Source organism: Flammeovirga agarivorans (genome assembly GCF_012641475.1).
Taxonomy (GTDB): Bacteria; Bacteroidota; Bacteroidia; order Cytophagales; family Flammeovirgaceae; genus Flammeovirga; species Flammeovirga agarivorans.
The window spans coordinates 1-57,671 of sequence record NZ_JABAIL010000015.1; the positions used below are offsets into that span (position 1 = coordinate 1).

At 34.6% G+C, this 57,671-nt stretch carries 47 protein-coding genes and 1 rRNA gene (1 of these 48 running past the window's edge); 19 read left to right on the forward strand and 29 right to left on the reverse strand.

Annotated elements, in window-relative coordinates; translation table 11 throughout:
- Positions 1–104: 104 nt before the first annotated feature.
- A 5S ribosomal RNA gene (rrf, locus tag HGP29_RS26320) occupies positions 105–216 on the forward strand.
- Positions 217–419: 203 nt separating this feature from the next.
- Complete coding sequence (locus HGP29_RS26325; protein WP_168885460.1) at positions 420–1,256, forward strand: DUF4476 domain-containing protein; 837 nt, start codon at positions 420–422, stop codon at positions 1,254–1,256.
- On the opposite strand, the gene HGP29_RS26330 is transcribed toward HGP29_RS26325, so the two are convergent.
- From HGP29_RS26330 to trmB, 10 genes are all read right to left on the reverse strand, one after another.
- Positions 1,257–1,586 (reverse strand): DMT family transporter, encoded by a 330-nt coding sequence (locus tag HGP29_RS26330; RefSeq protein WP_394354074.1) that lies wholly within the window; start codon positions 1,584–1,586, stop codon positions 1,257–1,259.
- Positions 1,587–1,636: 50 nt separating this feature from the next.
- Positions 1,637–2,695 (reverse strand): 23S rRNA (adenine(2503)-C(2))-methyltransferase RlmN, encoded by a 1,059-nt coding sequence (gene rlmN, locus HGP29_RS26335; protein WP_168885462.1) that lies wholly within the window; start codon positions 2,693–2,695, stop codon positions 1,637–1,639.
- A 135-nt stretch (positions 2,696–2,830) separates the two neighbouring features.
- On the reverse strand, positions 2,831–4,408 hold the full coding sequence (locus HGP29_RS26340) for a tetratricopeptide repeat protein (RefSeq protein WP_168885463.1): 1,578 nt from the start codon (positions 4,406–4,408) through the stop codon (positions 2,831–2,833).
- Positions 4,409–4,518: 110 nt separating this feature from the next.
- Positions 4,519–5,709 carry a tetratricopeptide repeat protein gene (locus HGP29_RS26345; protein WP_168885464.1) on the reverse strand — a complete coding sequence of 397 codons (1,191 nt, stop codon included), beginning with the start codon at positions 5,707–5,709 and terminating at the stop codon, positions 4,519–4,521.
- A gap of 94 nt (positions 5,710–5,803) precedes the next feature.
- Positions 5,804–8,374, reverse strand: coding sequence for a DNA gyrase subunit A (gyrA, locus tag HGP29_RS26350; protein ID WP_168885465.1), 2,571 nt, complete (start codon positions 8,372–8,374; stop codon positions 5,804–5,806).
- 115 nt (positions 8,375–8,489) lie between these two features.
- Positions 8,490–9,659 carry a carbohydrate binding domain-containing protein gene (locus HGP29_RS26355; RefSeq protein WP_168885466.1) on the reverse strand — a complete coding sequence of 390 codons (1,170 nt, stop codon included), beginning with the start codon at positions 9,657–9,659 and terminating at the stop codon, positions 8,490–8,492.
- Positions 9,660–9,705: 46 nt separating this feature from the next.
- The gene (locus HGP29_RS26360) at positions 9,706–10,050 is read right to left on the reverse strand and encodes a hypothetical protein (RefSeq protein WP_168885467.1); all 345 of its coding nucleotides are present in this window, start codon (positions 10,048–10,050) and stop codon (positions 9,706–9,708) included.
- A 226-nt stretch (positions 10,051–10,276) separates the two neighbouring features.
- Positions 10,277–12,814: an ATP-dependent Clp protease ATP-binding subunit gene (locus HGP29_RS26365; RefSeq protein ID WP_168885468.1), complete on the reverse strand. Its 2,538-nt coding sequence runs from the start codon at positions 12,812–12,814 to the stop codon at positions 10,277–10,279.
- 171 nt (positions 12,815–12,985) lie between these two features.
- On the reverse strand, positions 12,986–13,612 hold the full coding sequence (locus HGP29_RS26370) for a WbqC family protein (RefSeq protein ID WP_168885469.1): 627 nt from the start codon (positions 13,610–13,612) through the stop codon (positions 12,986–12,988).
- A gap of 56 nt (positions 13,613–13,668) precedes the next feature.
- Positions 13,669–14,325, reverse strand: a complete 657-nt coding sequence (gene trmB, locus HGP29_RS26375; protein WP_168885470.1) for a tRNA (guanosine(46)-N7)-methyltransferase TrmB — start codon at positions 14,323–14,325, stop codon at positions 13,669–13,671.
- Between the two features lie 212 nt (positions 14,326–14,537).
- Between trmB and HGP29_RS26380 the strand changes: the two genes are divergently transcribed.
- Positions 14,538–15,206, forward strand: coding sequence for a ParA family protein (locus HGP29_RS26380; protein ID WP_168885471.1), 669 nt, complete (start codon positions 14,538–14,540; stop codon positions 15,204–15,206).
- A 37-nt stretch (positions 15,207–15,243) separates the two neighbouring features.
- On the opposite strand, the gene HGP29_RS26385 is transcribed toward HGP29_RS26380, so the two are convergent.
- Entirely contained in the window at positions 15,244–15,711 is a 468-nt protein-coding gene (locus tag HGP29_RS26385; RefSeq protein WP_168885472.1) for a CYTH domain-containing protein, read from the reverse strand.
- Positions 15,712–15,718: 7 nt separating this feature from the next.
- Positions 15,719–16,894 (reverse strand): trans-sulfuration enzyme family protein, encoded by a 1,176-nt coding sequence (locus HGP29_RS26390; protein WP_168885473.1) that lies wholly within the window; start codon positions 16,892–16,894, stop codon positions 15,719–15,721.
- Positions 16,895–17,024: 130 nt separating this feature from the next.
- On the opposite strand from HGP29_RS26390, the gene HGP29_RS26395 reads away from it, so the two are divergent.
- The 9 genes from HGP29_RS26395 to HGP29_RS26435 all read left to right on the forward strand — a co-directional run bounded on the left by HGP29_RS26395 (position 17,025) and on the right by HGP29_RS26435 (position 25,802).
- Positions 17,025–17,825 carry an alpha/beta fold hydrolase gene (locus tag HGP29_RS26395; RefSeq protein WP_168885474.1) on the forward strand — a complete coding sequence of 267 codons (801 nt, stop codon included), beginning with the start codon at positions 17,025–17,027 and terminating at the stop codon, positions 17,823–17,825.
- A gap of 34 nt (positions 17,826–17,859) precedes the next feature.
- Positions 17,860–19,668, forward strand: coding sequence for a DUF3352 domain-containing protein (locus tag HGP29_RS26400; RefSeq protein WP_168885475.1), 1,809 nt, complete (start codon positions 17,860–17,862; stop codon positions 19,666–19,668).
- Between the two features lie 18 nt (positions 19,669–19,686).
- Complete coding sequence (locus tag HGP29_RS26405) at positions 19,687–20,421, forward strand: LOG family protein (RefSeq protein WP_168885476.1); 735 nt, start codon at positions 19,687–19,689, stop codon at positions 20,419–20,421.
- Between the two features lie 189 nt (positions 20,422–20,610).
- A complete protein-coding gene (locus tag HGP29_RS26410) occupies positions 20,611–21,531 on the forward strand; it encodes a lytic transglycosylase domain-containing protein (RefSeq protein ID WP_168885477.1) in 921 nt (306 codons plus the stop codon).
- A 20-nt stretch (positions 21,532–21,551) separates the two neighbouring features.
- Positions 21,552–22,865, forward strand: coding sequence for a ribosome biogenesis GTPase Der (der, locus tag HGP29_RS26415; protein ID WP_168885478.1), 1,314 nt, complete (start codon positions 21,552–21,554; stop codon positions 22,863–22,865).
- 149 nt (positions 22,866–23,014) lie between these two features.
- Positions 23,015–23,476, forward strand: coding sequence for a hypothetical protein (locus tag HGP29_RS26420; RefSeq protein ID WP_168885479.1), 462 nt, complete (start codon positions 23,015–23,017; stop codon positions 23,474–23,476).
- Between the two features lie 46 nt (positions 23,477–23,522).
- Positions 23,523–24,518 (forward strand): M28 family peptidase, encoded by a 996-nt coding sequence (locus HGP29_RS26425; RefSeq protein WP_168885480.1) that lies wholly within the window; start codon positions 23,523–23,525, stop codon positions 24,516–24,518.
- 316 nt (positions 24,519–24,834) lie between these two features.
- Positions 24,835–24,978, forward strand: coding sequence for a hypothetical protein (locus HGP29_RS26430; RefSeq protein WP_168885481.1), 144 nt, complete (start codon positions 24,835–24,837; stop codon positions 24,976–24,978).
- Positions 24,979–25,121: 143 nt separating this feature from the next.
- Positions 25,122–25,802 (forward strand): DUF2490 domain-containing protein, encoded by a 681-nt coding sequence (locus tag HGP29_RS26435; protein ID WP_168885482.1) that lies wholly within the window; start codon positions 25,122–25,124, stop codon positions 25,800–25,802.
- A 60-nt stretch (positions 25,803–25,862) separates the two neighbouring features.
- Here HGP29_RS26435 and aspS read toward each other — a convergent pair whose 3' ends face one another.
- The 5 genes from aspS to HGP29_RS26460 form a co-directional block, all read right to left on the reverse strand.
- On the reverse strand, positions 25,863–27,620 hold the full coding sequence (gene aspS / locus HGP29_RS26440; protein WP_168885483.1) for an aspartate--tRNA ligase: 1,758 nt from the start codon (positions 27,618–27,620) through the stop codon (positions 25,863–25,865).
- Positions 27,621–27,785: 165 nt separating this feature from the next.
- Positions 27,786–28,316: a Clp protease/crotonase-like domain-containing protein gene (locus tag HGP29_RS26445; protein WP_168885484.1), complete on the reverse strand. Its 531-nt coding sequence runs from the start codon at positions 28,314–28,316 to the stop codon at positions 27,786–27,788.
- A 270-nt stretch (positions 28,317–28,586) separates the two neighbouring features.
- Positions 28,587–29,486, reverse strand: coding sequence for a glutamate--tRNA ligase family protein (locus HGP29_RS26450; RefSeq protein WP_168885485.1), 900 nt, complete (start codon positions 29,484–29,486; stop codon positions 28,587–28,589).
- A 418-nt stretch (positions 29,487–29,904) separates the two neighbouring features.
- On the reverse strand, positions 29,905–30,996 hold the full coding sequence (locus HGP29_RS26455) for an ROK family protein (RefSeq protein WP_168885486.1): 1,092 nt from the start codon (positions 30,994–30,996) through the stop codon (positions 29,905–29,907).
- A gap of 18 nt (positions 30,997–31,014) precedes the next feature.
- Entirely contained in the window at positions 31,015–32,517 is a 1,503-nt protein-coding gene (locus tag HGP29_RS26460) for a hypothetical protein (protein WP_168885487.1), read from the reverse strand.
- A gap of 219 nt (positions 32,518–32,736) precedes the next feature.
- Between HGP29_RS26460 and HGP29_RS26465 the strand changes: the two genes are divergently transcribed.
- Positions 32,737–33,705 carry an ROK family protein gene (locus HGP29_RS26465; protein ID WP_168885488.1) on the forward strand — a complete coding sequence of 323 codons (969 nt, stop codon included), beginning with the start codon at positions 32,737–32,739 and terminating at the stop codon, positions 33,703–33,705.
- 174 nt (positions 33,706–33,879) lie between these two features.
- Here the strand turns inward: HGP29_RS26465 and HGP29_RS26470 are convergent, their stop codons facing one another.
- The 4 genes from HGP29_RS26470 to HGP29_RS26485 all read right to left on the reverse strand — a co-directional run bounded on the left by HGP29_RS26470 (position 33,880) and on the right by HGP29_RS26485 (position 42,965).
- A complete protein-coding gene (locus HGP29_RS26470; RefSeq protein ID WP_168885489.1) occupies positions 33,880–35,097 on the reverse strand; it encodes a hypothetical protein in 1,218 nt (405 codons plus the stop codon).
- A gap of 39 nt (positions 35,098–35,136) precedes the next feature.
- Positions 35,137–37,887, reverse strand: a complete 2,751-nt coding sequence (locus HGP29_RS26475; protein WP_168885490.1) for a TonB-dependent receptor — start codon at positions 37,885–37,887, stop codon at positions 35,137–35,139.
- Between the two features lie 228 nt (positions 37,888–38,115).
- Positions 38,116–41,265 carry a hypothetical protein gene (locus tag HGP29_RS26480; protein ID WP_168885491.1) on the reverse strand — a complete coding sequence of 1,050 codons (3,150 nt, stop codon included), beginning with the start codon at positions 41,263–41,265 and terminating at the stop codon, positions 38,116–38,118.
- Between the two features lie 137 nt (positions 41,266–41,402).
- Positions 41,403–42,965: a DUF5723 family protein gene (locus HGP29_RS26485; protein ID WP_168885492.1), complete on the reverse strand. Its 1,563-nt coding sequence runs from the start codon at positions 42,963–42,965 to the stop codon at positions 41,403–41,405.
- 299 nt (positions 42,966–43,264) lie between these two features.
- On the opposite strand from HGP29_RS26485, the gene HGP29_RS26490 reads away from it, so the two are divergent.
- Positions 43,265–44,926 carry a S41 family peptidase gene (locus HGP29_RS26490; protein WP_168885493.1) on the forward strand — a complete coding sequence of 554 codons (1,662 nt, stop codon included), beginning with the start codon at positions 43,265–43,267 and terminating at the stop codon, positions 44,924–44,926.
- Between the two features lie 91 nt (positions 44,927–45,017).
- Positions 45,018–45,923 (forward strand): mechanosensitive ion channel family protein, encoded by a 906-nt coding sequence (locus HGP29_RS26495; protein ID WP_168885494.1) that lies wholly within the window; start codon positions 45,018–45,020, stop codon positions 45,921–45,923.
- An 18-nt stretch (positions 45,924–45,941) separates the two neighbouring features.
- Here the strand turns inward: HGP29_RS26495 and HGP29_RS26500 are convergent, their stop codons facing one another.
- From HGP29_RS26500 to uvrA, 5 genes are read right to left on the reverse strand one after another with little or no spacing between them, the layout of a single operon-like run.
- Positions 45,942–46,625, reverse strand: a complete 684-nt coding sequence (locus HGP29_RS26500) for a spondin domain-containing protein (protein WP_168885495.1) — start codon at positions 46,623–46,625, stop codon at positions 45,942–45,944.
- A 42-nt stretch (positions 46,626–46,667) separates the two neighbouring features.
- Positions 46,668–47,819, reverse strand: a complete 1,152-nt coding sequence (locus tag HGP29_RS26505) for a hypothetical protein (RefSeq protein WP_168885496.1) — start codon at positions 47,817–47,819, stop codon at positions 46,668–46,670.
- On the reverse strand, positions 47,806–48,549 hold the full coding sequence (locus tag HGP29_RS26510) for a segregation and condensation protein A (protein WP_211093430.1): 744 nt from the start codon (positions 48,547–48,549) through the stop codon (positions 47,806–47,808). The genes HGP29_RS26505 and HGP29_RS26510 overlap by 14 nt, the downstream gene beginning before the upstream one ends.
- An 8-nt stretch (positions 48,550–48,557) precedes the next feature.
- A complete protein-coding gene (gene cobC / locus HGP29_RS26515) occupies positions 48,558–49,118 on the reverse strand; it encodes an alpha-ribazole phosphatase family protein (protein ID WP_168885497.1) in 561 nt (186 codons plus the stop codon).
- Between the two features lie 16 nt (positions 49,119–49,134).
- Positions 49,135–51,954 (reverse strand): excinuclease ABC subunit UvrA, encoded by a 2,820-nt coding sequence (gene uvrA, locus HGP29_RS26520; RefSeq protein WP_168885498.1) that lies wholly within the window; start codon positions 51,952–51,954, stop codon positions 49,135–49,137.
- Between the two features lie 297 nt (positions 51,955–52,251).
- Here uvrA and HGP29_RS26525 point away from each other — a divergent pair, with 297 nt between their 5' ends.
- Together HGP29_RS26525 and gatC are read left to right on the forward strand one after the other, a co-directional pair.
- Positions 52,252–52,989, forward strand: coding sequence for a lysophospholipid acyltransferase family protein (locus tag HGP29_RS26525; protein ID WP_168885499.1), 738 nt, complete (start codon positions 52,252–52,254; stop codon positions 52,987–52,989).
- A gap of 83 nt (positions 52,990–53,072) precedes the next feature.
- A complete protein-coding gene (gene gatC, locus HGP29_RS26530; RefSeq protein ID WP_168885500.1) occupies positions 53,073–53,360 on the forward strand; it encodes an Asp-tRNA(Asn)/Glu-tRNA(Gln) amidotransferase subunit GatC in 288 nt (95 codons plus the stop codon).
- A gap of 67 nt (positions 53,361–53,427) precedes the next feature.
- Here gatC and HGP29_RS26535 read toward each other — a convergent pair whose 3' ends face one another.
- Both HGP29_RS26535 and HGP29_RS26540 read right to left on the reverse strand, forming a co-directional pair.
- Complete coding sequence (locus HGP29_RS26535; RefSeq protein WP_168885501.1) at positions 53,428–53,919, reverse strand: hypothetical protein; 492 nt, start codon at positions 53,917–53,919, stop codon at positions 53,428–53,430.
- Between the two features lie 175 nt (positions 53,920–54,094).
- On the reverse strand, positions 54,095–55,258 hold the full coding sequence (locus HGP29_RS26540; RefSeq protein WP_168885502.1) for a murein hydrolase activator EnvC family protein: 1,164 nt from the start codon (positions 55,256–55,258) through the stop codon (positions 54,095–54,097).
- A gap of 205 nt (positions 55,259–55,463) precedes the next feature.
- On the opposite strand from HGP29_RS26540, the gene HGP29_RS26545 reads away from it, so the two are divergent.
- Positions 55,464–56,327 (forward strand): hypothetical protein, encoded by an 864-nt coding sequence (locus HGP29_RS26545; RefSeq protein ID WP_168885503.1) that lies wholly within the window; start codon positions 55,464–55,466, stop codon positions 56,325–56,327.
- 65 nt (positions 56,328–56,392) lie between these two features.
- The gene (locus HGP29_RS26550; protein WP_168885504.1) at positions 56,393–56,917 is read left to right on the forward strand and encodes a DUF2480 family protein; all 525 of its coding nucleotides are present in this window, start codon (positions 56,393–56,395) and stop codon (positions 56,915–56,917) included.
- Between the two features lie 73 nt (positions 56,918–56,990).
- Here the strand turns inward: HGP29_RS26550 and HGP29_RS26555 are convergent, their stop codons facing one another.
- A protein-coding gene (locus tag HGP29_RS26555; protein WP_168885505.1) for a hypothetical protein crosses the window boundary here: on the reverse strand, positions 56,991–57,671 show its 3' end. Its footprint extends 795 nt past the window's final position; only the last 681 of its 1,476 coding nucleotides appear in the window; its start codon lies off the right edge, out of view; its stop codon occupies positions 56,991–56,993.

Below are 57,671 nucleotides of genomic sequence, written 5' to 3' on the forward strand. Positions count from 1 at the left end.
ATGAGAGGTAGCGACAGAGTTTTTCCTTTTCGCTGTCAATGAAGTTATAGTACAACTTTATGATAGTGATTAGATTCAAAAAATCATTAGATCATTAAGAAATTGATGGTGCCAATGACGTAGGTGTTCACCTCTTCCCATTCCGAACAGAGCAGTTAAGCCCTACAGTGCTGATGGTACTGGGTTAACCCCCGGGAGAGTAAGTCGGCGCCACATTCATTAGATATAGAAGGTTAGTTAACACAAGATGTTGGCTAACCTTTTTTTGTATATCATAAAATGTGCAAATTGTACTATTTTATGTATAGATTATAATTTAAGTGTACTCATCAACTATTTTTTGTACTTATTGGTTCTTTGGATATCCAGCTTAACAGATCTATATACTTTAAAATGCTATACGGCTATTACTGCTAACTATGAAATTTTATTATTTACTCACTCAATTATTTCTTCCATTTTCACTATTCGCAATTCAGGAAGACTGTAAAGAAATCTCCAAAAAAGAGTATACAAAGGTAATATCTACTTTTCATGAATTACCTGAAGATATCTACAGTGTAAAAGCTAAAGAATTTACAGAGGTATACTGTATGAACAGTAAATCTGTACATGAGTTAGCTGCCATATTTAAATCAGATCATGAGCGTATAGAGTATTTATACCACGCATATGCTTATGTAGAGGATTGGTCAGATTTACATACAATGCATTTTCATTTCGAAGATAGCTTATACTTAGAACGATTTGTCTCTTTTGTACAAAGCTTTGAAAGTGACATGTCAAATATTTCAGAAGATTTAGCAAGAATAGAATCCGAAATGATCACCGATTATGTTTTGGAAGAAATACCAGAAGAACAGAGAGTAGTTTATGTGGATGGGTATAGAGGTAAAATTGGAGCAGATAAACCCATGAGTAATGATGTGTTTCAAAAGTTATTTAGAGACCTTCAAGTTCATGATATCCCTAAGGATAAAATAAACTTATTTGATAATAGAATTCAAAATCATGGTATTTCTGTGACACAGCTTCAAATCGTATTAAATTTATTCAGTTTTGAAACCGATAAAATGAAAGTTTTTAATACTTCATTAAGCTCAATATATGATTTAGATAATCTATATAAAGTTAAAGGTCAGTTTATCAATTTCTTTTATAAAAAAGAGATAGATGATATAACTAGTACTCAATTAGAGAGTTTGGCAACCGATGAAATCACAAAAGATGATCATGTAATTTATCAGAAGAACTAACTAATGGGAAGTGTGATTTGAAAGGTTTACGATAACAACACCTATAAGTATAAAAGCTATACCAATAATTGTTGGCCAATTCAGTGGTTCTTTATAGAAAAAATATCCGATAGTAGTAATGCAAATAATGCCAATACCAGACCACAAAGCATACGTGATTCCGATAGGAATACTTTTTACAGCTAACGATAAGAAATAAAAAGAAATACCATATCCAATCACTGTAATGACTGAGGGTATTAGTTTAGTAAATCCTTCTGATGCTTTTAGTGTTGATGTAGCGATAATTTCAGAGATAATCGCAATAAAAAGAAATAACCAATGCATAATGCTAAAAGTAAAAAAGACTAGAACCTTCTCCAGTTCTAGCCTTTATAAATTTATTTTTTCTTGTTCTTATCTTTGTTGGCTAATTGGCCGCAGGCAGCATCAATATCTTTACCACGGCTTCTTCTAATATGAACGTTAACACCTTTTTTAGAAAGGTAGTCAGCGAATTTCTGAATTTTATCAACTTTAGCATTTAAGAAATCTGCTTCAGAAATAGGGTTGTATTCTATTATATTGACCTTAGATGGTAAGTGTTTTGTGAATTGATACAACTCTTCAGCATCTTGAATTGAATCATTGAAATTATTAAAAACAATGTATTCGTAAGTAACTGGACTTTTAGTTTTACTAAAGAAATACTTTAATGCATCACGCAGAACGTTAAGATTATTTTGCTCATTGATAGGCATAATCTTGTTTCTCTTCTCATCATTTGCTGCGTGTAGAGACAAGGCTAGGTTGAATTTTACATTGTCATCACCAAGCTTTTTAATCATTTTAGCAACACCTGCAGTAGAAACTGTGATACGTTTAGCAGACATACCTAATCCATTAGGAGAAGTAATTTTCTCTACTGATTCTAGAACATTTTTGTAGTTTAATAGAGGTTCTCCCATACCCATGTATACAATGTTGGATAACCCAGTATTAAAGTTCTCCATTGCTTGTTCATTGATAGCAACTACTTGATCATAGATTTCAGCGGCATCTAAGTTTCTCTTACGATCCATGTATCCTGTAGCACAGAAAGAGCATGTTAAAGAACAGCCAACTTGTGATGAAATACAAGCTGTCATTCTTGGTTCAGCAGGGATAAGTACACCTTCTACTAAATGCTTATCATGTAATTGAAAAGCAGATTTAATCGTACCATCACTACTTTTTTGTGCTTTGAAGGTTGAAATTGGCAGGATCTCAAAGTTCTCACTTAGAAGTTCTCTAGTTTTCTTTGAGAGGTTGGTCATTTCATCAAAAGATTTTACAGAGCTTTTCCATAGCCAATCCTGGATTTGCTTTGCTCTAAAACCCTTTTCACCATTTTCAGTAAGGAAATCCTTTATTTGATCAGGAGTCATTTTACGGATATCCTTTTTCTTCGTTTTAATCATGGATGTATATATATACTAATTGTTTTCTTAATGCAAATATAACTTTTTGATTTAGAGAGTAAAAAGCCCGAACCTCAATGCGAAGTTCGGGCTTTTCAATGAAAATTAGAAAAACTGTTAAGTTTTAGAAAGGAATTACTCCATTGCTTCTAACTTTTTGTTTACAGCTTCTAATTTGTCATTTTCTTTTGTCATATAGTAGATTCTAGAAAGAAGTACTAAGTATTTGCTTTCGTCTGGAGCAAGTTCAGAAACTTTCTCAGCGTATGGAGCAGCTAACTTAGAGTATTCTAACATTTTAGCATCTAATTCTTTTGCTTTTGCAGGATCAGCATAGTTCATACCTTTCATTGGTAAGTCTTGCTTCTCTTTGTTATAAGCAGCAGCTCTGTTGTAATATAAAGCACCTAAGTTGAATAAACCATTCTTGCTCTCAGGATTGATATCAATTACTTTTTTGTATTGAGCAACAGCCATTTCGAAGTATTCTTCAGCTTTTGCAGACTCTTCAGACTCACGAGCTTTTTCAGCAGCTTGATCATAAAGAACTGCTAAGTTGAAGTTCATACCTTCGTCGTTTGGAGTTTCCGCTAAAGCAGATTTAACAGAAGCGATTGCATCATCTAATTTGTTAAGCTTCACATAGTAAGCAACCATTTGTGAAGTTAAAGTAGGGTTACCAGGGTTGTTTTTAGCACCCTCGATAGCGATTTCTAAACATTTCTCGTAAGCAACGTTTGCTTGAGCTGTTAATTCTTCAACTTCTTTGTTTGCTGCGTCTAAAGTAGTTTGAGCTTTTGTGATCTCAGCAGTAGCTTCTTCTACTTCTTTTTGAGCAGTTGCTGCTTTTTGACGAGCAGAACCATATTTACGTCCACCACCTTTAGTGTAGTACTCATAACGTTCTTGAGATTGCTCTTTTTGTTTAGTAGCTTTCTCAATAGTACCTTCAGCATCTCTGATTTCATACTTTAACTCGTCGATACGCTCTTCAGCAGGACCAGCTGTTTCAGAAGCATAACGAAGTAATGAATAGTACTGTTGTGGATCGTGGTAGTTCATTGCGAACAACTTCTCGATAAACATCATAGTAGTTTCACGGATAGCAGCAGCCTCTTCGTCAGCAGCTTCCTCTTCAGCCATAGCAGCAGCATAGAAACCATATTTACCTGTAGTTGTATCCGCCTTTACTCTAAGAGCAAGTTCGAAGTTCTCCATTGCCTTAGGATAATCATTTTCATTGAATGCTTCAGCTCCAATGTTAAAGAAGTGACCCCAAAGATCATCAACTTTTGAAGGTTTGATTTGACCAGTTGCCAAGTCAGCACCTTGATTTTCCCAAATTGCTTTATAAGAAGCAGATGCTTTACCTGATTCTTCTTGTCTTGTTTTGATTTCGTTGTAAGCTTCCATTGCCTTGTCGATATCGGCTGGAATCTCGTCTACACTTGTTTCAGGATTGATTGCGATTGCAGAGTAAATATCACCTTGAACTTCAAGAGTTTTTTCTTTTACTACAACTGGCTTACCTTTCGACTCCAGTTTGTATTTCTCATAGCCAACGGCATTTTCAATTTCAGTTTTTGCTTGCTCAATCTCACCTTTAGTTAAATAAGCTGCAGCTTTAGTAGCAGAACCTTTTTCTTGCGCCAGAGCACCCGATGATAGAGCTGCTGATACAGCAAGAACTGTAATGACCTTTGTGAATTTCATAGAAATATTATATGTTATATAGCTTAGAATACAATAATTTATTCCTCAACACGCAAACATACTATATTCAGTTTATATTTTTGATGATGTGGAGCATAAATTTTGCATCTCTACATCTTGTCTAACGTTTCTTCTACGTCCTTTAGTTCTTTAGTTCTATTTAATAAAAGCAAAGCATTGTATTTAGTTGTTAATGACTCCTTGTCTTCTTTGTTTAATCGCGATGCTTCAGAGGCGTTTTTGACAGTTAATTCCAGGTAAAACTTTGATTCTTTTCTTAAATCAGATTTGTGTACATTTTTATATTCTGGCTTCTTTTTATTGTTGTTCCAGTTCATTAAAATTTTTTGAAGTTTTATTGCTTCATTAAACTGTACTTGGCTGAGACTCATATAGGCATCAAATCGAGTGGGGCTGATATTGGCTGCTCTAACATAGTAAAATATTGCTTTTTTATGATCTTGAACAGCTTCACTGAGCATACCTGCAGTCATTAATGTGCGTTCATCAAAAGGATATTTTTTTAGAATCGGATCAATTAAGTCGATGGCTTTATTGAACCACTTATTTCTAACACAAATACCAATTCCTCTATAAGTCAATTTATAGTTTACAGGATGTTTTGCTAATCCATTTTCGACTTCTTCAATAGCTTTCTGAGGAGCTTTTAGTTGTTCATAGTATAAAGACCTACTTTCATAAACATTGATACTGTCATAATTCAAATCAAGTAACATATTAGAATATTCTAGTGCTTTATCATAGTTGTTACATAACTCATTGGCAATCATGCCATATCTACAATTGATTGGGTCATCACTGTTTACTAATAAAGCTTGATCAAAATAGAATGCAGCCCCTTGAAAGTTCTGGGTGATAAATTGATTGGCACCTGCAGTAATAAGGTTATCATAAAAGCGATCAAGCTCTGCTTTCGTGAATTGATTAAATATCTCTCCAATATCCGTTTTCTGAAGAATTAGATTATAATTGTTGATCGTTTCAGTGACATATTCAGAGCATACACCAAAATTATCAGTTTCACTACAAGTGGGTTCCAAAGCTAAAATACCATACGATTTGGCCACTAAAGTAATCGCTTCTAATTCTCCTTCTCTAGTGAGTGTAGCTTGTTGTAGGGAGTCAAGATAGCGTAATGCATCATGGCATCGATTCTCATTTATAGAAATACGAGCTAATTTAAGATACTTCTCCTGCCATGTAATCGATTGGGCTTGAGTATACGAATTGTAGACACAAAGGATAAGTACTGAATATATAAATAGACTTCGAATGCTCATATATAAGATGTTTACCTAACGAATATACAGTAATCAAGAAATAAAAAAAAGGCAACTGAATTTCAGTTGCCTTCAATATATCATTCAATGAAAATTATTCTTCAGAAGTGTTATCCTCTGTTGAATCAGTATTTTCAGTGTTTTGATCGTTACTGTCTTCTGGAGTCGATCCTTCAGCAGAGTTTTCAGTAGCTTCAATATCTACTTCATCATCTTCTAAAATAGGAACAATCTCAACTGATGAAATTTCATCACCATCATTTAAGCGGATAGCTTTTACACCTTGAGTGGCTCTACCCATAATTCTGAAGTTAGAAACAGCGGTTCTAATTGTAATACCATCTTTAGTGATTACAATTAAGTCGTCAGTTTCTTCTACAGAGAATAGTGATGTTAACTTACCAGTTTTATCTGTTACCTGCATAGCTTTCAGACCTTTACCACCACGGTTCGTTCTTCTTGGATATTCTTCCAATTCAGTACGTTTACCATAGCCGTTTTCAGAAATTACCATTAGAGATTTAGTCTCCAACTCTTCCTGAGAAATACAAGCCATACCTACAACACAGTCATCAGCACCTTTTAATTCGATACCTTTAACACCTGTTGCACCTCTACCCATAGAACGAACATTGTCCTCGTTGAAACGAGTTGCCATACCCATTCTTGTAGCGATAACTACATCGTTTTGACCATCAGTCAACATTACGTTGAATAATTTATCACCTTCATTGATGTTGATAGCATTGATACCGTCCTTACGAGGTCTTGAATAGGCTTCAAGAACTGTTTTCTTAACGATACCTCTTTCAGTTAACATCATCAAGTAATGATTATTGATATAATCTTGATCATTTAGGTTCTTAGTACAGATTACAGCCTGTACTTTTTCACCTTCTCTGATGTTCAGTAGGTTTTGTAATGGTCTACCTTTTGCAGTTTTAGATCCTTCAGGTAAACGGAATACTTTCTGCCAGTATACTCTACCTAAGTTAGTAAATAACAATAAGTAGTTATGGTTACTAGCAACAAACATATGTTCAGTGAAGTCGTTGTCTTTTGTTGTTGCACCTCTCGATCCAACACCACCACGACCTTGTGATTTATATTCGTTTAATGGTGTACGTTTGATATAACCTTCATGAGAAATAGTAATCACCATTTCTTTATCTTCGATTAAATCTTCAATATCAAGATCATCAGCATTGTAAACAATCTTAGATCTTCTTTCGTCACCGTATTTATCTTTTAGCTCAGCCAAGTCTGTCTTGATGATACCCATCTGACGTTCTCTTCTAGCTAAGATATCTCTTAAGTCTTCAACTAAAGCAACAACTTCTTTGTGTTCTTCAGTGATTTTTTCTCTTTCAAGACCTGTTAAACGTTGAAGACGCATGTCAAGAATTGCTTTCGCTTGAATTTCACTGAATTCAAACTGATCAATCAATCCTGCTTTTGCGATTTCAGCATCTTTCGAACCACGAATTAAAGCAATAACTTCATCTAAGTTATCTAACGCTTTTAAGTATCCTTCTAAGATGTGAAGTCTACGTTCAGCTTCATTTAATTCGAATTGAGTTCTTCTCATGATAACCTCATGACGGTGATCTACATAGTGTCTGATCAAGTCATGAAGGTTTAAAGTTCTTGGTCTACCTTTTACAAGGGCAATGTTATTAACACTGAAAGAACTTTGAAGTGCTGTTTGCTTGAATAAGTGGTTAAGTACTACATCAGGCACTGCATCTTTCTTTAATTCATAAACGATTCTGATACCATTTTTATCAGACTCATCACGAATTGCAGAAATACCTTCGATTTTCTTATCATTTACAAGGTCGGCAGTCTTTTCGATCATATTTGCCTTGTTGACCATGTAAGGGATTTCCGTTACAACAATTTGCTCACGTCCAGAAGAAGTTTGCTCAAAGTCAGTAACTGCACGCATTACAACACGTCCACGACCTGTTTCTAATGCTTTTTTTACACCATCGTATCCATAAATGATACCTCCTGTAGGGAAGTCAGGACCTTTTACGATCTCTGTTAGTTGTTCAATTTGGATATCAGGATTTTCAATATATGCAATAATGGCATCACACACTTCATTCATGTTGTGAGGAGCCATATTTGTCGCCATACCTACTGCAATACCAGAAGAACCGTTAAGAAGTAAGTTTGGAATTCTTGCTGGCAATACTGATGGTTCTTTTAATGAATCATCAAAGTTTGGTTCAAAGTCTACTGTATCTTTTTTGATATCAGAAAGCATTTCACCAGCGATCTCTTTCATACGAGCCTCAGTATAACGCATCGCTGCAGGAGAATCACCGTCAATTGAACCAAAGTTACCTTGCCCATCAACAAGCATGTATCGTAATGACCATGGTTGAGCCATTCTAACCATTGTGTCATATACTGAAGAATCACCATGAGGGTGGTATTTACCAAGTACCTCACCAACAATTCTTGCTGATTTTTTGTACGATCTGTTATAGCTTAACCCAAGTTCTGCCATTCCGTACAAAACACGCCTGTGAACAGGCTTAAGACCGTCTCTAACATCAGGAAGCGCTCTTGAAACAATCACCGACATTGAATAATCAATGTAGGCACTTTTCATTTCATCCTCGATGTTAATAGAGATGATATTTTCGTCTGCCATATATTATTATTGATATGTTTTTCAACCCAAGAAAAAAGAAGAATTACTCATCTTTTCCCAACTATGCAAGATACAAAAAACATGCTTTAAATAAAGGAAAAAATGACTCTAATTTCTATCGTTTAAAGCGAATTGCACCACTTTTTCCGAGAGTTGATCGAATACTCAATTCTCTCTTCTTTTTTCCTGCTTTTATTTGAATCGCCATAGTGTTTGGAGGGTCGTCTCCAAGGTTATGTGCGTAAAGAATTAATACGTTTTCTTTTCCTGGTTCGTACCTTATTTTCAGCTTTTTCTTTTTGGCTGTAAGTTCATATTCTTCAATAATATGTTCTCCATTCCAGAAAAGCGATACAATGTCACCATCCACAGTTTTATTATCCCAAATGGCAAGAGAAACTTCATATGTAGTAATATAAATGGATGATTGAACTTCAGTTGGTCTATCTTCATAAATTACCTTCTCCGGAACCTCCACTTTTGGAGTATCAACGACAGCTACGATAACTTCTTCTTTGACTTCTTCAACTTTTTCCTCTACTATAACTTCCTCAGGTTCTTCTACTTCTTCCTGTTTCTCTTTAGGAACATGTACTAAAGAGACGTCGTCAATGTAGACATAGCATTGAGGGTCTACATCATAGTTGATGTATTTTAAATCGGTATGTGTATCATCTAAGAAATTACCTAATGTGAGGTATTTATAATTGTCTTCTGCTACAAAAGTAAATTGTACTTCAGTCCATTCAGTGGTATAAAAAATTTCTTTGATTTGGAATTGAGGTGTTACTGATAAAGGTTCGAAAAGATTTTGCTTAATCTTGTGCACTGAAAAATAGGCACCCAAACCGTTAGTAGCAATACTACCAAAGGCGACATGATTTCCATTTTTGATATAGGCTGAAAAAGTATATGCTTCTCCTTTTTTCAAAGGGTGAGTGAATCTAACAGAAGCGTACTCTCTGTAATTCTTAACTCTTTGCATATAAGAAATAAGTCCCAGAACAGATTTACCGGTTCTAGGTTCAAAAGTATCTTTAATACCTTTTAATGGTTGTTTTTCATTTATAAATAAATGATCTGGAGTACCATATAAGGTTTTAGGTTGGGTATGATTGGCATTAAACCAATCGTCGATATTATCTAGATATGCGTGTCCTCTAGTTTCTTCTACGATGTTTTCAAAACTTGGATTTGGTATTAAGTTTTGAGCTAAAATGGATTTAAAAGGAAGTATTATAAAGAATCCTCCAAGAACGATTTGTTTGATGTATTTAGCAGTCATTTTTCCCTATCTCAGTAAAAAACTGTGTAAAGATAGGGAAATAAACTTAAGCTCTTACAACAGAATATTCTCCTTCTTCATGGATAGTCATCTTTCTGGAAATTTCTCCTGTAGCTAACTGTAATGTAAGAATATAATTACCTACAGCTAATAATGACAAATCAATTGAATTTGTAGGATTTGCAGCTAAAACTCTAGTTCCATTCATCATATCAGTAACGAATACCTTTATGATTTTGTCTCTTACTTCATCAAAAGTATTTAAGTTATTTTGGGCGATTGGTGATTCGATACAGATTACTTGTTTCTCATCATTACTCAGTTCTATGTTCGTTCCAAATAATGCAGAAGTAATCAATAAAGATGCTAATCGGTCAGTCGTTAATTTCATGGCGGTAATCATAGTTAGTATAAAGATTAAGCTGTAAACAAAATTTAATAATCTTTTATACGGGTAAAACTTCTAGTAGATACATAAATATACAAAAACGATCCTTAGAAAGCTGATTTTCACCAAATAGTGATGTTTTTCATTATAATATGAAAACAGTAAATAAAAAAAGAGGAGAACTTTTACGTTCTCCTCCACCTGATGTCTTATGCTATTTCAGAAGTTTTTATTCTTCCGGCTTTTCTTCTTGTGTAGATTTTTTCTTGATAGAAACTGTTAGCTCTTCTCCTTTTCCAGAGTAATCAGCAACAATTGTATCACCATCTTCGATATCTCCACTTAGGATTGCTTCAGCCATTGGGTCCTCCAAATATTTCTGGATTGCTCTATTCAATGGACGAGCACCGTATTGTGGATCATATCCTTTTTCTGATAAGAAATCCTTAGCTTTCTTAGTGATTTCAATACCATAACCCATTGCATATATTCTTTCGAATAATTTAGAAAGAGAGATATCGATAATTTGGTGGATATGCTCTTTTTCTAATGAGTTGAAGATGATAACATCATCAAGACGGTTCAAGAATTCTGGAGCGAAGGCTTTCTTCAATGCTTTTTGAATAGTTGCCTGCATTTCAGCATCTTGATTATCTAATTTTGTTTGAGTACTGAAACCAATACCTGTACCAAAATCTTTAAGGTCACGAACACCAATATTTGATGTCATGATGATTACCGTATTTCTAAAGTCAACACGTCTACCAAGACCGTCTGTTAAGATACCGTCATCAAGTACTTGTAAAAGTAAGTTGAAAACGTCTGGGTGAGCTTTTTCAATCTCATCCAATAAAATAACAGAATAAGGTTTACGTCTGATTTTCTCAGTTAATTGACCACCTTCTTCGTAACCAACGTAGCCCGGAGGCGCTCCAACTAAACGAGATACAGAGAATTTCTCCATATATTCAGACATATCGATTCTTACTAGAGAATCTTCTTTGTCAAATAGGTGAGTAGCTAGAACTTTAGTAAGTTCGGTTTTACCCACACCAGTTGGGCCTAAGAAGATAAACGAACCGATTGGTTTCTTAGGATCTTTAAGACCAACACGAGTACGACGAATAGCTTTTGCAAGTTTTTCGATCGCAGCATCCTGACCAATAACTTTACCTTGTAAATCGTCTGCCATTTTCATCAGTTTCTTACCTTCTGATTGAGCAACTCGGTTTACAGGAATACCAGTCATCATGGCTACTACTGCAGCTACATCATCCTCGGTTACTGGGTAGATTGTTTCATTAGTTTCTTTTTCCCACTGCTCTTTAGCAGTATCTAAATCTTCTAATAACTTCTTCTCAGTATCGCGAAGCTTGGCAGCCTCTTCGTACTTTTGTCTTTTGACAACTTTATTTTTTTCTTCCTTAATGTCCTCAATTTGTGCTTCTAACTTCACAATATTATCAGGAACATGGATATTATTGATGTGAACTCTTGCACCTACTTCGTCAAGAACATCAATAGCTTTATCTGGAAGGAAACGGTCACTGATATAACGATCAGAGAATTTAACACAAGCAGCTAATGCATCTTCAGAATAATCTACATGATGGTGTTGCTCATATTTTCCTTTGATGTTGTTCAGAATCTCTATCGTTTCTTCAGGTGTAGTAGGATCTACCATTACCATTTGGAAACGACGAGCTAATGCACCGTCTTTTTCAATATACTGTCTATACTCATCAAGAGTAGTAGCACCAATACATTGTATATCGCCACGCGCTAAAGCTGGCTTAAACATGTTGGAAGCATCTAATGAGCCTGAAGCACCACCAGCACCAACAATAGTATGAATCTCATCAATGAAAAGAATCACTTCTGGAGCTTTTTCAAGCTCGTTCATGACTGCTTTCATTCTTTCTTCGAACTGTCCTCTATACTTTGTTCCTGCTACTAAAGAAGCTAAGTCCAATGTAACAACACGTTTTCCGAAAAGAACTCGAGATACTTTTTTCTGTACAATACGCAATGCTAAACCTTCGGCTATAGCTGTTTTACCAACACCTGGCTCACCAATAAGGATAGGATTGTTTTTCTTTCTTCTAGAAAGCACCTGCGCTACGCGCTCGATTTCTTTGTCACGCCCAACAATTGGGTCCAACTTGCCTTCTTCTGCATAGCTAGTCAGATCACGACCGAAGTTATCTAAAACTGGGGTTTTAGATTTTTCTGTACTCTTTGATGACTCTGGGCGAGAGCTCCATGATCCACTGCCTTTCGCTTGTGGATCATCATCGTCTGTGCTCGACGATGCCTTTGGGTTTTGGTTTTCTCCTTGGAATTCGATCATTTCTTTGACTACATCATAGTTTACATCATAACGCTGTAATATTTGTGTGGCCAAATTATCTTCATCTCTTAATATTGACAGTAATAAGTGTTCTGTTCCTATTAGGCTTGATTTGAAGATTTTTGCCTCTAAGTATGTTATTTTGAGCGTTTTTTCTGATTGTCTCGTTAGTGGGATGTTAGCGAGATTCTTTACGTTGAAATTCGCAGTACTCTTAGTTGACTGTTCGATTGCATCTTTTAAGTCATTAAGGTTTACGTTCAACTTTTTAAGTAAAGTAATCGCATATCCCTCACCTTCACGGATCATACCAAGCAACAGGTGTTCTGTCCCGATGTAATCGTGTCCAAGGCGTAAGGCTTCTTCTCGGCTAAGCGAGATGACCTCTTTTACTCTGTTAGAAAATTTTGCCTCCATGGTTAGGGAATTTTAAATTATCATTATTCTAATGTAGAAATAATAAGATACAGAATTCAAAGCTAATTCAGAAATAAGGAGACTTAAATCTTAAATATTGATTATGGATTAATCGTAGTGTTTGTGAATTCTGTTATTTAAAATAAAGCATATATTTTCTATTAAACAATATTAACGCTCGATTAATTTACTAGAATTTGATTTTAATATGTGCAGGGCATTAGGACCTTCACAAAAAAGTAAATCTAAAATACTGAGGTTTTGGTCGAATTGTTCACCAAATACTTGAATATAGGCTTGCTGCTTAGTAAAAGTAGGAGAATCTGTTTTTGTGATTTTATTTCTTAAGTCTAAGATCTCATCACTAGTTTCTTTTTCGAAGGTTTTAGTGATCTCTATTTCGGTCTTAATTCCTAACAGTTTTGTGATCGATGCGAGTAAGTTCATGTTTAATTCAAAAAGCGTATCTACTTTTTTCGTTAAGACATTCTTAATTTCTTCTTCATAATATTCAAAATATGGAGATCTTCCATACGCTGTTACAATACTTCTCCAGTGTTTTATTGCGAAATTATCTTTATGATCAATTTTCACTTTTCTAAGAGGGCGTCCTTTATTGGCACCTTCTACTGGTACAGTTAATCGATCTACCTTTTGAGCAGTTTTTATGAAACAACGGTTTCGGAAACTTTGCTTTTGAAAGTTTTCGAACTTTTCAATGTATACTTTATCTGCTTTTGCGATAACGGTAAAATACTCTAGGTTAGGGAAGTAGTGTAAATCAATTAAAACCTGCATAGTGATGAAGAATAAAAAGGGCGTTACAATTATTATAACGCCCAATAAAATATTTTTTACTTGAAGCGGAACTTTAGGTAATGAACAGTATGTCCTAGTTCTGTGAATTGTTTTTCATAACGAGTCACAATACCATGATGTTCTTCCAATAAATCAGACTCGTAAAGGTCGAATGTTACTGCCTCAAGGTTTACCTTTTCTGAGACCAACGTTTCCACTGTATACTCAAATAGTGGTTTACTATCTGTTTTGAAACGTACTTGTCCTCCTTCTTTTAGTAGGTTCTTATACATATTTAGGAAACGAGGGTGTGTCATACGACGTTTAGCATCTCTATCTTTTGGACGAGGATCAGGGTGGATAATCCAAATTTCATCCACTTCTCCTTGTTCAAAATATTGTTCAAGGTTTTGGATATGGATTCTTAAAAATGCAGCATTTGTCAGACCTTTTTCGTCTACAACATTACCACCTTTCCATATTCTATCACCTTTGATATCTACACCGATAAAATTCTTGTCTGGGTATACCTGAGCAAGACCTGTAGTGTACTCTCCACGACCACAAGCTAGTTCAAGTACTACAGGATTATCATTCTTAAATACTTCTTTTCTCCAGTTACCTTTGATGTTATCATATAAAGGTTTTCCTGGTTCTATGATATAGTCTCGCGTTTCATTAATTGCGAACTTTTTTAATTTATGACGACCCATTTATCTAAAATTTTGTTTTTCAGTCTGCAAACATACAAAATCCCCTCAGAGCTTAGGTAATTTGTGATAGGGGTGATGGGTAATTATTGGGAAATATTCGGTTTTTTGTTGTATTTTCAATCCCAAATTGTGATTAACTGATATACTAACCCAACAGTTTTACCTGATTTGGTTAATCACCTTAACGTAAAATACGCCACAATTTAACTTATATGGCAAAAGTAATTTCTTTCGCAACCCAAAAAGGGGGCGTTGGTAAAAGTACGCTGCTTATGCTTACAGCTTCAGCGGTACACAATAGGACAAATAAGAAAGTTTTAGTGATCGATTGTGATCCACAAAAATCAGTAAAAGATATATTTACAACAGAAGGAGCTGACAAGGAGCAATCTTATGATGTTATTTCTTTCAATTGGAAACAGCCAAGGGCAGAAGAAAACTTTGATAAGACTTTAGCTTTAGCAGAGAAAAAATATGATGCTATTTTCCTAGATGTTCCCGGTAGAATTGAAGGTAAAGAGATTTATTTTTCAGTCTTGGTTTCTGATGTTGTGGTTGTACCTGTAGTGGCAAGTGTATTAGATATGAGAGCCACGATTCGTTTCTTGAAAACATTACCTATGATCAAAGAAATGAAAGAAAAGCAGGGATATAAATTTGATGTGTATGGTATTGTGAATAAAAAAGACCAAACAGTAGAACATCAAAAACTAAAAGAATTATCTGGAATAGGAGGAATGGAATTTTTCTATTCACCTATATCTAATTTAGTAAGATACAAAAGAGGTATTTCGACAGTATACGATATTACAGATCCAACATTGAAGGATGATGAGTTTAATCAATATTTTGATGAGTTCTGTACGAAATGTCTATTTTAAAAAAAGCCTCAGTGATATACTATCACTGAGGCTTTTTTTACCAATTTTTATAGGGGTTTTGCATTAGCAAAGCATTGTAATACTTTGTATCTCCTGTAACTTCTTTACCAAGCCAATCAGGTTTTATAAAATGCTCGTCTGTAGAAGAGAGTTCAATTTCAGCAACGGTAAGACCCTCATTATCTCCAGAAAATACATCTACCTCATAAGTATGATTATTGACTGATACATCATAACGTATTTTGTCAATTACACCACCTTCACAAAGCTTTAATAATTCGTTTACCTCTTCGACTGGAATTTCTTTTTCCCATTCATATCTGGATAAACCTTCATTATCAGATTTTCCTTTAATAGTAATAAAGCCCTTATCGCCTTTTATTCTTACTCGAACAGTTTTGTTTTCATCGCTATGGATATACCCTTGAACAATTCTGTTAGACTGATCTGCGATACTTGGATCAAAATTGTTGACTAAAAACTTTCTTTCTATTTCTAATGCCATGTGTGTATTATTCTAATCCTGCTGCTTTGAATGCATTTTGAAGATCATCAATCAAATCATCTAAGTCTTCAATACCAACAGAAATTCTAATGAATCCATCATCAATACCAAGTTCTTTTCTTGTTTCTGCAGGAATAGAAGCATGTGTCATGATTGCAGGATGTTCAATTAAACTTTCAACACCACCAAGACTTTCGGCTAAAGTGAATAGCTTACAGTTGGATAAGAACACTTTTGTTTGTTCTAAATCAGCTTTTAATGTAACCGAAATCATTCCTCCGCCTTTTTTCATTTGCTTTTTAGCTAATGCAAAATCAGGGTGCGATGGAAGGTGAGGGTAATATACTTTTTCAACAAAAGGATGTTGTTCTAACCATTCAGCAATCTTTGAAGCATTTTCACAGTGTCTGTCCATTCTAACCCCAAGAGTTTTTAATCCTCTATTCACTAAGAAAGAATCAAATGGTCCTTGAACTGAACCTACTGCATTTTGAAGGAAAGTAAGCTTTTCTTCCAATTCTTCATTTTCACCGACAATTACAACACCGCCTACAACATCTGAATGTCCATTGATATATTTTGTTGCAGAGTGTGTTACTAGATCAAAACCAAGTTCTAATGGTCTTTGAAGATAAGGAGTGGCAAAAGTATTATCACAAACGGTAATGATATTATGAGATTTTGCTACTTCGGCTACTTTTTCTAAATCAACCAATCTAAGCATAGGGTTTGTAGGTGTTTCTGCCCATATCATCTTGGTATTTGATTTAATCTCAGATTTTAATGTATCAATATCATTGAGATCAATAAAAGAGAACTCTAGTTTAGAAGAAAACTTTCTTACTTTATCGAATAAACGGAACGTACCACCATATAAGTCGTTCATGGCGATAACATGTGATCCGCTTTCCAGCATATCTAAAATAGTTGCAGCTGCAGCAAGTCCACTAGCAAAAGCATATCCCTTTTTACCTCCTTCTAATGCTGCAACTGCATCTTCGTAAGCATACCTTGTTGGGTTATGAGAACGCGTATATTCAAAACCTTTATGTTCACCCGGAGCAGTTTGTGCATAGGTAGAAGTAGCATATATTGGGGGGATTACCGCACCTGTTGTAGGATCCGGTTCTTGTCCTGCATGAATTGCAGTAGTTGAGAAACCGTATTTTTTATTCTTTTCCATATTGTAATCTATTGCTTATCTTTCATCAAATTTAACCACAATCTTATATAAACCTATGACTTCAATGGGGTATTGTAGACATCTTTTGATTTTACTTTGTCTATTTTCTCTTATTAGCTGTGCTTCTTCTATGGAAAAGGAATGGAAAAACCTTGAAAAAAAGTATCTGAAAGATGGTGTACCAATGAAAGTATATCATGCAGCATTAGATACAATGGAAGTAAATTATTTATCTGTCAATGCACTAGACACTACATCTCATCTCACTTTTATTTTTATTCATGGTGCACCTGGAAGTGCAAATGACTTTGGGAAGTTTCTAAAAAATGATAGCATCCGTCATCTTGGAAGTGTTTTGTCTGTAGAGCGTTTAGGGTATGGTAGCGAGAAAGGACATGAAATAGATGATATTTCTTTACATGCAAAGAGTATACATGCAGTGATGGACGATTGGGATAAAATAAAAGGAAAGTCTCAAAGTTACATTTTAGTAGGGCATTCTTACGGAGGTCCAATAGCTGCTTATGCAAGTATTGGTGAGGAAAAAAGAGTGAATCACATTGCTTTGTTAGCTCCTGCTATGTCTGCTGAATTAGAGCCTATGAAATGGTATTCGAGGTGGGCCCAGAGTAAAGTGATTTATTCGATACTTCCTTCTTCATTTAAGGTGGCTACTGATGAGAAAGCACATCATGCTGCAGCTCTTAAGATAATTGAAAACGATTGGTCACAAATTGAAGTACCGACAACAATTGTACATGGTAAAAAAGATGGATTGGTTCCTTTTGCAAATATGGAATTTGTAGAAGAAAAGTGGAAAGCTCCATTAGAAACTCAAGTATTAGAGAAGAAAGGCCATATATTTCCTTTTACAGACCCTGAAATAGTAGTAGATTTATTGATCCAATTAGGAAATCGAACAGAGCTATAATTTTTTAAACCATATAATAAAGAACATCCCCCTTATGACCATCGAAGGAGAAAACCAAGAATTTCCCATGGAAGAACTTTCAGAAGAACAGTCTTCTCATGAGGAAGTAACAGATAAACCAAAAAAATCGAACTGGAAATATATTGTATTGGGAATATTGATTCTCCTAATAGGTACTTTTTTATGGTGGACAAGATCATTACCCACTACACCAATGTGGGTTACTTTACCAAGTAGTCCAGGAATTTTAATTGGTTCTGAAAATGTGTTGTCTTCATGGAAAGAAATTAGAGATTCTGAGTGGGATGAAAGTATTTCTGAAGCTTTAACTCCTGGTAAAAGGAAGGTGTATCAAAGTGCAGTAGGAGAAAATTCTTTTTTACACCTTTTGATGTCTGATTATCCCGCGATTTGTGGAATGTATCAAACAGAAAAAGAAGGGAAGGCTATAATTGGAGTAGTTAATTTAGGTTGGAAAGTAAAGCTGACTCACAACTTAAGGTTCATACTAGGGAAAAAATTCATTCTAGAATCACAGGTTTTTGGAGATCAGGTATTGGTTACAAGCTTAAAAAGAAATAATCATACATATGGATATTATTTCGTGTATAATAATCTCTTGGTTTTTACAACTCATCAATCATTAGCAAAAAGATCGATAGAATCTATTGAAGAGGGAGGAGAGTTAACAGATTTATCTGGCAAATCTTTTACAGAAGGAGCCTTGTTTGAAGTATGGGCACATCCATCTGCAGTTTACTCATTAATGGAAAGCTATTTTGTAGAACCGTTGGTTTCTATCAAAGGATTGGGTAAATTATTAGGCTATCAACATTGGGTGTGGAATAAAGAAGAGAAACAACTTAGAGCATCAATCACCACACAGCAAAAAGGATTTTCTTTAGAGTCCGTATGGTGGATGTGGTCAGGAACACAATCTTCGAAAGAATTGCTAACAGTAATACCTAAAGATGTAACTATGGCTTCTCAATGGGGACTATCCAATAAAATTAATGAAAGGAGAGCCGCCTTGAAAAGAGCAGGAGTAGCACCTTGGGAAGTGATAGAACAGCGTTTAAAGATTGATATCGCAAAGGATTTTGATAGTTGGCTAGGAGACGAAGCCGCTTGGGTGAAATTATTACCAAGTCAACTAAAAGGGAAAGATGGAGAGGTGATGTTACTTAAAACAGATAACCCTGCATTGGCCTCAGAAAAATTGAGAGATTTAAACGAATTGATTGAAAAACAAACTTTGGAGCGTTTTTCGGAGTTAAAGTATAGAGGGTTTGCCATTGGTTATTTAGGAATTGAAGACCTATTACCAAGAATTTATGGTGAAGCTTTCGATAGAATTAAAAGACCATATTACACTGTTTTAGGAAATGCAGTAGCCTTTTCGAATCATCCACTTTCATTAAAGCGATTAATTGATGCTAAGTTGGATAACAAAACTATTGATATCGATTCTAGAACCATTCCGAAATCTGCGATGTACTTCTGGGGACAAGGTGAGGCATTATATCAGGATTTGCCATTATGGATTGATCAAGAAGGATTGAAGTTGATGAGAAATAAAAAGACTTTAATGGGGAGTATTGTCAATTTTGAAGGCGTACTATCTCCACGATCTAAATTCAATGGAGCTTCATTTGTAACATTCCAATATGGTGATGAAAAGGAAGCTCAAATTACACTAGAACAATTAAAAAGGGAGCAGACCGCATTAGACGAGAAGAAAATATCAGCATACCTTGATGAGAAAGAAATGCCTCAACAAAAAGCATTTATGATTGCTGCACCAAAGGTGGCAGATGATAATAACATGATAAAATTTAAATAACCGAAAACCATAAAACACATGTCAGACAAAAAAAATAAAATCAACGAAGAAGAAGTAGAACGTATTAAAGAAGCGTTTCAGAAAAAAGATTGGTCAGAAATTAAGAGTGCCAACTCATGGGTAATCTTTAAAGTGATGGCCGAATTTGTAGATGGCTTTGATAAATTGGCGAAAATAGGTCCTTGTGTATCTATTTTTGGTTCAGCAAGAACAGCCCCTGATCATAAATATTACAAGATGGCCGAAGAAGTGGCCAAACTTTTAGTAGAACATGGGTATGGTGTAATTACAGGTGGTGGACCAGGAATTATGGAAGCAGGCAATAAAGGTGCTTTCGAAGCAAAAGGTAAGTCTGTAGGTTTAAATATCGAATTACCTTTTGAGCAAGATGGGAATCCATATATTGATAGAGATAAGCTGATTAACTTTGATTATTTCTTTGTTAGAAAAGTAATGTTTGTAAAATACTCACAGGGCTTTATTGTAATGCCTGGAGGATTGGGAACTTTAGATGAACTTTTCGAAGCTTATACTTTGATTCAAACTAAAAAAATAGGGAAGTTTCCAATTGTATTAGTTGGTAAAGAATATTGGCAGGGATTGCTTGATTGGATCAAATCTACGTTGCTAGAAAAAGAGAAAAATATTAGTGAAGGAGACTTGGATCTTATTCATCTAGTAGATACACCAAAAGAAGCTGTGAAAATAATTGAAGATTTTTACGGGAAGTATTTACTGTCTCCGAACTTCTAAAAGGATATTTTACCTTATATTTGGCACCTCAATCATACGATTGGGGTGTTTTTTTATATAAGATCGACGATTTAACCCATACTTTAACTTTAACAGGTAGATAATTTGTTAACTAATGCATTTATATTCAGATCTTAATAATAAATAACCCGACCTTTGTTGTTAAATCTATTTCCTTGTTTATCAAGCATGAAATCATATTTGTGGTTTATTTTAGGAGTAGTGTCAGCTGTTTTATTGACATATGCTCCACAATTTATTTCTCCTAAAAAAGAAATGGTTACTGAGAAAGTAATTGTTGCAGAAGGACATCAGCAAAGTTATGAAGTTGAAATGCCTTCTGAGTTTGAATTTTGTGGAGAGAAAGTACCCTTGGAAGATCCTGATGTTTACGAACGTTTTGATCGTGAATTGTATGTAAATTCTTATTGGCATTCACATACAATTTTGGTATTAAAGAGAGCACAAAGATGGTTACCAACATTAGAAAAGATATTAAAAGAAGAAGGTGTTCCTGACGATTTTAAATACTTGTGTATTATTGAAAGTGACTTGATGAGAACCGCAAGATCGGGAGCCGGAGCCTCAGGTTTCTGGCAGTTTATGTCGAGCACTGCAAGAGAATATGGTTTGAAGGTAACCAAAGAAGTAGATGAACGCTATCATGTAGAAAAAGCTACATATGCAGCTTGTGCATATCTTAAGAAGGCAAAGGAAAAATTGGGTTCTTGGACCCTTGCTGCAGCAGCTTATAACAGAGGAGTATCTGGTATTCAGAGAGGTCTTAGAGATCAGAAAGTAGAAAATTATTATGATCTTTTACTGAATGAGGAAACTTCAAGATATGTATTCCGTATCTTAGCGCTCAAAGAGATCATGATGTATCCTGAGAAATATGATTTTGAGCTATCGACGCATCAATTATATATGCCTCATGAACTTAGATCGATAAAAATAAAGAAAAGTATTCCTGACCTTGCTACCTTTGCAAAAGAACAGGGATATAACTATAAAATCCTTAAGAGATACAATCCGTGGTTAAGGTCAAATAAATTGACTGTTAAACATGGAGATACGTATATTATTACATTGCCGGTGAAGGCAAAGTAGTCTGAAAAGAGAATTCTTAAATGAGTAAAAACGCTAATATTGTCGCAATAGTAGGTAGACCAAACGTTGGTAAATCTACTTTATTTAATCGTTTGGTGGAACGCAGAGACGCTATCATGGATAATGAAAGTGGTGTAACGCGTGACCGACACTATGGACAGGCCGAATGGACGGGGAAAAAATTCACGGTTGTTGATACAGGTGGATATGTAGTAGGTTCTGAAGATACTTTTGAAGAAGCAATTCGCGAACAAGTAGAAATTGCTATTGATGAAGCTTCAGTATTACTATTTGTAGTAGATGTAAACACAGGTTTAACAGATTTGGATCGTGATTTTGCCCAACTACTGAGAAGAAGCCAAAAGCCAATCTATTTGGTGGCTAATAAGGCAGATTCATCAGAAAAGGTGATGCATGCTGTAGAGTTCTATGAACTTGGTATGGGTGATCCAATGGCCATTGCTTCTGCTTCTGGTTTTGGTACAGGTGATCTTCTTGATGAAGTAGTATCTAATTTCCCTGAAGAAGAAGAAGAGGAAGAAGAAGAAATTCCAAGAATCTCTGTGATCGGTAGACCAAACGTAGGTAAATCATCATTAACTAACCTTCTTTTAAATAAAGAAAGAAGTATCGTTACTGATATTGCTGGTACTACAAGAGATGCAGTAGATGCAAGATATAAAGCTTTCGGTAAAGAATTTATCCTTACTGATACAGCCGGACTAAGAAGAAAAACAAAGGCAAAAGATAACGTAGAATTCTATTCAGATTTACGTACGATCAAAGCTATTGAAAGATCAGATGTCTGTGTTGTTGTTCTTGACGCAACAAGAGGTATTGAGTCTCAAGACTTGAGTATCATTAATCTTGCTATTAAGAACAAGAAAGGCGTTGTCATCATGGTGAATAAATGGGATTTGATTGAGAAAGAAACTAACACTGCTAGAGATTTCGAAAAGAAAATTCAAGAGCGTTTAGGTGGAGCTTCTTATATTCCAATTATCACTACTTCAGTATTGGAAAAACAACGTATCTCAAAAATCATTGATAAGGCGATCGAAGTATTCGAAAACCGTAAGATGAAAGTAATGACTTCAGCATTGAATGAAATCATTGGTAGAGAGATTGACCGTCGTCCACCTCCAGCACACCGTGGTCACCATATCAAAGTGAAATATATTACGCAATTGCCTATTCATACTCCGGTATTTGCGTTCTTCTCAAATTATCCAAGACATGTAAAAGGACCTTATAAGTCTTTCTTGGAAAATAAAATTAGAGAGCATTTTGGTTTTGAAGGTGTACCAATGGGTATTGTATTCAAAGAAAAATAAAAAGTTAACTAGTTCAGTTAAACTGTTTATATTAAAGCTGTTGGGGTTTATTATGATAAGTCTCAACAGCTTTTTTGTCTTCTGTAAACTTGATGAGATACATGACGTTAAAAAAATTAGAACTCATTTCATTCCATCTGTCGTCATTCATGAAAAAAAGATTCATATATATATTATTTTTTGGGTTATTATTTTCTTGCTCAACAGTCACAGAAGAGATAATTCCTACTACACCTAAGAATCCATCAACATCAAAAACTTATGCAGTAAAAGTGAGTCAGGAAGTGTCTGATTCGATTAGCACTTTGGGAAATATATCGTTATTGATTAATGGGGAAAAACCATCTGATAACTTTTTTAATAAGCATAATTTAAGTGTATATCTAGTAAGATTTAGCACTCAAGAAAAGTTTGATCTTAAGATGAATACAATTAATAACTTTGGTGAAGGTGTATATAAATTGGTAATATCAATAGCAAAAAAGCATGCCCCAGTGAAGTCTAAAGTTAGATTACCAGATTTCAATCATAAAAAACATTCCTTAGACTCTAGTTCAATAATTACTTTATCACCAACGCATATTACGAAAATTAATATCATAGTGAATTAATTTCTTATAACTTTGGGGAGTGTTAAAGTAGTTCGAAAAAGATAAGATGATTAAAACAAAAATGATAATAGCAGCTTTATGTTGTTTTGCACTTTTCTCTTGTGGAGAAGGGAGTTCAGATAATACAAGTACTGAGGCTGTTGTTAAAGATAATCCTATACCGGTATTTAATGCAGATTCTGCATATAGCTATGTTCAAAAACAAGTAGACTTTGGTCCAAGAGTACCCAATACTATGGCTCATGATATGTGTGGAGCATACATAGCTAACGAGTTGGAGCGATTTGGTGCCATTGTGACAGAACAACCTTTAATGGTTACCGCTTATAATGGAACAACATTAAACGGGAAAAATATTATTGGTAGTATTAATCCAGATGCAAAAACAAGAATCATCTTAGCTGCACATTGGGACACAAGACATGTTTCTGATCAAGATGAGGATGCTTCTGTTCATAACCAACCCGTAATGGGAGCCAATGATGGTGGAAGTGGGGTAGGTGTTTTGCTAGAAGTAGCAAGAGCAATCAATTCTTTTTCAACTAAACCAAATATTGGTGTTGATATAATCTTCTTCGATGTAGAAGATTATGGTAGACCTGCATTTGAGGAAGATCAGTCTGGGGATTCTGGATATTGTTTGGGATCAAAATATTGGGCAGCCAATCCACATAAAGAAGGTTACCAAGCTTACTATGGTATTTTATTGGATATGGTTGGAGCAAAGAATCCAACTTTCTTAAGAGAGGGCGTATCAATGTATTTTGCTCCAAGAATAGTAAAGAAAGTTTGGAAAACTGCTGAAAGAAAAGGTTTCGGAAGTATGTTTTTAAAGCAAAATGGTCCTCAGTTAACAGACGATCATTTATATGTAAATGAAATTGCCAAGATCCCTATGATCGATATTATTGATCTTGATCCAACAGGACAGCATACATTCTTTGAGCACTGGCACACCCAAGATGATACAATGGAAAACATTGATAAAAAATCATTGGAAGCAGTTGGTGTTACATTATTACAAGTGTTATACAACGAGTAAAAACATAAATTTACAGTATTAAAAGGCTAGTTTAACGTATAAGTGAACTAGCCTTTTTTATGTTGATTATCTAGTAACAGTACTATATGTACATAAAATGATGCTATATGTACATTTGTTGATTGAAATATGCTTCAGAGTGGATTATTAGTGAAAGTTTGTTCAATTTAATTTTAAATGAAACGCCTCATACTAATCAAACCTATGAAAGACTGCTTAATTAGTGTGTAGCAAATAGAATTAAATTATTACTTAACCTCTCATTTTCCATTTATGGATATTGAGAAACAGCATTGTGCTGAACTTTTTTAAAATTATGACTTACTCAACTTTAAATTCCATCGCAAAACAAAAAGTAATCAACTCCATTTTATCAGACGATAAAAAACGAAAGAAGTGGAACAAAGCCACAGAATGGCTAAAGTCACAAATGATCGAGTGGGAAATGCAAAAATTATAATTAATAGATAGGAAGCTGATTTACGGTTAATGTGAATCAGCTTTTTTATTAACAATTGATAGATAACAAATTTAGTTTTAGAAATAAAGCCAATGTAAATTTCGTTGAATGCTAAACTAAAAACGTATTTATTACCTACTGTCATGAAAAAAGTTATAATCTTTTTCCTGGTTTTATTAATCAATCAAATCTCTACAGCCCAAGACAAAAATGATAAGTTAGGATCTTGGTATGTATATAATGGATTTTATAAGTTGAGTCCTAAATGGGAACTATTCTTTGAAGGACAATTACGTACCTATGAATTCATATCTGAACCTCAGAGCTTTTTTGTTAGGCCTTTTCTGAGTTATTATGTAAAAGATGATCTTCAGTTTGGTATTAGCCAAGAATATCATTCAAATTGGTCTGAAGAAGCTCCTGATCACCCATCAATTAATACCTCAGAATATAGAACAACCTTACAGGCTATAACCACTCAACATTGGGGCAGGGTTCATCTTCAGCATAGATATAGGTATGAGTTGAGGTTAATTGAAAACGATTTTAAGACAAGAGCAAGATATAGACTCCAAGTTGGAATTCCACTAACGGACCGTACTATGAAAAAGGGAGTTGTGTTTACAACTTTTGGTAATGAGATTCTGATGGATGTAACACCTAATGTGAATTTTAATCAGAATAGATCATATTGTATGTTGGGTTATCAGTTAACACCTACACTAAACCTTCAGTCAGGTTACATGTATCTATCCAAAAATGGACATAATAATGAACACAGGTTTCAGTTATTTATTACTCAGAAATTAAAGTTCTACAATTAAAAAAAGCCAATCTGCATAAAGTAGATTGGCTTTTTTCTTTTGAATGTAATATTCAAGAATCTATTCTTTAATATCCAATTGGATACTTAAGTCTTTTAATTGTTGAGCATCAGCAGCTGATGGAGACTCGATCATTACATCTCTACCTGAAGTGTTTTTCGGGAATGCGATGAAGTCACGGATAGAATCCACACCACCAAATAATGAACAAAGACGGTCGAAACCTAAAGCGATACCACCGTGAGGAGGAGCACCATATTCGAACGCGTTCATTAAGAAACCAAATTGCTCTTGTGCTTCTTCTGGAGTAAATCCAAGTGCATCGAACATATTTGCTTGATCCCCTTTATCATGGATACGGATTGAACCACCACCAACTTCAACACCGTTGATGACCATATCGTAAGCATTTGCTCGCGCATTGTAACGATCAGTTTTCAAGATTTCAGCATCTTCTGGAAGAACTGAAGTGAATGGGTGGTGCATTGCATGGTAATGACCAGTTTCTTCGTCTTTTTCGAACATTGGGAAGTTCACAACCCAAAGTGGAGAGAATTCTTGACGGTTTCTTAAACCTAAACGCTCACCCATTTCTAAACGAAGCTCACACATTTGCTTACGCGTAGTATCCAACTCACCAGATAAAACTAATAGTAAGTCGCCTGCTTCAGCACCTGCTTTTTCAGCCCATGCTTTCAAGTCGTCTTGTGAGTAGAATTTATCTACAGAAGATTTGAATGAACCGTCTTCGTTACATTTCACATAAACAAGACCTTTTGCTCCGATTTGAGGACGTTGTACCCACTTCGTTAACTCATCCACTTGCTTACGAGTGTATGATGCACAACCTTTAGCACAGATACCTAAAACAATCTCAGCAGAATCAAATACTTTGAATCCTTTGTTTTGAGCTACATCGTTTAAGTCTACGAATTTCATTTCGAAACGAGTATCAGGCTTATCCGAACCATAGTCACGCATAGCATCAGCATACTCCATTCTTGGGAATTCAGGAAGTTCGATGTTTTTCACCATTTTGAAAAGGTGACGCATCATTCCTTCAAAGTTGTTGATGATATCCTCACGATCAACGAATGCCATTTCACAGTCAATTTGAGTAAACTCAGGTTGACGGTCAGCACGTAAATCTTCATCACGGAAACATTTAACAATTTGGAAGTAACGGTCCATACCACCTACCATCAATAACTGCTTAAATGTTTGAGGTGATTGAGGTAAAGCATAAAATTCACCTGGGTTCATTCTTGATGGTACTAAGAAGTCACGAGCACCTTCAGGAGTAGACTTAATTAAAACAGGAGTTTCTACTTCAATAAAATCTTGATCTGATAAGTATCTTCTAACTTCTTGTGCAATCTTGTGACGTAAAATTAATTTTTCACGAACAGGATTACGACGAATATCTAAGTAACGATACTTCATACGAAGCTCATCACCACCATCTGTTTCGTCTTCAATTTTGAATGGAGGAGTTTGAGCCTCATTCAAAATTACTAAATCGCTTAAACGCAACTCAATATTACCAGTAGGGATATTAGGGTTTTTAGCCGCTCTTTCGATTACTTCACCTGTAGCTTGTAATACAAACTCACGACCCACTTTACGAGCAGTTTCTAATAGTGCTGCAGCTGCATTACCATCATCTTCAATTAACAACTGAGTGATACCGTAACGGTCACGAATGTCAATCCAGATTAAACCACCTTTATCACGAATAGCTTGTGCCCATCCGCTCAATGTCACCTTTTGCCCAATATGGCTTTCACGGAGTTCTCCGCAGTTATGCGTTCTAAGCATTTTATATTATTTTTTGTTTCTGTCTTGTCGAAATTATCGAACGCAAAAATAAGGAGTTGGAACCGCACTTCGAAACGATTTAATCAACCTTTTTTGACATCCCACACCTTTTTCTCATTTTTTTTGAAAAAAACGCATAAATATCCCTAAAAACGATAAGAATTTCTATTCGTCCTCTACTGTATATGTATTGATTAAGTAATCTAGAGTGATATCAATTTTATCTGTGGGTACTACTCTTGTGATTAATCCTAGATCTTCAGCTTGCTTGGCAGAGAATAATTCAGAAGAATTGATATTCAATTTATTAGTGAAAGCAGTATTTTCTGTGGCATAAGAAAGGTCGTAGGCTTTCAAGAATGAAGAACTAATAAAATTAGCTGTTCCTTCTATTACTGCAACAGTCATTGCTCTCATGTTTTGAATCATCTGCGTCAGCTTAATAAAGTAATCACTTTTTAGAATCTTGTTTGCACTGAAGCTTTTGTCATCGATGGGAAATTTTGGAAGAAAATAATTTTCTTGAACCGTTCGTAAAATGACCATATCAATGCTAGTATCTGTATTAATTTTTTCTAGGGTATTAATAATATCTAAAGTGAATTTCTGTGATAATTCATTTAAACAAAAATTAGGGACATATATAGTCACAACATTGTTCTTGCGAATACTGTGTATTTTACTTTGGTAGTTCATAATATGGATTAGTAAAATAGTATGTAGATGAAAATCAAGGTGTTATTTATTTCAATATGAAGTTGGATAAATATTAATGTATAGTTTTCGCTTACTGATCGTTAATACATCGTCGTTATCAATAACAAAAGTAATTAGTAGTTTAAGGAAATAAAGTGACGATGGTTATTAAAATTTAATAACAAATATTTGTAAATAGATGAATTGAAATTCACTTATAGTTTGTGATGTTATAATACTGTACACAGAGAATGGAATGAATTGAACCAATTAGAAATCGAATTCGTCTTCGTCTTCTTCCTCAATAAAATCGATATCTAATAATTGTTCAATATGTGTGATTTCTACTTCCTCGCCTAGGTAGAACTCAGCAAAGCTACTATAAATTTCTTGGGGTGTCATACCACCTTCTCTTAAAGCTTTGATTGAATCAGCTCCATCAGATTTAGATAGTTTTTCTCCTTTTTCATCAACTAATAGTGGATGGTGAAGAAATTCTACTTCTTCAAAGTTTTCTAGTTCGAGCTTATTTCCGAGAAAGATTTGAGCAGCTGAAGACTCAACAAGGTCTTCTCCTCTAACAATAAAATCAATTCCATCATCTTCATCGTCAATAAGTGATGCCAATTGATACGAGAAAAGGCCATCTTTTCGTCTGATGATAAAGTCTTTCATAACAGCATCAACATCGATAGCAAGATCGCCAATAAATAAATCTTCTAATAAAATAGGTGTAGGCGTAGTTTTAATCCTTACGGCATTGTCACTACTGAAAGGGAGGTTTAAGTCTCTACATTTACCAGTGTATAAACCAGAGGGAGATTGCTCAAAAACTTCTTTTCTAGAACAATTGCAGGCAAATAAATCGCCTTGTTCTTTGAGTTTGTCAAAAGCTTGTTGATAGCGATGATAGCGTAATTCTTGTGACCAATTTTTTTTGAAGTCATCTACACTAAAAGGGCCTTGATCATAATCTAGCCCTAACCAATCAATGGTTTGAAAAATATCTTCAATGTATTCGTCTCTAGCTCGAGTACTGTCAATATCATCAATGCGTAAAAGTATTTGACCATCTTCAGATTGTCTTGCCAAAATCCAAGTTAAAAGGAATGAATAGGCATTGCCAATATGTAAATAACCGGAAGGTGTTGGTGCAAATCTCGTACGCATTGATATAATAATTTCATTGAAAATATCTACAAAGGTACATAGTAGATTCGAATTAGTTGATACGGGTACGGGTTAATTTAATTCAATAAAAACAAGAGATTAAATTAATTTGATTTAGCCATCAAACGGTATGAACCCATGAAAACTAACGAAAGAACGAAGACACAAGCAAGTAATTCCATAAGACTATAGTTTAGAGGTTGAATTTAGTATTGTATGTCCTAAGACATTTATTATTACGAGTAAGACAAGATTTTGTATGATATAATTATCGTGAATTAATGTTTATTAGGTAAAGAGCTCTCTATCTGTTAGTAAAGGTAAAAAAAATACACCACCATAATTTTATCGGAGTTCATTTTTCTTGATATAGTCCAATAAAATCACAGCAGTGTATTATGTTAGGTGCTAGAGTTGACTAACTTTCTAATTGATCAACGGCATAAGCATAAGCTCCTAGAGAAATCGCTTCACTAGTTCCTAATGAAGAAATACCTACACCAATTTTAGGGTTGGCATCATACTTTACAGTTTTATCACTGAAAGGTACTTTAATCTCTAACTGGTTATTTGTCACGAACTTCTCTGTCTCAGTTTCGCTAGTTAGGTCGAATACTTCCATTACTAAACGATCAGTTCCAGAGTTGTATTTAGATTTCATCTCAGCTAAAGTTGCTGGCATAAATAATTCGTGAGCACCAGATAATCCTCCACCAATGACTACAATTGCATCGATAGTTGTGGCTAAAGTACAAAGAACATCACCTAAGTTTTCTCCTAATGTGTCGAAAGACTTTTGTGCGCTCTTATTATCACCTTCTTGGATACCTTTTGCGATTTCAAAGATATCTTTTGGTGTTAGTTCTGCATTATCTACACCTGAGAATTCTTTGTAAAATCTTTGTATAGCTCTAATACAAGAAGCTTCTTCAGCATTGATATGGTCTAATACCTTCGAAGGCATCAACCAGATTTCACCACCCATACTGTTATCGCCAATGTGAAGTTTGTTGTCAGAAACAACACCTCCACCAAGACCAGTACCTAGTGTGATACCAATAATATTTTTGTATTGCTTGTCGCTACCATTTGCTTTAAGCTTAGCATTGATTTCTGGTAAAATACCACCAATTGCTTCACCGTAAGCAAACAAGTCACCATCATTGTTAATAAATGCAGGAATACCAAATTGTTCTTCTAACATTGGTCCAAGTGCCACACCACCTCTGTATCCAGGAAGGTTTTGAAGGTCGCCAATGATACCGTTCGGGTAATCAGCAGGACCAGGGAATGCAAAACTGATAGCTTCTGGTTTTTTATCGCCTAATTGTTGGATGACATGATTAAAGCCATCAAGGATGTTTTGTAAACTTTTCTCTAGATTGTCACCGTTAGAAGGTAGTCTATGCGGATCAACGATCATTTTTCCGCCTTGCATTGCTGAAAATACGAAGTTAGTGCCACCTGCATCAAGTGTTAGGACAATTTGTTTTTTCTCTTGTATTGACATCGTTGTTATTGTATAGTTTTATTTCTGTTCAGTAGTAATCAATTTCACCTCAAATGGAGACATTTTCACATACAAATTTCGGTGATTCATCACTTTGATATCTGTATTTCTTGATAATATGACCGAATGCTGATCAAATACTTGATGAGCGTTCATTTCAAAGCAGTAAAAATCAAGTTCAGATATATCATCTTGGAATTCAACCGATATAGCTTTACTTGTTTCCGCTAAATTGACCATCAAAGTTACATATTCATTATTTAATGTAATAGCACCTACTGCATAAAAGTTATGATGATTTTTATTATCCATTTTGATAATTCGACTGCCTTTAGGAATATATTTTGACATCCATGACCAAGTGTAATACCAAGGTCGATTATTTAATTCGGTCGAATCTTGATATAGAGTATCTCCAAGAGAATTAAACATACCCCATCTTATCAGCTGTGATTTGTTCCCATCACTCGCTTCTGTAAACATAGCATCATCTAAATTCCAAGCGACAATAGCATCTGCTCCGTCATTTAATAATTGAATACTTCCTACGGTGGTATTGATCGCATACTTAGTTGTATATACCGCAGACTGTGAGTTTCGGCTTGTTCTTCCATCATGAATCACAGAATCGCTTTGTTGTAATGCATATTCTGTGATAAATAGCGGATGTGCTAATTGCTGAATAGATTCAGATGAAATATTCAAAGCAGAATCAACGCGGTCATTGAGTATGGACTGTTCTGTTAGTATGGCATGTATATCATAAGCACCAATTTTTTCATGTAGCTCCTTTTGTGTTTTACCTAGCCATTCTTTTCCTTCAGTATCTTTATTTGGCATACTCCATTGTGGATCAGAACTTGGACCCATAATTTTTACATATTGATTTAATTCCTTCTTGTTTAATTGTTGATGAAGCATTTCTATTATTTCTTTCCAATGTTCCCAATCTCCTTGAGTCTTGGCTTTGAATGTATTCGGAGCATCAACAATTGTATAATACTTAATGCAAGTATATTTTTTTTTCTTAATGAGGTGATGTAAAAATTGACCAATCATTTCTACCCATTGATCATAATTGTTTTGGTTGAATTGCCATGATGGGTTCCATTCTCCTAAAATGACGGTAATATTCTCTCTCTGACAATAATCTAGTACTCTATATAATGCATGCATCTCATGTCTGTCAAAACTGAGTACGGGTATACCATTGTTGTCTAACCTCCTAAAGTAACGATCTTGAGAGTTATCAAGAATTCTAATAATTGATGGCTGCATGTAGTCTAATTTCTGAAATAAGAACTGCCATCGTTTTGGGTCTTTCATTAAGTAACCCCAAGGATCTCTAGGAGCATCTGCATGTATATAAGTAGACCATTGAACTCCAAAGCCTTCGAAATGATCATTTACTATATTTTTTTGGTCGAACTGTACACTATAGTCTGTTTTTTCTTCTTTGCAGGAGAATAAGAAAAGGTGAATCACAAGAAGAATGAGTAGGGTAGAGTGTTTTTTGGTCATAGAATGCTATTACAATTTTTCATTTGTAACAAAATCTACATAAATGATGATGAAAAACTGCTGAAATATTCGAATAATGTAATGATCTATAAAAAAAAGTCACATCAATTCCATTTAAATAATTAAAGTCATTTCAAAATTGAAAAAGAATGTACAAATTCCGCCGCGATTGAAATAAATCAACAATTAAACGAACACTTTCAAAAATATATACTTATCATGACAACAGTTACATTAGGTATCGACGTTGGGGGAACTAATACTAAGATCGGTTTTGTAGACCGTCACGGTAGATGTTTGGCTAGTACTCACATTCCTACAGGTGCAGACAAACCATTCGATAACTTCTTAAAAGACGTTTTTTCTACAGTAGAAGAACTGAAAAAAGAAGCTGGTGAAATCGAAATGGTAGCAGTAGGTATTGGAGCTCCAAACGCAAACTATTATACAGGTAAAATTGAAAAAGCCGTAAACCTTAAAGGTTGGGGTGAGGAAGTAGCTATCGCTGATTTAATGCAAGAGCACTTCAAAGTTCCTGTAGCTATTACAAATGATGCAAACGCTGCTGCTTTAGGTGAAATGAAGTTTGGTGTTGCTCAAGGAATGAAAAACTTCTTAGTTGTTACTTTAGGTACTGGTTTAGGAAGTGGTATCATCGTAAATGGTGACTTACTTTACGGTCATGATGGTTTTGCTGGTGAGTTAGGACACATCAACGTAGTTGAAGACGGTCGTATCTGTGGCTGTGGAAGAAGAGGTTGTTTAGAAACATATGTTTCAGCAACGGGTATCAAGCGTACTATGTTTGAACTGTTAGCAGATAACAACGGTAGTAGCTTACTTTCTAATAAAACATTTGAAGACTTAGAAGCAAAAGATATTTTTGATGCTGCTGAGCAAGGTGACGAATTAGCAAAAGAAGCATTTGCTGTTACAGGTGAAATTTTAGGTAAAGCATTAGCAGATACTATCGCAATCTTTAGCCCTGAGGCAATTGTATTGTTTGGTGGTTTAGCAAGTGCAGGCGATTACATCACTTCTCCAACTCGCGAAGCAATGGAAGCGAATTGCTTATCAATCTTTAAAGGAAAAACTCGCTTAGTTGTATCGAACTTAGAAGGTGATAACACTGCTATCTTAGGTTCTTCAGCTTTAGCTTGGCAAGAATATGAAAAGCAACAAGCTTAATTATTCGATATAATATATAAAAAAGTCCCCTCTTAATGCATTACTGCTACAAGAGGGGATTTTTTGTTTTTGTGATTTTGGTTTTCAGTTAATAGAAATAGGTTTCTCAAGCCTATTGTATGAGCAGGGTTCCAAAAAAATGAAGATATACAGTAGCCCTACTCAATATTTTCATTATCTGCTAGCTTTGTACTCAATAGGAGTTTGAGCATCAGAAACAGATAAATTATTTACAGTAAATGAGTTGGCAGGCTCTTTACCTTCTTCAGGGAAGTAAGTTTCATGAACATGTACTAATGTGATGTTATGCTCAATACTAACACCTGTTGGATAGCCTTCTACCTTGATATTTTCAAGCTTCACTTTCGTACCTTCTCTTAATTTTAAACCTTGTGATTGGTTACCAGAATGTGCGATTAATGTAACGTTTCTTAGTGTTGGGAATGAGAATGGTTCCATCGCATTATTATTTTGATTGTTGTCACCTTCTAATCCTCTATCCCCTTGAGTAGTGTTTTTACCATAAAGGTTTTCAGCTGTTCCTACCCAACCTTCTGTCCAGTCAAAAGAATCATCACCATTATCGGTTGATACTAAGTTTTCTGCGTTAACAGTACCACCAAACCATTCGAATCCATCATCAGCACCTTTATGTGCTTGTAGATTACGTAATACAGTACCGTTACCTACACCATTGAATGTAAATCCATTGTGCTCTTTATCTGCTGTAATTTGGTTACCACCAAACTCTAAACGAACGAACTCAAGGATACCTGAATTATCTGATGGATTGTGACCACCGTACCAAATACCAGGGCCAGAAACTTCGGGTACTGCTCTACCTGTATCATCACCATTGTTAATAGGAGCATGACCATTGATAATAATACCACCCCATGATCCAGGTTTACCTTTTGTTGGAGCATCTTCTGTAGTGAAGACAATCATGTTTTCAGCTGTACCTTTTGCAATAATTTTTGCATCCTGCTCAATCATCAAATAAGAAACACCATCTTCGTCAGGGTCTACGATATGTACACCTTCTTCGATAGTTAGTGTCGCGTTAGCTTTTACATGTACACCACCTTTCAAAAACCAGGTAGAATGAGCTGCTAGCGTTAGGTTTTGATCAATTACTTGTGGAAGTGTATCCGCATTGCTAACATCTGTCTGTGTTCCTTCATAATCAGCATCAACAGCCCATTCTGGCATATCCCATCCGCTGGCTTCACCATTGGCATTAATAGGATTGTTTTCAGTTAAGAATTGAGCTAAAGCTTCTCCGTCTAATTCAGGGTTTGGAGTGTTGTTGTTTTCACTTTTTTCGCATGAAGAAAATACCGTTAGTGCAGAAACACCTGCAACAGCTAGAGTTTTAAAGTAATTTTTCATTCTAATAGAATTTAAGACTTGATTGATTTTTAAGGTTTACTAAAATGTATAGGATAGTCCGATACCGATTTCCATACCTCTCTTATATGAGGAAATTGGTTTTGTGATTCCTCCATCAAATTCTTGATATCTTTCGATAGAAGGATTCAGTAAGTTTTTAGCGGAAATGTTCAGACTAAGATTCTTTTTTATTTTATTTCTGATGATCAGATCTAATGTGCCAAATGATTTTTCATAGATATCACCCGCACCGTAAGAACCTGATGCATAAAGGCGGTCTCCAAAAGTGGTATAGTTAAGCATAAATGATGAGTTGATATCTCCATTTAACCACTCTTGATTGTAACCAATATTGGTATTTAGAATATATGGTGAAGCACCTTGTAATGCTCTTTCTCTGTTAGTTACTACAGTACTCACATCGTCTCCAATTTTCATTCTAGAGTACATCAAGGTACCGTTTATACCGAAAGTTGTATTCTGTAAAACTGTACTTCCGGTATTGAATACATTATCGAGTTTCTTTTGGAATTCTAATTCTATACCTGCGACTACGGCTTCTCCGACATTTTCATAAGTATAAAGGTTACCTGCGGCAGCTTTAGTTACTCTCTCAATTGGGTTATCAAGTAGTTTTCCGAATGCTCCGATGGCGAATATTTCTCCAGAATTAGGGAAGATTTCATACTTAAGATCTAGGTTATAGTTTTCCGCATTTCTTAGGTTGGGATTACCAATAATGGACTCTCCACCAGCAACACTTTGGTATTCAAAAGGAATAATTTCTCTCATACCAGGTCTAGTGATTGTTTTACTAGCCGCAAAACGCATATTGGACTGCTCATTGATGGTATACTTGAAGTTGGCAGAAGGTAAGAACTCAGTGGAGTTGTATACATTTTCTCTAAAAGGAGCATCAAGAGCATCTTCTCTAAGTCTGTATTTTACATATTGGCGTCCTACTTCAGTTCTGATACCTACATTCATTTTCAAACGGTTAGGAATGATATCGTAATCGTATCCTGTATAGAATGAATGTACTTCCATTTCAGCTTTAAAATATGTATCAGCAACTCTATACGGCCTATGTTCTAATGTGCCATCTTGTAACCACTTATTAATCTGGTCATTTGGATTTTCTGAATCAATACCATTTGCTCCTGATCCGTAAAGTCCAGTTTGATACCAATTAAACTCTCTTGTTTTTACTTTCCCTTGATAGCCTAATCGAAGATTGCTTCTATATTTATCAGAATCGCGATCAAACGCTCCTAATCCATATTTAATCTCTCCTTTTGCTGCATATTCTACTTCTCCCATATCGCCCCAATAGCGATGATTATCAACAGGGTTTAATGTGAATAAGTTGACATTTTCTCCTTTACCTGTGAATAATAATTGTTTCCTATCTGGCTCTTGACTGCTTGTTTCAGATCTAGATACACCCCAATTGAAGTTTAATCGATCATTTTCTAGAAAGGAATGGTCTCCAGTAAATTGGGCTACCCAAATTGTATTTTGGATATAAGTATTTCTTCGAACTAAAAGGTTGTTCTGGTCAAAGTCTCTATGATAGCCATAGTTCTCATCAACAGTATTAAATGATTCGTTGACTAAGATATTATTGATGTTGAACTTATGACGGTTATTGATTTTAAAAGTAAGGTTTGCTAATGCAGAAGTATTTGTAGAATAGATCCATTGATCTCTTTCATAATCTACAGTAGGGCTAGCTTGTGCATTATAAGCAGCTAGTTTTCCACTTCTATGTTCATACTTGTTATTATGAGCAAGTGATGCGACAAAACCAATTCCACCTTCGCTACCTATATTCCAGAATTTACCTCCAGAAGTATTGAAGTTGATAGCTATGGGGGCTTTTACAGTGGATGGACTCCATGAAGTTTCGTAAGTACCTACTTCATTTCCGATAGTTGGAGGTACTCCGCCTGGAGGCATTGGTCTCGCGTTTCCGTTAAACCCTAATCCTTCAAATTGCCCATCAGCATGTGTTTTAAAGTCTTGGAAAGTAGCTTGACTGTTATATGTACCCGATACTCCAAAAGTGAAAAATGGCTCATCAGGGTAATCCTTTAGAATAATATCTACATTGGCACCTGAAAAATCACCATATAACTCAGGAGAAGCAGTTTTAGAAACGCTTATATTCTTAACTAAATCAGAAGGGAAGATGGATAGGGGAATCATTTTAAGATCAGGATTTGTAGAAGGGATGGGTAGGCCATTCATAGTGGCATTATTGTATCTATCACCAAGGCCTCTAACGAATAATCCTTTTCCACTTACTTTTGAAACACCAGATATTTGAGTCATTGCTCCTTCAACATCTGAGATCCCTTTCACTGACATTTCTTCAGCACCGATAGATTGAATCATTACATCAGAATTCTTTCTCTCTACCATTAATGCTTCAGAGCTTTCTTTATTAGCTTTTCCAACAATTTCTACTGCATCTAATTCTTGTGCATCAATACCCAAAGAGAATTGAATTGTAGAGGTCTGTCCTTCCTTCACCAATACAGTTTGAGTGGTAGCTTTGTATCCGATAAAAGTGGCTAGAATTTCATGTTCACCTTGGTTAGCAGGAAATGAAAACTTACCAAAGATATCAGTAGATGCACCTGTGGTGGTGCCATTAATGATTACACTCGCACCAATTATTTCTTCTCCTGTTTCAGCATCATAGACGGTACCCGAGATCGTACCTTTTTGTGCCCAAGATGTTAGTCCAATTGAAGTAAGTAAAATTAAGAAAATTAGGTTCTTCATTTTTTCGATTGATATTTTTTACGTCTGCAAAAGTAGGCGAGGTATATCTCATCGAATTCTACAAAAAGTAAAGAAAATATTAAATGAAAAAATTGTGTATGATGTTAATGTTAAGGTGTTAAAAACTTGATATTGTGTATGTTGTTAATTTATAAAATACCTGTTAATAAAAAAGTCACTTGATGAATTAAATCAAGTGACTTTTATTTTTTAGATACCAAAGGCATCTTATTTTACATTCTCGAAGACAACAATTTGATGACTTAATGGTTGAGAAACGTTACCAACTTCATCTTTAAATCTTACATAAACGGTTCTTCTACCTCTACCTCCTAGGTTCCAACGAACTTCAGGAGAATAGTCGATCCATGTTGCTCCGTTAAAGTTAGAACTATTTGATAGCTGCATTTGAACGGTACCTTCAGATACGTGGGTTCTTACAGTCACTTCTTCACTTTCTGTTCCTGTAGCTCCATTATTAAACTCTAAGGTATAAAGAATAGGATGATCTGTATCTAAAGTAATAGAAGCAAAGATTGGTTTTGATTGTTCGCCTGCTCTGTTTCTTACTTTTACATATACCTTGGCAACACCATCTTGATTTCTAAGTTTCCACTTCTTAGATCTTCTGAAAGGTTCCCATGTAGATGGAGCAGCAAATGAATAATCATTAGAGATAATCATTTCAGTGGCATTGTCTGCATTAATCTTTAAATCTACGTTCAATAGATTTGTTAATGGATCTCCATTATTGATTGTAATATCTGTTGCCACAGGCTGTGTTCTATCTAATACAATGTGAGATACTGCTTGGAAAGATTCGTTTCCTGCATAATCATAATATTTCACATAGATATTTTTTTCACCATCTTCTTCAGGTAAAGTCCATTTTACTCTAGAACGATAGTGCGTCCAATACCCATCAGAGAAATCAGGATTATTTGAAATAACCATAAAATCAGCTCCCTTACATATAGGGTTGAGTAAAACCTCTCTTCTTGGATTCCTTGTATATGGATTATTGTTGTCAATAATTAATTGAGGTTGTTCTGGTGGATCTCGGTCCCAAATAATATTCTTCTTGATGATACGGGTAACATTATCGTGATCATCCTTGAATTGAACATAAATGGTCTTTTTACCTTCTTCTCCTTTTAATGGGTAGTTGTATTTTTCCTTATATGCGATCCAGTCTACACCTTCCCAAGTAGGATTATCGGCAACTCTCATATAATAAGCTGAATCAGCAATCATTTGCATATCTAAAGCGACATCTCTTATATATGTGTAGCTTTTAGGTACAGCGATATTTTCTGGTATTTCAGGTACATGAATATTTACAGCTAAATTTTGAGGTGCTGTTGCATCAAAATAAAGACGCTTACTTAATGGTTCTGAAATATTTCCTGCAAAATCTTTAAACCTGATGTATAAATTTCTATATCCTCTTGGTCCACCTTTTACACTCATACCATAATAGAAAGGTGTTTCGATGTATGGTTTCCATGAAGCAGTATAGAAAGAAGAATCTTCAGTTATTTGCATGGCTACAGCGTCTTGAGCTTTCACCTTTACAATGTAGTCTTTTGTATAGTAGATTCTAGACTCTGTTGGTAATACTGTTAACTCCATCGATGGATTTAATGGAGGAGTAATGTCCCAAATAATTTCATCACTTACTACTCTACTTTCAGTTTCCGTTTCTGTCTTGAATTGAGCATAGATCGTTTTGTTTCCATCCGGCTTTTTGAGGTTGAAGTCAATGTGTTTTTGGAAATCTACCCATTCTACATCTTCAAAACGAGAAGAGGTACTAATACGCATTTTTGTTGCATTCAGGCAGTATACAAATAGACTTACCTTACCATCTTCCCTTGTATTGTATTCACTATTTTCATCGATAGTGATTTGTGGAGAAAGCGGTCTTATTTCTTTGAAAATTGTTTTTTCAAATACCTCTGAGACGTTTCTTGCTCTATCTCTAAATTGGACATAGATTTTTCTATCACCGCCTTTATTACCAATATATTGTGTGAATGGGGCAGTAGAGTATTCTCTCCAGTGAGTATTATCAAATTCTTCATCAACACCAACTCTCATCATTAAAGCACCTTTAGCTCTTACTCTAATTCTTACTTGATTATCAGTTGTTGTTTTGATATCTCCTTGGATATAAATTTCACCATCTACTGGAGGATCTTTGTCGTACTCAATTTCTGTTTTGATTGGTAATGATTGATTTTTGGCTTTATCTCTATATGAAACCCAAATTTCTCTTTTACCTGTTTCTCCTCCTTCTAGTTCCCACATTTTTACAGGTGAAAAAGGTTCCCATTCTCCTGCAGAATCAAAATCTTTATCATTGGCAATACGCATCTCAACGGCATCTGTGGCTCTTAGTTGTAGAGCTACTTTAGTTGACTTTGTATATTCATCACCATTATTGACGGTAATTCTTGGGTTAATAGGAGGTTTAGTATCTACATATATTTGTGTATGTATTGTACCGGATTCATTACCTGCTTTATCTCTGAAGCGAACATAAACACCACGATAGCCCTCAAAAATATCATCTTCCATTTCCCACTCATCAATGAAGTCCATGTAGCGTCTCCATTTGTGTCCATAGAAGTTCATACTGTTACTAAGCTTCATGTATTCTGCTCCTTTTGCTCCCAATTCTAGACTCACAAGTCGGTTATGTTGGTTAACGTACTTGATGTTTTTCTCTTCATCAACAACCGCAAAGTCGGGTACAATATCTATATACTGAGGGGTTGGAGCTTTTGTGTCAAGTTTGATATGGTCGGTATAAACTTTTGTTTCATTTCCTGCATTGTCCTTGAACTTGACATATATTTTTTTGATTCCGTCTCCAGAAAGCAACATCCAAGAATGTACATGTTTTCTGTAGGGAATCCAGTCGTCGTTACTGAAAACACCTGTATTGCTTAAGTTCATCCAAGTAGCATTTTGACATTTTAGGTCAATTTCTACTCTTCTTTTTTTCGTATAGTTACCTCTAGAGAAGCTCACTCGCCCTCCAAATGGTGGTTTTGTATCTAATATGGTGTAAGCAACAAAAACATCAGTTACCTGTCCATTATGAAGTTGAAACTTTACGAAGACTTCTTTTTCACCGTCGTCTTTTAAAAGATTCCAGAAGTGAGTTCTTTGGTAATTTTTCCATTCACTATCATGAAAATCGAAGTGGTTACTGATTTTCATTTTATAGGCATCAGGAACATTAAGTATTAACTTCACTTCTCTCGTATTTACCAAATCACCGTTTTCAATAAACACCCCAAATTGGGCATTCGCTTGAAAAGCAAATAATAAAAATAAAGTGGAGAGTATATATCTTAATTTTTGTGTCATGATCTCTATTGAACATCTATTGTGATAATAGATACTATACAAATATTGGGCAAATAAAAAATAAGTGATGTATAAAGCCTTGAAAATGCTATACATCACTTATGAAAATGAGTTTATTATTCTCTATCAAAGGGATCTTATAATTTGAACCTTAAGAAACCACCAGCGATAGAAATTGTACTACTATCTTTATCTCTAGCAAAATACGAAAGAACATCATGTGTAGAAACTCCTGCTTCGTATCCTCCTTTACGAGAGTGATAGGTGATACCAAGAGGGAAGTTATATACTTCGTTATTACCTCCGTAGTTAAATCCAGTAGAAAAAGAAAAGGATTTGATAGGTCTGAAATCACCACCAATTGCATAGAATGGTCTTTCTAAACTACCTGGAGCATCGTTAAGAGGAAGGATGACATCTACACCTACATGTATTAGACGGAAGAATTCGTAACTAGAACCAAATCTTACCACTGTTGGTAATTCTATAGTCTCTGTTCTTTCTTCTACTTCCCAATTTAGAGGGGAATTGGTTCCTGCGAATTGGAAAGCACTCTGATCACTAATTAGGATATTATAGTTGTCAAAACCTTGACCATTAATTCTTCCTAGTTCCCCGTCGTTGATATCATAAATTTCACCTTTCCAAGTCATCTCTCCAAAGTTAGAGATAGATGCCCCAACTCTTAAATTTCTTTTGATTACAAACGTCAATCCGAAGTCGATACCATAACCATGACCAGCAGGCTTTGGTAGTAAAATTTTCTCCGTCATTGATCGATTATCACTATCAACATTTCTAAATTGAGAGATAGAATCTAAGGAAGCTGCAGAAAGAATATCTTGCTGATTGATCAATGATGAAGAGAAGATTGGTTGGTTCCACTCTCCATTACTTCCTACTTCAAAGTCCATGATGAGTAATCCCTGAATATATCGAGCACCAATACCGGCATAGATAGAAAGGTCGTAAGTTTCTAATATTTGTGCTCCCCAAGCTACGTTGTATTCTCTGGTCCAAGTTGACTTTGTCTTCGTACCACTTAATACTTCACTGTAGTTTTGAGCATTATCCAAATCCTCAAAAGTACCGCCTACTACTTGATTTCTCTGATCTTCTGTTAATTCTCCAACACCGGTATGTCTAGGGTTGTCAATGTAATCTCCATTTGCTAATTCCAATTTTGGGAAATAGCTACTGGTTGCTCCATAGAACATCAGCTCTGCGGCAAAGTCATTTGTTGTTACTCTAGTATGAATATTATCTCTGACACTGATGGCTAAGCCACCCCATTTTTTTGGAAGTTGCATACTAGCACCAAAAAGCATAACAGAAGCATCTATTGTAGTTGTTTTGTTTGAAAACTTTTGAACAGCTTCGTCTTTTTGGTCTAATGTAAACCTAGTGGATTTATAATTTGTAATTGCTCCCAAAAGTTCATCAGTATTGATGGCTTCTGAAGAGAAAATAACATTTGTTTCTAATAGTCCGAAAGTGAATTTTGGATCTCTGTAGTTCTTTTTAATCGCTAAGTTGGCAGGGTTGATTCCAATGCTTTGGTAATCAGTGACGAAAGTAGTACCCACACCACCTCTACCAGTGACAGAATACACACTACCTTCCATTTGAGCAAAAATGGGTGAACGTAAGCTTATTAGTATAACAAAAGTAAAAAGTAGATATATTTTTGAGAATTTCATATCAGCTTGAAGATAGTTTTGTGGTGCCTCTAAAATTTAAGTTTCAATGAAGACAGTTTATCAGATGTTAAGAAAAGTAAATATATAAAATACTCTACTGAAATTAATACCATTATTGGATTTATTTTAGGTATTGTGATAATCAGCTTAAAATTGAAGTTTTTTAAATAGTTATAATAAATTTCTTGAAGTCTTAAAAATGTAGTGTTTTTTGAGTAATATTCTATTAACTTTAATAAATGATGAAGTATCTTTTGCTACTGCTTCATTCCTCTCATTATTAAAATCACTAGAAAAATATGCGTTTGAAAAAAAGAATAGCTGTATTTGTGTCCTTAGGAATTATTCCTATTGTCCTATTTTCATTTTCGAGCAATAAGGTCAGTAATCACTATTTTGAGATTGCTAAAAACATGAAAATTTTTGCTCAATTATATCAAGAAGTGAATACATATTATGTAGATGATGTGAACCCTTCTGAGATGATGACAACTGGGATTGAAGCAATGTTAGCCACTCTTGATCCATATACAAATTATATCCCTGAAGATCGTATTGAAGATTACAGAACGATGACGACCGGTGAGTACGGTGGACTCGGTGTTGTAGTTGGTAATAGAGATGGTGATATTACTGTGATTTTACCAAATGAAGGATACCCAGCATATGAAGCAGGTCTACAAATTGGAGATATTATTCAAAAAGTAGGTGGCGAAGATATTGAAGGGAAAAATACAGACGAAATTAGTAAATACTTAAAAGGTCAGGCGGGATCAGAAGTAGTTTTAACTATTAAAAGATATGGTGTAGACCAACCGTTTGATGTTAAAGTAAAAAGAGAGAAAATTCAAATCAATAATGTTCCTTACTATGGTATGGTTACAGATAATATTGGTTTAATTCAACTGACTGATTTTACTCGAAATGCAAGTAAGGAAGTAGCAGACGCATTAGTAGAATTAAAAGATAGAGGAGCAAATAAAGTCATCATCGATTTGAGAGGAAATCCTGGTGGTTTATTGAACGAAGCTGTAAATATTGTCAACTTATTTGTTCCAAAGGGGTCGGATGTGGTTTACACAAAAGGTCGCATTGAAGACTGGAATAAAACCTATAAAGCATTAAATGCTCCATTGGATACTGATATTCCTATTGCAGTATTAATTAATGGTGGTTCTGCCTCTGCAGCCGAGATTGTATCAGGTTCTATCCAAGATTATGATAGAGGAGTTCTTCTTGGAAGTAAATCATTTGGTAAAGGATTGGTACAGGCAACAAGACCTTTGGATTATAATTCAAGATTAAAAGTAACGGTAGCTAAATACTATATTCCAAGTGGAAGATGTATACAAGCGATCGATTATAGCCATAGAAATGAAGATGGTGAGGCAATCGTAGTTGCAGATTCACTAAGAGAGAAATTTAAAACGGCTAATGGACGTATCGTTTTAGATGGTGGTGGAGTAGCACCAGATGTTGATGTAAAGCCATTTAATTTCGCTCAAATTTCAGTGAGCTTAATATTAAAAGGTTTGATCTTCGATTATGCAACGAAATTCCATTATGAGAATGAGTCAATTGCACCGGCAAGAGAATTTGAGTTGTCAGATGCTCAGTTTGAAAATTTTGTCACATGGTTAAAAGATAAAGATTATGGCTATCATACTAAAGTAGAAGCTACAATCGAAGAGCTTGAAGAAAGTGCAAAAGAGGATAAATATTATGATGATATTCAAGCTGAAATTGAAGACTTGAAAAAGAAGGTTTATCATAATAAAGAATCTGATGTCATAAAATTCAAAGATGAAATTAAGGATATCTTAGAAGCAGAAATTGCCAAAAGATACTATTTAGAAGCAGGAGAAACAGAATCTACTTTTACTGCAGACCTTGATATTATTGAGGCAGTAAATGTGTTAAACGATGAAGCGAGATATAATAAGATTTTGTCTGGTAATTAATCCAGGTGATATTTTCTATTTTTAGATATAAAAGGTTACCAATAGTGGTAGCCTTTTATTATTTTCGATTAAACGTAATTTATTCATCATCATGTTTGACCTCTCTGAAAGCAATATATTCGAACTGTTAGTAGATGTATTTACTTATCCTATGAATATAGGAGGAAAGGAATTTACACCATTATCTATTCTCGGTATCTTATTGGCATTTGTTGCTGTATTTGTTATATCGAGCAAGTTTAGGAATATGTTAGCCCGAAATATCTTACCTAAATATGGTTTAGATGAGTCGGTTAGTTATAACATAGGAACAATATTTAGGTATGCCTTTATAAGTATAGGCTGTATTGTCATTTTTCAATCATCAGGTATTAATCTCAATTCTTTATCTGTTTTGATTGGTGCACTGGGTGTGGGTATTGGATTTGGTTTACAGACAATTGCAGACAACTTCATATCAGGTATCATTATATTATTTGAACAACCCATAAAGGTGGGAGATATGATTGAAGTGGATAGTATTCGAGGAAAAGTAGTAGAGATCAATTCAAGGTCATCCACCATTCAAACTAATGATAATATTACGGTAATTGTTCCTAACTCTCAGTTTATATCAAATAATGTTATCAACTGGTCGCATAATGAACGTAGGGTTAGAATAGGTATTCCTATTGGTGTTTCATACAATGAGGATCCAAAAGAAGTAAAGAGGATTACACTGGATGTAGTGAAAAAGATAGATGGTATTCTTCAGACTCCAACACCTGATTTAATATTTACGGAATGGGGAGATAACTCTATCAATTTTATATTAAATGTTTGGACTGTGAAATACTATTCTCAACCAATGGTATTAAAGAGTAATATTTATTACGCATTGTTTGAGCGATTTAAAGAAGAAGGCATATCAATACCATTCCCTCAGAGAGATTTAAATATTGGGAGCGGATGGGAAAATTTACAGATTTCAAGACCAGAAGAAGTAAGGGAGAATTAATCTCCCTTTTTTTATTACTTACTCTTCAATTTTCCTAAAGGTAAATAATGCAAGAGGAGTTATTGCAGCTTCTTCATTGCCAAGAGAAATACTGCTTAAAGGATAAATTTTTTGTTGTGGTGTTGTTGGACTATTCGGAGCATCAAATGTTGTTCCTGAATCTGTTCCAGCATCATAGTGAGTTGGTATAATAGTCAAAGAATCTACCCATATATCGTTTTGATAAAGGTTTAGGTTTTCTACAGCTACATACCAATCAGGACTCGGAGCAATCATAGAGTAAAAAGTGACATACGGATTATTGTTTGTAACTTCCAAAGTAAATGAAATAGAAGAACTACCGCTTCCTAAACCACCTTCACTAATAAGTGTTTCAGCAGATTTTGTATCAATCAGTGCATTTATTTCTGATATTAATGGACTTTTACCTCCAGTTTCAGCCATTACCTTGAGACCTTCAGAAGCTAGGTCGTCTTCAGTGGGTAAATAGGCAGACCCGTTATGCGACATTCCTATTACACCCGAAAAATGTGAGTTTGAAGGGTGTGTATTTGGGTGTGATGCATCTGACCAAGTTCCTTGGAAAGTTACCTCATAACGTATCGTTTCTTCATCTGGGGTGATAATATCATCTACTTGATCAGTAGTATCTGAACATGAAAACATAAAACTAAGTAGCAATAATGAGATCGTTTTTTTCATAGTAGTAGCAGTTGTTTTATTACAAATGTAAGGAGATGATTCTTAATGAAGTGTGAAGTATCTCACAAAAGTGATCAGTGCCCGATTCTTTTTCAATGTATTGTATATCTCAAAACAAGAAAGGTATATGATAAATGGTATTATTGGTATAATGAAACGCCCGTCCCAATTTTCACTTGTGATACTAACTGTAAAACCTTGTAAGAGGATATAAGTGATACAAAATATATCTATGAACTTCAACCTATCTTTTTTCAAACACTTTCTGAAAGCAAAGTAATAAAGTGGATACAATAATAAGATGATAAGTAGATTATGTGGTAAAGAATAATATGGTTTGATATTACCAAAGAACAGTGCTCCTTTTATCAGCGTTATTTTTAGGAAATACCACCAATTATTAAGTACAAAGAGGAATAGCTGAATAATGATATCATCATCTTCTGAAGGAATGTAGGGGTTTATTGGAGGAGAAACTCCTAGTGAATTTCTAAAGTAAATGATTTCAGGAATCAAATACCCCTCAATCATAAAAGGACCATAATACTCTAAGGCTTGATGAAATAGTATACCTAATGTGAGACTTATAATTCCCATCAAAAATAAAGTGACCCTTTGGCTATAATTCCCATTTTTATATTTCTGATAGGCCCATCCTATAAATAGAGCTAATAAAAACAATAAACTTGTAGGTCGACAAAAAACAGTAATCAATAAAGTGATCAATAACAATTTATATTTTTTGGTCACTATAAAGTAAATGCAGAAAATAGTAAAGGATGTAAATATAGATTCTCCATATACAATAAAATTCCATTCATGTAGAGGGAGATAGAGACAATAAATAATACTCCCGATCAGAGCTGTTTTTTTATTTTCAGAAGTGTTAGCAATGATTGAATAGAATGCAAGGATAGATAATCCGTTAAACAGTAAATGAAAAAAAAGAACAGAAAACTTTCCACTAAATAAAGTTTGAGAAACTAATATAAAAAGTGAGTAACTAGAATATAGTAGTGTTCTGTTTAAAGGGAATTCTAATCGATGAAGTTCTTCTGCTAGAGTAAAATATAAATCAGAGTCAGCTCCTATTTTGGGGCCAATAATAAACCATAAAAGACCTTGGACAATTGACCAAAGTAATAAAAGTAGAAACTGATGAGCATACGATTTGCTAAACTTAAGCAGCATCATCTATTCGCTTAATGTCGAAGTTATTGAAACCTTCATGCACTTCGATAGTAATTTTATTCTGAGATAATAATTCAAGAACTGCTAAGAAGTTAAAAACGATAGCTACGTTATTAAAATCGGCTTCAACTAGTTCTATAAAACTAAATTTCGGACGATCTACTAAAGTTTTTAAGATACTACTCTGACGTTCCTCTTGAGAGTAAGGATATTTTATGACTTGATGCCTTGGTGCATTATCTTCTGCTTCTAAACGCTTCATAGCTCCTTGGTAGAAACGTAAAAGACTAAATAAATCTACATTCTGAAGTTCGGTTTCAACACCTATTTCTTCCTCAATTTTATTGATTTCTGAAGTTAGATTTCCTCTTTTTTCTCTATCTAACATCTCTGTTTCCCATTCCTCTAGAGTATTTAATACAGATTTGTATTTCATATACTCTAGTAAGTGTTTAACTAGTTCGTCTCTGGGGTCAATATCATTGCCTTCTTCATCTTTTTCAACACGAGGTAAAAGCATTTTCGCTTTTATTCTCATTAGTGTTGCTGCCACTACAATAAAATCACTGGCTAACTCAATATTAAGACGTTCCATGTCTTCCATGTACCCTAGAAAGTCATTGGTGATACTCGAAATAGGAATATCATGTATATCCAATTCATCTCTTTGGATAAAGAAAAGTAAAAGGTCGAAAGGACCTTCAAAAATAGGAATCTTAATTTCGAAGCTCATAGTATTTATTAAATATGGATTCTGATTGCTCCAGATTCATTCATTGTTAGGTGAATGACTTTTCCGAAATCAAACTGAAATCTAAAGATATTCTTTAGTGGCATCTCTAAAAAATTAGCTAAAAGAAGTCGCATTACTACACCATGCGTTACTATAGCAATATTATTTCCTTCTTTATATTCGATGCAGTCTAACCAAAATGATTGTATCCTGGATTTTACGTCCATCAGTGATTCACCATTGGGTGCAGGCTTGTGATCAAAAACTTTCGACCATTCACTAATTTCATTTTTCAATTCGGTAAACTGCTTCATTTCCCAGTCGCCATAATGAATTTCTTTTAGTCTTTCATCAGGAACATATAAGTCTGATCGAAGGTATTTAGCTAGTTGCTTACAACGAATAAGAGGACTATAATAAGTTGTATTTAAAGTTGCCTCTCCGATTTTATGTTGAACTTCTTTTGCTTCTTCTTGGAAAGAATCAATTAATTCAAGATCTGTTTGTCCGTATAAAGTTTTGCCAGCATCCACATTAGGAGTAGTATGTCTGACTAAATAAATATCCATGCTCATAACGAGATCATTAATTAATTACTGATTTTACATACCCTCCAGTAAAGCCTTCTTTAAACTGAGCCAGTTCATCTGGAGTTCCTTCAAATACGATATTACCACCATCTTTACCACCTTCAGGTCCAATATCGATCACCCAATCTGCTGTTTTAATCACTTCGACATTGTGTTCAATAATTACTGCCGAATGTCCTTTTTCAATAAGTGCATTGATAGCTTTCATTAATTTATCAATATCATGGAAGTGAAGACCGGTAGTAGGTTCATCAAATACAAAAAGAACTCTTTCTGATTCTTTTAAAGTACCTTTTGCAAGGAATGAAGCTAGTTTAACCCTTTGTGCTTCACCACCACTTAAGGTATTTGAAGATTGTCCTAGACGTACATAACCTAAACCTACATCTAAAAGTGGTTGTAAACGTTGAATAATTTTCTTTTGTCCTTTAAAGAAATCAACAGCTTCATCCACACTAAGATCAAGGATATCTGATATGCTTTTGTCGTTATATTTTGCTTCTAGTATTTCGTTTTTAAATCTCTTACCACCACAACTTTCACATGGAAGGAAAATGTCAGCCATAAACTGCATTTCGATTTTAGTGGTTCCTTCCCCTTGGCAGGCTTCACATCTACCGCCATCTACATTAAATGAGAAAAAGGCAGGTTTGTAACCTCTATTTACTGATAGAGGTAACTTTGAAAATAACTCCCTGATAGGATCATATGCTTTTACATAAGTAACAGGGTTAGATCTTGATGATTTCCCAATTGGGTTTTGATCAACAAATTCTACTTTTGTGATAGAACTGATATTGCCATCTATACGATCTATTTTGGCTTTCTCATCGGTATGATTACCCAATGCTCTATTTAGGGCAGGAGTAAGACACCTTTTTACCAAAGTAGATTTACCACTACCAGAAACGCCAGTTACACAAGTAACTACTCCCAATGGGAATTTAACATCGACGTTTTTCAGATTGTTTTCTTTGGCACCGATAACTTCAATATATTCCGACCATTCTCTTCTTTTTTCTGGTGTAGGGATAAATGATTTGCCACTAAGGTATCTTGTAGTATGTGAAATATCAGGGTGGTCTATGGCTTCCTGAATCGTTCCTTGGAATTGTAGTGTTCCTCCATAGCTTCCTGCGTCTGGCCCTATATCAATAATTTCATCGGCAGCCTTCATCACTTCTTCTTCATGTTCAACTACGATAACTGTGTTGCCCAATCTTTGAAGTTCTTTCAGTACTACAATAAGGTTTTGAGTATCTCTAGGATGTAAACCAATACTCGGTTCATCAAGAATATACATCGAACCCACCAAAGCACTACCTAAAGAAGTTGCTAATTTAATACGTTGGTATTCACCACCTGAAAGTGTACTTGTTAGACGGTTTAGAGTGAGATACCCCAAACCTACTTTATTCATGTATTGCAGTCTATTTTTAATTTCAGCTAAAAGGCGATCTGCAATTTTATGTTCATGTTCTGTTAAATCAATTTCATTGAAGAAGACACTCGATTCTGATATTGGCATTAATACAATATCTATAATCGACTTGCCATTGATTTTAATATATGAAGCATCTTTCCTTAATCTTGAACCATGACATTCAGGACAAATAGTTCTACCTCTATATCTAGAAAGCATCACTCTGTACTGGATTTTATGCGTTTTTGATTCTAGGTGTTTGAAAAATGCATTGATTCCTTTGAACTTACCTTTACCGTTCCAAAGTATATCTTTTTCATCATCAGATAATTCAGCATAAGCTCTAAAAATAGGAAATCCATTTTCATGTGCGTTATCTGTAAGTGGTTTGATCCACTTTTTCATCGTCTCTGTTCTCCATGGCATAATGGCATCATCTACAATAGATAATGATTTGTCTGGAATAACAAGATCTGGATCTATACCTAATACCTTTCCGAATCCTTCGCATCTTTTACATGCACCATAAGGGTTATTGAAACTAAATAGGTTTACGCTAGGTTCTTCGAACGTAATACCATCTGCTTCGAACTTATCAGAAAAAGTACGGTCAATTTTATCTTTTCCTTTCTGAATGATTTCAATTCGACATTCACCATGTCCTTCAAATAAGGCTGTTTGGATAGAATCGGCTACTCTAAATTGATTTTCTTCGTCAGATTTCTTTACTGCATTTCTGTCGATAAGCATTTCAAGGGTGTCAAGATCTACTTTTTCCCCTTTTTCAATATTTTCGACAAGCTCCTCAATGTATACCGTTGTTGCTTCAGAAATCACTCTTGTGAAACCTTGTTGAAGAAGTAAATTAAGAGCAACAGCAGGTTCTCTTCCTTCTGGAATTGTAAGAGGACAAGAAACAATAAATCGCGTTCCCTCATCAAAAGAATAGATATAATTAACGATATCAGTCACTGATGACTTGGATACTTCTTGACCAGAAATAGGTGAGTAGGTTTTACCCACTCTTGCAAAAAGTAACTTCAGATAATCATAAATTTCTGTAGTAGTTCCTACTGTAGATCTTGGGTTTTTTGTAGAAACCTTTTGTTCAACGGCAATGGCAGGGCAAACACCTCTAATGTACTCTACCTCTGGTTTTTCCATTCTACCGAGAAACTGTCGAGCATAAGAACTTAGGCTTTCCACATACATTCTTTGCCCTTCAGCAAACAGTGTATCAAAAGCCAATGAAGATTTTCCAGAACCGGAAACACCTGTTATTACAACAAAGCTGTTTCTAGGAATGGATACATCAACATTCTTAAGATTGTTCACTTTTGCACCTTTAACGATGATGTATTCTTTTGGATTGAGTTGATCTACTGAACGCATAAAATCTAAGGATGATTATCTTCAAATACAGAATATAAAATTAAAGAATCGTAGTTGTTTTACATCATTTAGGTGGAAAATATATGATGATTTACGTTAAATTCTTTTTGAATAACTTTATGTTGAAAATAAATGACAAATTTGTGGCTTGTTTGTTTCTTTTTGTGAAGGATCTTAATTTTTTCAATAATGAATTAAGAACATATTGCCATAATGAAAGGTCATTCATTATTTTTTTTTATAATTGAATTATTATTTAGGACTAACAAACTATAATAGAGTGTAAATACCATTTCAATGAAATTCTTTCTGAAACTGTATTTAATATGGGGAGTGAGTATGTTTGTTTTAGGACTCATCATCTTATACCCACTTTTTGCATTAGTGATTTGGTTCCCCAAACTGATGCCATTTACCTATTTTCTTAATAAAATATGGGCTTACTTTACGTACATCATGATTCTTATTCCTATTAAAAAGGAAAAGAAAGTCAGGTTGTCGAAGAAAGAACAATATGTTTTTGTGGCCAATCATACTTCATTTTTAGATATTCCCGCTACTCAATTAATTATTGATCAATTTGTAGTTTTCTTAGGAAAGAGAAGTTTAGCAAAAGCACCCATTTTTGGATGGATGTTTAGAAACTTACATATCTGTGTTGATAGAGGTAACCCTGAGAAGACAGAAGAGATGTTTCGTAAATCGATCAATAAATTAAATAATGGGTACAGTTTAGGCATATTTCCTGAAGGTACCCAAAACAGAACTCCTCCGAATTTAAAAGGTTTTAAAGATGGTGCATATATTATTGCTATAAGAGCACAAAAGCCAATAGTACCGGTAACGATCGTGAGCAATTGGAAAATATGGCCAGCATTAAGACCTTATTTATGTTGGACACCTTTACGACTAGTACAACATGAACCAATTTCTACTGAAGGATTGACAATAGAAGATATACCTCAATTAAGGCAAAAAACGAAAGAGATCATTGAAAGAGAATTAATAAAATACTACCCTGAAAAATATAATTAATAATTTTTGAGTGTTAATTTTAAATATTTTTCAATGAAATGATTTAATTTGTGTAATGTTTCAAAATTAGATCTCAATATATTATGATTATAGATAAAGAAACAATTGAAAAAATGGCTCACCTATCTCGTTTAGAACTAGATGAAAGTAGTGAGGAGAAGATGCGTAAAAGCATGAATGAAATTGTGGATTGGGTAGCCAAGCTAGAAGAAGTTGATACTGAAGGGGTAGAGCCTTTAACACATATGACTGACGAACAAAGCGTCTTTAGAAATGATGAAGCAGCAAGAACTTTATCTCATGAGGATGGATTAAAGAATGCTCCGAAAAGAGATGAGGATTTCTTTAGAGTTCCAAAAGTATTGGACTAAGATAGATATCAATAAAAAAGGGTTCGAATTAGTAAAAATTCGAACCCTTTTTTATGCAATAAACTTCTTATAGGTTATTGATAAGTGGTAGTTCTTGTGTCATGCTTAAATCAATTACTGTATTTAATTGACTCATGATCTGAACAAACCTTGCAGCTGTTTGAGTAGAAACTACTTTCTTCATCTGCTTATAATATTTTTGATTTAATGTTACTTCAGCTTTGTTGTGTTTAAAAGCTAATGCCATTAATTCATCAGTTCTTTTTTCATCTAAAGTCTCGAAGCTCTCTGCATATTCTTTTAGTAGAGCATATTGATCGTTTAGTAATTTACTTTGTTCAAATTCGTATCTATCATAAACTGGCCAGAAGTGTTCTGCTTCAGACTCTGATAAATTCATATTTTCTTTCAGAACTCCTCTTTTCTCTGCCTTAATTAATGTCTTTATGGTTTCAAAGTCCATATTTTGACCTTGAACTGAAGTAGAAAGTGCTGGTGATTGAGCGAATAAGCTAATAGAAGCAAACAGAGCGATAATAGTTCCGAAAATTTTTCTCATAATTTTTTTATTTGTTATTCTCATTTTGAACGGGATTGACCATTGAGAGTTTAAAACAGCGTCTTAACAAAAGCTAATGACAGGATTATTACAACAAAAGTAATAGTTCCATTAACTTAATGGAGATGATTACTATTAAGATATAGATTATTTACTATAAATGAACAAGATATTTTTATTGATGAGCGACTAACCACTTCTCGGGATCTAGCTTTTGGCCTTTTTTGTTCCAAATTTGAAACTGCACTTCATAGGCTCCATCCATATTTTTGCCAGCTTTACCTAATACCTTTTTTGCTGGAAGGTGGTCACCTACCTTTACATTTACACTAGAAAGCTTAGAATAAACCGTAAAAAAATCTCCATGTCTGATCATGACAACATTTTGTAAGTTAGGCACTTTTGTAACTGCTGTTACGACACCCGAAAAGACACTTTTTACTTTTGCATTTTCTTTTACTCTTATATCTATGCCATGGTTTTCTATTGTTACACCCGTTAAGATAGGGTGAGGGCGTAATCCAAATTTGTTGGTAACAACACCTTCATCAACCGGCCAACTTAATTTCCCTTCTTGTTCCGTAAAAACGGCTTCTACCTCGACAGTTTCTTCTTTTTTAGTGATAGGAGTTTCAGGCTTTGAAGATACTTTGGAAGTCATAGCAATCATTTGCTTTTGTAATTCAGATAACCCTTTTCTTTCTAATTCTAATTGCTTCTTTATTTCTTCCTCTTTGTCTTTAAGACTAGCGATCATTTCACCTTGTTTCTCTTCAAGTTTTTTAAGTTCAGCTAATTGTAACTTTTCTTCTTCTAAGGAATTTGCTTCCTCTTTCACTCTCTCTTGAACTTCAATTTGTTTACTATTTAGTAACTCCTGAGTTCTTTCAATTTCAAGGATCTGTTTTTTTCGAATATCCTTGTAATGTTCTATGTAGTTTGCTCTTCTTACAAACTGGCTGAAGTTATCACTCGCTAAGATGTAAGCCAATTGTTCAAAGTCTCCTCCTGTTTTATAAGATGCATATACAAGTTCAGCATATTCTTCTTTTAAAAACATGAGTTTTTCACTTAGTGAATCTACACTATGTGCCGCCAGAATGCCTTCTTTTTGGGCATTGACAATACGTTTATTGATTTGTTCAAGTAGATGCTTTAAGCCTTCGATATGTGCTTCAATATCGCTAAGTTCTGTCATGGAAGCCTCTTTCTGTTCTGTCGTGTTTTTTAAGATGGCTGACATTTTAGCAATACGTTCTTTTGCCTGTTTTATATCTTCTTGAGCAAAAGCAAAATGATGAATAATAAAAATAAAAAGTAGTAATACGTATCTCAGCATGCTGATTTGATTAACCAAGTTTATGTACCTTCTCTATAAGATACAAAAATGAATCCGTACTTTTGATAAGCGATATGAGCGAAGTTAAACAGTTCGTAGCTTATTATTATTTTTTGAAGGAGAAATTTAATTGAAACAACAATTTTTAATATCTCGGTATCTGGAAGAAGATCAACAAGAGTGGAATCACTTTCTTGAGAAGTGTATGCAAAAGCATATTTTTTTCAAAAGAGAATACATGGATTACCATAAAGATAGGTTTGAGGACTTCTCTTTGGTCATAAGAAATCAAAAAGGGCAAATCTGTGCTTTATTTCCTGCCTCTGTCGATCATGGTGTAGTAACATCACACAAAGGCTTAACTTTTGGAGGAATGTTATACCCTAAGCATACTTTTATTCAAAAAATTCTAGATTGGTTAACGCTAATAGAACAGTTTTATAAAAGAAATGGAATTACCGAAATCCATTATAAGGTTATGCCTTCAATATATAAGTTAGAAAGAGGAGAGGAAGAAAGTTATGCTCTTTTTAAAAATGGATGGGAACTAACTAGACGAGATTATAGCCAATACTTTACCCGAGGTAGACAGGATAATATACATCGCTCAAGGTATCAGAATCAAAGAAAATTTAACCAGAAAATACAGATTAAGAGAGTTGATGAGATGACCTCGTTTTGGAAAATTGTAGAGGAAAATCTATTAGAAAGGTATGATTTAAAACCAGCCCATTCATTAAAAGAAATTCAGCTCTTAATGAATAAATTTCCAGAACAAATTAAAGTTTTAGGAGGTTTTTATGAAAATGAACTTATAGGAGGAATCTTATTTTTTGAAACCGAACAAGTACTTCGAATTCAATACCCTACTTCAAATTCAAAAGGGAAGGAAGTAAGAATTGTAGATGCTCTTTTAATGCATTTGATATCAAATTATGTTTACCACTACATAGATTTCGGACATTCTTGTGAAGAAGATGGTACATGGCTAAATGAATCACTCAGTAGATATAAATCTAAATTTGGTACTGAGGGCTTGGCTTGTGATTTTTACATGAAGGTTTTATAATGAAAATTCCTGTAACTTTGTGGTAGGAAAATAGTTTATTCAATACTATAAATGGATAAATAATCATGGATGAAATTGTAAATAGAGTTGCTCAAAGTGCCTTGGTTTCTTTGGATTTAGAAGAAATCAGACCAGAAGGAGAGAGAGTGATTTTCGATATAAAAGACCAATTATTTCAAGAGTTGGTACTTAGAGAGAAAGATTTTAGAGCTTTTGTAAAAGAGCATGATTGGAAACAATATAGAGGTAAACATGTGGGAATTATTTGCTCTGCAGATGCTATTGTTCCTACCTGGGCCTATATGCTTTTAACTACTAGGTTTGAAAAATATGCGAAAACAATTGTATTTGGAGATCTTAATCGTTTAGAAGAGAAGATCTTTGAAAAGGCAATTGAGAAATTAGATGGAGAAGAATATAGAGATAAACCAGTAGTGATTAAAGGTTGTAGTAAAGAGGCAGTACCAATGACTGCATACGTTGATATTACCGAAAAACTTCGACCTATCGCGAAAACAATCATGTTTGGTGAGCCTTGTAGTACAGTTCCGATCTACAAGAAGCCAAGACAACCAAAAAGAATGCAATAAAAAAAGAAGCCTGACTGTAATAGTTGGGCTTCTTTTTTAAGAAAACGATAAAACTAAATATTTGAATTAAATATTAGATTCTTAATTGAAGTTGAGTAACGAATAACCCAGCATGGTGATCCACTACATTATGTCCATCATTATTGATCATATATACAGGACGTAGTGAATATTGAGCAGATAATTTTACATTCTGACCAATGATTGCCCAGTTTACTCCATAGTCACTTTGGAATGAAGCTTCATCTAAACCTTCTAAGTTTTTATAAGAGAAGGCAACAAATGGCTGAATTTTCTTTTCAGAATTATAAATTGTTTTAGGTAATGTATAAGCCAATTCGGTATGGAAAATATGTCCAGTACCATGTGAATATTGAGCAAACCCCACACCTTGTGGAGAAATGTCCTCTGGATCTACGCTTGGATCAACGTCAGCAAAACCACCTAATACATTGGATGTTCTTAGGTAATTATCACCATATTGATAGTTGTAATACACAGCATAGCCTGTAAAACCACCTCCATTATGTCCAACAGGTGTACTTAAGAAAACATCTAGAGCAAGTTTTGTGATGTCATTTTCTTCAATGTACCATTCATCAAATTCATTTTTTCTATAAGTACCTGTTCCTCCAGGTTGGTATTGGAAACCTGCACCAATATTGAAAACTCTTTTCTGACCAAAGTAATTCATCTGTGAAGCTCCTGATACTGATTGAGATTCTACATCCCAGAATTGCCAGAAGTAATAACC

Excerpts from the sequence above, each read along its gene's own strand:
- HGP29_RS26325 (WP_168885460.1), top strand. The coding sequence starts at position 420 with ATGAAATTTTATTATTTACTCACTCAATTATTTCTTCCATTTTCACTA.
- rlmN (WP_168885462.1), bottom strand. The coding sequence starts at position 2,695 with ATGATTAAAACGAAGAAAAAGGATATCCGTAAAATGACTCCTGATCAA.
- HGP29_RS26340 (WP_168885463.1), bottom strand. The coding sequence starts at position 4,408 with ATGAAATTCACAAAGGTCATTACAGTTCTTGCTGTATCAGCAGCTCTA.
- HGP29_RS26345 (WP_168885464.1), bottom strand. The coding sequence starts at position 5,709 with ATGAGCATTCGAAGTCTATTTATATATTCAGTACTTATCCTTTGTGTC.
- gyrA (WP_168885465.1), bottom strand. The coding sequence starts at position 8,374 with ATGGCAGACGAAAATATCATCTCTATTAACATCGAGGATGAAATGAAA.
- HGP29_RS26355 (WP_168885466.1), bottom strand. The coding sequence starts at position 9,659 with ATGACTGCTAAATACATCAAACAAATCGTTCTTGGAGGATTCTTTATA.
- HGP29_RS26360 (WP_168885467.1), bottom strand. The coding sequence starts at position 10,050 with ATGAAATTAACGACTGACCGATTAGCATCTTTATTGATTACTTCTGCA.
- HGP29_RS26365 (WP_168885468.1), bottom strand. The coding sequence starts at position 12,814 with ATGGAGGCAAAATTTTCTAACAGAGTAAAAGAGGTCATCTCGCTTAGC.
- HGP29_RS26370 (WP_168885469.1), bottom strand. The coding sequence starts at position 13,612 with ATGCAGGTTTTAATTGATTTACACTACTTCCCTAACCTAGAGTATTTT.
- trmB (WP_168885470.1), bottom strand. The coding sequence starts at position 14,325 with ATGGGTCGTCATAAATTAAAAAAGTTCGCAATTAATGAAACGCGAGAC.
- HGP29_RS26380 (WP_168885471.1), top strand. The coding sequence starts at position 14,538 with ATGGCAAAAGTAATTTCTTTCGCAACCCAAAAAGGGGGCGTTGGTAAA.
- HGP29_RS26385 (WP_168885472.1), bottom strand. The coding sequence starts at position 15,711 with ATGGCATTAGAAATAGAAAGAAAGTTTTTAGTCAACAATTTTGATCCA.
- HGP29_RS26390 (WP_168885473.1), bottom strand. The coding sequence starts at position 16,894 with ATGGAAAAGAATAAAAAATACGGTTTCTCAACTACTGCAATTCATGCA.
- HGP29_RS26395 (WP_168885474.1), top strand. The coding sequence starts at position 17,025 with ATGGAAAAGGAATGGAAAAACCTTGAAAAAAAGTATCTGAAAGATGGT.
- HGP29_RS26400 (WP_168885475.1), top strand. The coding sequence starts at position 17,860 with ATGACCATCGAAGGAGAAAACCAAGAATTTCCCATGGAAGAACTTTCA.
- HGP29_RS26405 (WP_168885476.1), top strand. The coding sequence starts at position 19,687 with ATGTCAGACAAAAAAAATAAAATCAACGAAGAAGAAGTAGAACGTATT.
- HGP29_RS26410 (WP_168885477.1), top strand. The coding sequence starts at position 20,611 with ATGAAATCATATTTGTGGTTTATTTTAGGAGTAGTGTCAGCTGTTTTA.
- der (WP_168885478.1), top strand. The coding sequence starts at position 21,552 with ATGAGTAAAAACGCTAATATTGTCGCAATAGTAGGTAGACCAAACGTT.
- HGP29_RS26420 (WP_168885479.1), top strand. The coding sequence starts at position 23,015 with ATGAAAAAAAGATTCATATATATATTATTTTTTGGGTTATTATTTTCT.
- HGP29_RS26425 (WP_168885480.1), top strand. The coding sequence starts at position 23,523 with ATGATTAAAACAAAAATGATAATAGCAGCTTTATGTTGTTTTGCACTT.
- HGP29_RS26430 (WP_168885481.1), top strand. The coding sequence starts at position 24,835 with ATGACTTACTCAACTTTAAATTCCATCGCAAAACAAAAAGTAATCAAC.
- HGP29_RS26435 (WP_168885482.1), top strand. The coding sequence starts at position 25,122 with ATGAAAAAAGTTATAATCTTTTTCCTGGTTTTATTAATCAATCAAATC.
- aspS (WP_168885483.1), bottom strand. The coding sequence starts at position 27,620 with ATGCTTAGAACGCATAACTGCGGAGAACTCCGTGAAAGCCATATTGGG.
- HGP29_RS26445 (WP_168885484.1), bottom strand. The coding sequence starts at position 28,316 with ATGAACTACCAAAGTAAAATACACAGTATTCGCAAGAACAATGTTGTG.
- HGP29_RS26450 (WP_168885485.1), bottom strand. The coding sequence starts at position 29,486 with ATGCGTACGAGATTTGCACCAACACCTTCCGGTTATTTACATATTGGC.
- HGP29_RS26455 (WP_168885486.1), bottom strand. The coding sequence starts at position 30,996 with ATGTCAATACAAGAGAAAAAACAAATTGTCCTAACACTTGATGCAGGT.
- HGP29_RS26460 (WP_168885487.1), bottom strand. The coding sequence starts at position 32,517 with ATGACCAAAAAACACTCTACCCTACTCATTCTTCTTGTGATTCACCTT.
- HGP29_RS26465 (WP_168885488.1), top strand. The coding sequence starts at position 32,737 with ATGACAACAGTTACATTAGGTATCGACGTTGGGGGAACTAATACTAAG.
- HGP29_RS26470 (WP_168885489.1), bottom strand. The coding sequence starts at position 35,097 with ATGAAAAATTACTTTAAAACTCTAGCTGTTGCAGGTGTTTCTGCACTA.
- HGP29_RS26475 (WP_168885490.1), bottom strand. The coding sequence starts at position 37,887 with ATGAAGAACCTAATTTTCTTAATTTTACTTACTTCAATTGGACTAACA.
- HGP29_RS26480 (WP_168885491.1), bottom strand. The coding sequence starts at position 41,265 with ATGACACAAAAATTAAGATATATACTCTCCACTTTATTTTTATTATTT.
- HGP29_RS26485 (WP_168885492.1), bottom strand. The coding sequence starts at position 42,965 with ATGAAATTCTCAAAAATATATCTACTTTTTACTTTTGTTATACTAATA.
- HGP29_RS26490 (WP_168885493.1), top strand. The coding sequence starts at position 43,265 with ATGCGTTTGAAAAAAAGAATAGCTGTATTTGTGTCCTTAGGAATTATT.
- HGP29_RS26495 (WP_168885494.1), top strand. The coding sequence starts at position 45,018 with ATGTTTGACCTCTCTGAAAGCAATATATTCGAACTGTTAGTAGATGTA.
- HGP29_RS26500 (WP_168885495.1), bottom strand. The coding sequence starts at position 46,625 with ATGAAAAAAACGATCTCATTATTGCTACTTAGTTTTATGTTTTCATGT.
- HGP29_RS26505 (WP_168885496.1), bottom strand. The coding sequence starts at position 47,819 with ATGATGCTGCTTAAGTTTAGCAAATCGTATGCTCATCAGTTTCTACTT.
- HGP29_RS26510 (WP_211093430.1), bottom strand. The coding sequence starts at position 48,549 with ATGAGCTTCGAAATTAAGATTCCTATTTTTGAAGGTCCTTTCGACCTT.
- cobC (WP_168885497.1), bottom strand. The coding sequence starts at position 49,118 with ATGGATATTTATTTAGTCAGACATACTACTCCTAATGTGGATGCTGGC.
- uvrA (WP_168885498.1), bottom strand. The coding sequence starts at position 51,954 with ATGCGTTCAGTAGATCAACTCAATCCAAAAGAATACATCATCGTTAAA.
- HGP29_RS26525 (WP_168885499.1), top strand. The coding sequence starts at position 52,252 with ATGAAATTCTTTCTGAAACTGTATTTAATATGGGGAGTGAGTATGTTT.
- gatC (WP_168885500.1), top strand. The coding sequence starts at position 53,073 with ATGATTATAGATAAAGAAACAATTGAAAAAATGGCTCACCTATCTCGT.
- HGP29_RS26535 (WP_168885501.1), bottom strand. The coding sequence starts at position 53,919 with ATGAGAAAAATTTTCGGAACTATTATCGCTCTGTTTGCTTCTATTAGC.
- HGP29_RS26540 (WP_168885502.1), bottom strand. The coding sequence starts at position 55,258 with ATGCTGAGATACGTATTACTACTTTTTATTTTTATTATTCATCATTTT.
- HGP29_RS26545 (WP_168885503.1), top strand. The coding sequence starts at position 55,464 with ATGCAAAAGCATATTTTTTTCAAAAGAGAATACATGGATTACCATAAA.
- HGP29_RS26550 (WP_168885504.1), top strand. The coding sequence starts at position 56,393 with ATGGATGAAATTGTAAATAGAGTTGCTCAAAGTGCCTTGGTTTCTTTG.